The sequence below is a fragment of the Brumimicrobium aurantiacum genome (assembly GCF_003402975.1).
Classification (GTDB): Bacteria; Bacteroidota; Bacteroidia; order Flavobacteriales_D; family Crocinitomicaceae; genus Brumimicrobium; species Brumimicrobium aurantiacum.
The window spans coordinates 57,672-115,342 of sequence record NZ_QURB01000009.1; the positions used below are offsets into that span (position 1 = coordinate 57,672).

At 33.3% G+C, this 57,671-nt stretch carries 48 protein-coding genes (2 of these 48 cut by a window edge); 23 read left to right on the forward strand and 25 right to left on the reverse strand.

What is annotated here, in order from left to right:
- The 3 genes from DXU93_RS13080 to DXU93_RS13090 form a co-directional block, all read right to left on the reverse strand.
- On the reverse strand, positions 1–471 hold the 5' portion of the coding sequence (locus DXU93_RS13080) for a GTPase (RefSeq protein ID WP_116881750.1). The gene continues 627 nt to the left of window position 1, outside the view; the window shows 471 of its 1,098 coding nt (coding positions 1–471); it begins with the start codon at positions 469–471; its stop codon lies off the left edge, out of view.
- A gap of 70 nt (positions 472–541) precedes the next feature.
- Positions 542–1,657, reverse strand: coding sequence for a DUF2914 domain-containing protein (locus DXU93_RS13085; protein ID WP_116881751.1), 1,116 nt, complete (start codon positions 1,655–1,657; stop codon positions 542–544).
- A gap of 90 nt (positions 1,658–1,747) precedes the next feature.
- A complete protein-coding gene (locus DXU93_RS13090; RefSeq protein WP_116881752.1) occupies positions 1,748–2,836 on the reverse strand; it encodes a CNNM domain-containing protein in 1,089 nt (362 codons plus the stop codon).
- Positions 2,837–3,358: 522 nt separating this feature from the next.
- On the opposite strand from DXU93_RS13090, the gene DXU93_RS13095 reads away from it, so the two are divergent.
- Positions 3,359–5,197, forward strand: coding sequence for a CHRD domain-containing protein (locus DXU93_RS13095; protein WP_116881753.1), 1,839 nt, complete (start codon positions 3,359–3,361; stop codon positions 5,195–5,197).
- A gap of 79 nt (positions 5,198–5,276) precedes the next feature.
- Here DXU93_RS13095 and DXU93_RS13100 read toward each other — a convergent pair whose 3' ends face one another.
- From DXU93_RS13100 to DXU93_RS13120, 5 genes are all read right to left on the reverse strand, one after another.
- A complete protein-coding gene (locus DXU93_RS13100) occupies positions 5,277–5,696 on the reverse strand; it encodes a hypothetical protein (protein ID WP_116881754.1) in 420 nt (139 codons plus the stop codon).
- A 50-nt stretch (positions 5,697–5,746) separates the two neighbouring features.
- Positions 5,747–6,616 carry a DUF4349 domain-containing protein gene (locus DXU93_RS13105; protein WP_116881755.1) on the reverse strand — a complete coding sequence of 290 codons (870 nt, stop codon included), beginning with the start codon at positions 6,614–6,616 and terminating at the stop codon, positions 5,747–5,749.
- A gap of 57 nt (positions 6,617–6,673) precedes the next feature.
- On the reverse strand, positions 6,674–7,618 hold the full coding sequence (locus DXU93_RS13110; protein ID WP_116881756.1) for a hypothetical protein: 945 nt from the start codon (positions 7,616–7,618) through the stop codon (positions 6,674–6,676).
- Positions 7,619–7,620: 2 nt separating this feature from the next.
- Positions 7,621–7,914 carry a hypothetical protein gene (locus tag DXU93_RS13115; RefSeq protein ID WP_116881757.1) on the reverse strand — a complete coding sequence of 98 codons (294 nt, stop codon included), beginning with the start codon at positions 7,912–7,914 and terminating at the stop codon, positions 7,621–7,623.
- A 122-nt stretch (positions 7,915–8,036) separates the two neighbouring features.
- On the reverse strand, positions 8,037–8,612 hold the full coding sequence (locus DXU93_RS13120) for a hypothetical protein (RefSeq protein WP_116881758.1): 576 nt from the start codon (positions 8,610–8,612) through the stop codon (positions 8,037–8,039).
- Between the two features lie 625 nt (positions 8,613–9,237).
- On the opposite strand from DXU93_RS13120, the gene DXU93_RS13125 reads away from it, so the two are divergent.
- The 13 genes from DXU93_RS13125 (at position 9,238) to hemN (ending at position 23,151) form a co-directional block, all read left to right on the forward strand.
- Positions 9,238–10,746 carry a sensor histidine kinase gene (locus DXU93_RS13125; protein ID WP_116881759.1) on the forward strand — a complete coding sequence of 503 codons (1,509 nt, stop codon included), beginning with the start codon at positions 9,238–9,240 and terminating at the stop codon, positions 10,744–10,746.
- A 66-nt stretch (positions 10,747–10,812) separates the two neighbouring features.
- Positions 10,813–11,352 (forward strand): hypothetical protein, encoded by a 540-nt coding sequence (locus tag DXU93_RS13130; RefSeq protein WP_116881760.1) that lies wholly within the window; start codon positions 10,813–10,815, stop codon positions 11,350–11,352.
- 28 nt (positions 11,353–11,380) lie between these two features.
- On the forward strand, positions 11,381–12,424 hold the full coding sequence (locus tag DXU93_RS13135) for a response regulator (RefSeq protein ID WP_116881761.1): 1,044 nt from the start codon (positions 11,381–11,383) through the stop codon (positions 12,422–12,424).
- 62 nt (positions 12,425–12,486) lie between these two features.
- Entirely contained in the window at positions 12,487–14,829 is a 2,343-nt protein-coding gene (locus DXU93_RS13140; protein WP_116881762.1) for a heavy metal translocating P-type ATPase, read from the forward strand.
- A 114-nt stretch (positions 14,830–14,943) separates the two neighbouring features.
- Positions 14,944–15,111: a cbb3-type cytochrome oxidase assembly protein CcoS gene (gene ccoS, locus DXU93_RS13145; RefSeq protein WP_116881763.1), complete on the forward strand. Its 168-nt coding sequence runs from the start codon at positions 14,944–14,946 to the stop codon at positions 15,109–15,111.
- A 6-nt stretch (positions 15,112–15,117) separates the two neighbouring features.
- The gene (gene ccoN, locus DXU93_RS13150; RefSeq protein WP_116881764.1) at positions 15,118–17,295 is read left to right on the forward strand and encodes a cytochrome-c oxidase, cbb3-type subunit I; all 2,178 of its coding nucleotides are present in this window, start codon (positions 15,118–15,120) and stop codon (positions 17,293–17,295) included.
- Between the two features lies 1 nt (position 17,296).
- Entirely contained in the window at positions 17,297–17,464 is a 168-nt protein-coding gene (locus DXU93_RS13155; RefSeq protein ID WP_116881765.1) for a CcoQ/FixQ family Cbb3-type cytochrome c oxidase assembly chaperone, read from the forward strand.
- 4 nt (positions 17,465–17,468) lie between these two features.
- Positions 17,469–18,494 carry a cbb3-type cytochrome c oxidase N-terminal domain-containing protein gene (locus tag DXU93_RS13160; RefSeq protein WP_116881766.1) on the forward strand — a complete coding sequence of 342 codons (1,026 nt, stop codon included), beginning with the start codon at positions 17,469–17,471 and terminating at the stop codon, positions 18,492–18,494.
- Entirely contained in the window at positions 18,494–19,885 is a 1,392-nt protein-coding gene (gene ccoG / locus DXU93_RS13165) for a cytochrome c oxidase accessory protein CcoG (protein ID WP_116881767.1), read from the forward strand. Before DXU93_RS13160 ends, ccoG begins: the two co-directional genes overlap by 1 nt.
- Positions 19,882–20,313 carry a FixH family protein gene (locus tag DXU93_RS13170; RefSeq protein WP_116881768.1) on the forward strand — a complete coding sequence of 144 codons (432 nt, stop codon included), beginning with the start codon at positions 19,882–19,884 and terminating at the stop codon, positions 20,311–20,313. Before ccoG ends, DXU93_RS13170 begins: the two co-directional genes overlap by 4 nt.
- 1 nt (position 20,314) lies before the next feature.
- Entirely contained in the window at positions 20,315–21,022 is a 708-nt protein-coding gene (locus DXU93_RS13175) for a sulfite exporter TauE/SafE family protein (RefSeq protein ID WP_116881769.1), read from the forward strand.
- 1 nt (position 21,023) lies between these two features.
- Entirely contained in the window at positions 21,024–21,797 is a 774-nt protein-coding gene (locus DXU93_RS13180) for a radical SAM protein (RefSeq protein ID WP_116881770.1), read from the forward strand.
- Position 21,798: 1 nt separating this feature from the next.
- Positions 21,799–23,151, forward strand: a complete 1,353-nt coding sequence (gene hemN / locus DXU93_RS13185) for an oxygen-independent coproporphyrinogen III oxidase (RefSeq protein WP_116881771.1) — start codon at positions 21,799–21,801, stop codon at positions 23,149–23,151.
- Positions 23,152–23,370: 219 nt separating this feature from the next.
- Here hemN and DXU93_RS13190 read toward each other — a convergent pair whose 3' ends face one another.
- Both DXU93_RS13190 and DXU93_RS13195 read right to left on the reverse strand, forming a co-directional pair.
- Positions 23,371–23,739, reverse strand: coding sequence for a VOC family protein (locus tag DXU93_RS13190; RefSeq protein ID WP_116881772.1), 369 nt, complete (start codon positions 23,737–23,739; stop codon positions 23,371–23,373).
- A gap of 200 nt (positions 23,740–23,939) precedes the next feature.
- Positions 23,940–24,755, reverse strand: coding sequence for an AraC family transcriptional regulator (locus DXU93_RS13195; RefSeq protein WP_116881773.1), 816 nt, complete (start codon positions 24,753–24,755; stop codon positions 23,940–23,942).
- A 188-nt stretch (positions 24,756–24,943) separates the two neighbouring features.
- On the opposite strand from DXU93_RS13195, the gene DXU93_RS13200 reads away from it, so the two are divergent.
- Both DXU93_RS13200 and DXU93_RS13205 read left to right on the forward strand, forming a co-directional pair.
- Complete coding sequence (locus DXU93_RS13200; protein ID WP_116881774.1) at positions 24,944–25,351, forward strand: pyrophosphohydrolase domain-containing protein; 408 nt, start codon at positions 24,944–24,946, stop codon at positions 25,349–25,351.
- A gap of 2 nt (positions 25,352–25,353) precedes the next feature.
- Positions 25,354–25,812 carry an NUDIX domain-containing protein gene (locus tag DXU93_RS13205; protein ID WP_116881775.1) on the forward strand — a complete coding sequence of 153 codons (459 nt, stop codon included), beginning with the start codon at positions 25,354–25,356 and terminating at the stop codon, positions 25,810–25,812.
- Here DXU93_RS13205 and DXU93_RS13210 read toward each other — a convergent pair.
- Entirely contained in the window at positions 25,794–26,360 is a 567-nt protein-coding gene (locus tag DXU93_RS13210) for a hypothetical protein (protein ID WP_116881776.1), read from the reverse strand. The two genes, DXU93_RS13205 and DXU93_RS13210, sit on opposite strands and share 19 nt — an antisense overlap.
- Positions 26,361–26,503: 143 nt before the next feature.
- Here DXU93_RS13210 and DXU93_RS13215 point away from each other — a divergent pair, with 143 nt between their 5' ends.
- From DXU93_RS13215 to DXU93_RS13235, 5 genes are all read left to right on the forward strand, one after another.
- On the forward strand, positions 26,504–28,024 hold the full coding sequence (locus DXU93_RS13215) for a hypothetical protein (RefSeq protein WP_116881777.1): 1,521 nt from the start codon (positions 26,504–26,506) through the stop codon (positions 28,022–28,024).
- 527 nt (positions 28,025–28,551) lie between these two features.
- Positions 28,552–33,954: a fibronectin type III domain-containing protein gene (locus DXU93_RS13220; RefSeq protein ID WP_116881778.1), complete on the forward strand. Its 5,403-nt coding sequence runs from the start codon at positions 28,552–28,554 to the stop codon at positions 33,952–33,954.
- Between the two features lie 198 nt (positions 33,955–34,152).
- Positions 34,153–35,778 (forward strand): sensor histidine kinase, encoded by a 1,626-nt coding sequence (locus DXU93_RS13225; RefSeq protein WP_165851414.1) that lies wholly within the window; start codon positions 34,153–34,155, stop codon positions 35,776–35,778.
- The gene (locus tag DXU93_RS13230; RefSeq protein WP_165851415.1) at positions 35,771–36,430 is read left to right on the forward strand and encodes a LytR/AlgR family response regulator transcription factor; all 660 of its coding nucleotides are present in this window, start codon (positions 35,771–35,773) and stop codon (positions 36,428–36,430) included. Before DXU93_RS13225 ends, DXU93_RS13230 begins: the two co-directional genes overlap by 8 nt.
- Positions 36,431–36,861: 431 nt before the next feature.
- Positions 36,862–38,607, forward strand: a complete 1,746-nt coding sequence (locus DXU93_RS13235) for a putative porin (protein ID WP_116881781.1) — start codon at positions 36,862–36,864, stop codon at positions 38,605–38,607.
- Here DXU93_RS13235 and DXU93_RS13240 read toward each other — a convergent pair.
- Positions 38,578–40,926: an efflux RND transporter permease subunit gene (locus DXU93_RS13240; RefSeq protein WP_116881782.1), complete on the reverse strand. Its 2,349-nt coding sequence runs from the start codon at positions 40,924–40,926 to the stop codon at positions 38,578–38,580. The genes DXU93_RS13235 and DXU93_RS13240 overlap by 30 nt on opposite strands.
- 80 nt (positions 40,927–41,006) lie before the next feature.
- On the opposite strand from DXU93_RS13240, the gene DXU93_RS13245 reads away from it, so the two are divergent.
- Positions 41,007–42,047, forward strand: coding sequence for a T9SS type A sorting domain-containing protein (locus DXU93_RS13245; RefSeq protein WP_116881783.1), 1,041 nt, complete (start codon positions 41,007–41,009; stop codon positions 42,045–42,047).
- 306 nt (positions 42,048–42,353) lie between these two features.
- Here the strand turns inward: DXU93_RS13245 and DXU93_RS13250 are convergent, their stop codons facing one another.
- From DXU93_RS13250 to DXU93_RS13270, 5 genes are all read right to left on the reverse strand, one after another.
- On the reverse strand, positions 42,354–43,013 hold the full coding sequence (locus DXU93_RS13250; RefSeq protein ID WP_116881784.1) for a DUF2490 domain-containing protein: 660 nt from the start codon (positions 43,011–43,013) through the stop codon (positions 42,354–42,356).
- Positions 43,006–43,683, reverse strand: a complete 678-nt coding sequence (locus tag DXU93_RS13255; RefSeq protein WP_116881785.1) for a DUF4956 domain-containing protein — start codon at positions 43,681–43,683, stop codon at positions 43,006–43,008. Before DXU93_RS13255 ends, DXU93_RS13250 begins: the two co-directional genes overlap by 8 nt.
- Positions 43,661–44,380 (reverse strand): polyphosphate polymerase domain-containing protein, encoded by a 720-nt coding sequence (locus tag DXU93_RS13260; protein WP_116881786.1) that lies wholly within the window; start codon positions 44,378–44,380, stop codon positions 43,661–43,663. Before DXU93_RS13260 ends, DXU93_RS13255 begins: the two co-directional genes overlap by 23 nt.
- Positions 44,381–44,434: 54 nt before the next feature.
- Positions 44,435–44,815: a hypothetical protein gene (locus DXU93_RS13265; RefSeq protein WP_116881787.1), complete on the reverse strand. Its 381-nt coding sequence runs from the start codon at positions 44,813–44,815 to the stop codon at positions 44,435–44,437.
- Between the two features lie 357 nt (positions 44,816–45,172).
- Positions 45,173–46,234, reverse strand: a complete 1,062-nt coding sequence (locus DXU93_RS13270; RefSeq protein WP_116881788.1) for an endonuclease/exonuclease/phosphatase family protein — start codon at positions 46,232–46,234, stop codon at positions 45,173–45,175.
- Positions 46,235–46,325: 91 nt separating this feature from the next.
- On the opposite strand from DXU93_RS13270, the gene DXU93_RS13275 reads away from it, so the two are divergent.
- Positions 46,326–47,336, forward strand: a complete 1,011-nt coding sequence (locus tag DXU93_RS13275) for a hypothetical protein (protein WP_116881789.1) — start codon at positions 46,326–46,328, stop codon at positions 47,334–47,336.
- Between the two features lie 56 nt (positions 47,337–47,392).
- Here the strand turns inward: DXU93_RS13275 and DXU93_RS13280 are convergent, their stop codons facing one another.
- The 8 genes from DXU93_RS13280 to DXU93_RS13320 all read right to left on the reverse strand — a co-directional run.
- Positions 47,393–48,868 carry a T9SS type A sorting domain-containing protein gene (locus DXU93_RS13280; protein ID WP_116881790.1) on the reverse strand — a complete coding sequence of 492 codons (1,476 nt, stop codon included), beginning with the start codon at positions 48,866–48,868 and terminating at the stop codon, positions 47,393–47,395.
- A gap of 191 nt (positions 48,869–49,059) precedes the next feature.
- A complete protein-coding gene (locus tag DXU93_RS13285; RefSeq protein WP_116881791.1) occupies positions 49,060–49,599 on the reverse strand; it encodes a hypothetical protein in 540 nt (179 codons plus the stop codon).
- 39 nt (positions 49,600–49,638) lie between these two features.
- On the reverse strand, positions 49,639–50,760 hold the full coding sequence (locus DXU93_RS13290; protein ID WP_116881792.1) for a DEAD/DEAH box helicase: 1,122 nt from the start codon (positions 50,758–50,760) through the stop codon (positions 49,639–49,641).
- 111 nt (positions 50,761–50,871) lie between these two features.
- Positions 50,872–51,996, reverse strand: a complete 1,125-nt coding sequence (locus DXU93_RS13295; protein WP_123776140.1) for a hypothetical protein — start codon at positions 51,994–51,996, stop codon at positions 50,872–50,874.
- A gap of 17 nt (positions 51,997–52,013) precedes the next feature.
- On the reverse strand, positions 52,014–53,489 hold the full coding sequence (locus DXU93_RS15225) for a DUF6503 family protein (protein ID WP_240623462.1): 1,476 nt from the start codon (positions 53,487–53,489) through the stop codon (positions 52,014–52,016).
- A gap of 180 nt (positions 53,490–53,669) precedes the next feature.
- Positions 53,670–55,016 carry an FG-GAP-like repeat-containing protein gene (locus tag DXU93_RS13310; RefSeq protein WP_116881794.1) on the reverse strand — a complete coding sequence of 449 codons (1,347 nt, stop codon included), beginning with the start codon at positions 55,014–55,016 and terminating at the stop codon, positions 53,670–53,672.
- Between the two features lie 74 nt (positions 55,017–55,090).
- Positions 55,091–56,575, reverse strand: coding sequence for an aminotransferase class V-fold PLP-dependent enzyme (locus DXU93_RS13315; protein WP_116881795.1), 1,485 nt, complete (start codon positions 56,573–56,575; stop codon positions 55,091–55,093).
- A gap of 210 nt (positions 56,576–56,785) precedes the next feature.
- Positions 56,786–57,671, reverse strand: the 3' portion of a protein-coding gene (locus DXU93_RS13320; RefSeq protein WP_116881796.1) for an ABC1 kinase family protein. It continues 776 nt past the right edge of the window; only the last 886 of its 1,662 coding nucleotides appear in the window; the start codon falls outside the window, past its right edge — the gene reads right to left on this strand; its stop codon occupies positions 56,786–56,788.

Below are 57,671 nucleotides of genomic sequence, written 5' to 3' on the forward strand. Positions count from 1 at the left end.
CTCTTCTATATTTTGATAGATAAGTTGACATGTTTCACCAGCAGAAACGCCTCTTTTTTCACCGCGTTCTACAGCAAAATCAATTTTAGTGCGTACAGCAAAAACAGGGATTTTTAATTTGATGAGTTCTTCAATCAAATACAAATCATCTTCATAAAAACGATCAGACGTGACCAATATCACACTGTCAAATTCACTTAGTTTAAATTTTTCGATATACTGCTCTCGCGGAAATTTTGAAGTAGAACATCCGGGTAGGTCATAGAACATTAAACCATTAATTTCAAAAGGATCTTTAATATTCATTGTGGTTTCGATTTCACCAACTTCGGCAATTTCTTCACCAGCTATAGCATTAATCAATGAAGATTTTCCAGTACCACTTCGACCAATAATCGCACATTTAATTTTAGTGTTTTGATATTCTTCTAAATCTTTCTCGATTTTCTTTAAAATATTATCTGGCTTCATTGTATCAATTTCTTTGTCTAAATATATTAAGCTTCTTCGGTTAAACCTATAATTAACAATTGCTTTTGTTTTAAAAACTATGTTTTACAATACGTTTCACCTTTTGGTTTTCATCTTCAATGATTTCAAAGTTGATCACACCGAGTATTTGCTCATCTTCAGTGATTACCTCAACTTTCCACTTTCCAGGATCTACATTTTGTTTATAAGTATACCCTCGAAAACCTTGTTCTCTTCCTCCAGTAATTTGATATCCAATTTTATCTGTAATCAACCAATCATTTGTTGATTCGACATACTTTTTCCATCGGTGAAAAACTGGAATAGATAATTCTGTAGGTGCAAAAATAGAAGTGAAAATATATACTCTTTCATTCGCTTTATAAGCAAACTTTTGTCGATGTGAACGCCAAAACACATACCAATCATCTTGTTCGTAAGTAACCAAATATTCACCATTTTTCTGTTCGACTTTATGAGCGACTAATCCTGTTTCTAATGCAAGCGGAACAGGTGGGATAAGATTGGTAAAGTAAAAGGTATTGATAGCTAGGTAAATGCTTAGAATTATTCTGGTTAATTTCTTTAAATTGATTTCATAACGTGTACTTGGGCTTTTACGGTATATAAATGTGATCAGAAGAAGGGTGAGGGCTAGACTTAATCCACCTGAAAAAAGAAAAACCAAAGTGTTCATTTCTTTTAGAATAACGGGGACCATAAAAGTGAAAAAAGTAAAGTTGACAAAGAAGAACAAACTAAATTGTAAGTACTTATTGGCAATTCGCTTTTTTAAAAATTCGTTGGCAATAAACAGTCCTATTAAAATAAGGAAAAACACAAAGGTTTTTGAAAGTGATACACTCCTTGAGAAATAAATCACATAAGCACTTGATAAACTACCTAAGAAAAATTGGATCGCTAATGGAAAGTAGAGCTCGAACCTTTCTAAAAATGTGTTTTTCCATGTACCATCATCGACCAAGTTGTAGAGGTATAATGTTACGCTCAACAACAGTAGGTAGGTGGATAAAAGTACAAGACTAAATGCTTGGTCAATTCTTCCAAGGGTAAAAACATCCATAATAAATCCACCGATAAAAAAGATAAGCGGAAGGTATTTATTGTTTCTACGGATAAACTTCCTGAAACGACTGTTTTTATATTTCTGAATGACTTTATTCATTAAATGAGAAAGTTGTTTTGTAAACTAAAGTGATCATATTAATACAAATATGAATGATAATGGCTTCGAAATGGAATGAATGTTAATTTGTCAAGACTCTGTTGCAGGTGGCTTATCCGTTTTCTCTTGTTTTACTTTGTCTATGATTTCATATTTAGCTTGTCTTGTTTTCCAACGTTCTCGAGCATATTTTTGCATGTCGGTAACAGTATCTTTTTCATCCATAATTTCAAGCCCAAGTAAAGTTTCGATGATGTCTTCCATGGATACAATTCCATCTACACCGCCATATTCGTCAACAATTAAGGCGATATGTTCTTTATTTTCTAAAAACTTCTCCCACAGTGAAAACAAAACCGTGTTATTTGGCGTCGTTAAAATATTGTGTTTTAAATCCTTTAATTTTCGGTCGTTTTCACCCTCTGCTAATTGTTCAAAAACCTCTTGTCTTAATACGTATCCAGTAATGTTTTCACTCTCTTCAGCAAAAATTGGAATTCTAGAAAAGTTTAAATATTCTTTGTCATTTAAAAACTCTTTTAGGTTTAAGTTTTCATCGGCTGTTGCTAAAACAACACGTGGCGTCATGATTTCTTTTACCTTGACATTTTTCAATTTGAGGATGTTTTGAATGATTTTATTTTCCTTACTTGAAAACAGTCCTTCATCCATACCTATTTTTGCTAAAGCTGCAATTTCCTCTCTACTTGTGGTGTTTTCACTATCTTTTTTCGAGAATAACTTAGTGACTAATGCAGACAGCAGTACAAATGGATAGGTTAAAAACACGGTGATTTTAATTAAATTATAAACAGACTTTGTGAGTTTTCTCCAATATCTAGCCCCAATGGTTTTAGGAATGATTTCAGTAACAAATAGAATCAAGAATGTGAGTACAGCAGAAACAACTCCAAAAGAGGCCTCTCCAAAAACTTTAACTGCTTGAGCACCTACACCAGCAGCACCTATTGTATGTGCAACGGTGTTTAATGTTAGAATAGCAGAAAGTGGTTTGTCAATATTTATTTTTAAATCCATAAACGATTTTGCCCATTCTTTCCCGCTTTCATGTTTCACGATCAAATAAGATTGAGGAACAGAAAGTAAAACGGATTCCATTATTGAACATAAAAACGAGACAAATAAGGCGATAAATAAATAGACTAATAATGCAATCATTCTTTTTAGTTTTTGCGCCAGAATAACTACAGTTAAACTTTCTTACTTACAGTTATATTTTTGGCTTTACCTCAAAAATACAAATTCTTAAAGTTGTTCTATCCATCCCAAGTTGTTTTTGTCAAAATGTGTACATCTTAAAAGCTACTAGGAGCTGTTTTTATTAAGGCTAATTCATAAAAACATAATTTATTGAATAAAAAATTAGGTTTTAAAAAACTGTGAATGAGTGTTTTGTAAAATATTTTGAAATTATTTCAACTTTGTGAAATCCAAAAGTCAATCTGTTTCGTATGTGTATAAAGCAGGCAGAGTTAATAACTAAAACATAAACAAAATGAAAAAAAAGATGGTTAAAATAGGAAAAGCAATTGAGTCTTTATTTTTAATTGATTCGATTTCATTTTGGTTAGATGAAAAGTAAATTGAATTTCACTTTCAATGTTTGTTCAAAACTCTTTTGAACTGCATTAGCTGATAAGAGTTGTCAGCTAAGTTTTAAATATAAATAAATATATAGTTATGAAGAATTTTTACAAAATTGCAATTACTGCACTTTTTGCAGTAACAACTTCAGCATTTAGTTTTGCTGCTCATTTAGGTGATCAGCTAACTTTCTCAGCAAGAATGAACGGGATCCAAGAAGTTCCCACAGTAACAACAACAGGTCAAGGTGTAGCAACGATGGTTTTAAATGGAACCAGAGACACATTGTGTGTAACGATTTACACGGCTGGTTTAACAGAACCAATTACTGGACTTCACTTACATGATGGAGAAGCAGGAACAAATGGTGGTGTAGTCGTTAATTTGTCGAACAACATTATCAACGGAAATGTAAAAACAATTGTTACCGGTGCTGATTTAACTACAGGGTTGATTTCAGACATGATAGAAGGTAACATCTATGTTAATGCGCATACAGCTTCTTTTCCAGACGGTGAAATTAGAGGACAAGTTAAATTGGAAACCGATTTGCCATATAGAGCAACTTTAGATGGTCTTCAAGAGGTTCCTTTGGTGTTAACAAATGCAACTGGACTTGGTGTGTTTAATTTATCTTTAGATAAGCAAAACTTAATGTACTGGGTAACAGTTGAAGGTTTAAGCGGACCAATCACAGGTGCACATTTACACATGGGTTCTGCTGGAACAAATGGAGGTGTTGTAGTAGATTTATCTCCAAACATCATGGGTAATTCTATCGTTGGAATGGCTGATGTTTCAGCAGTTGCTGGATTTTCATCTGATTTAGAAGCAGGTGATATTTATGTTAACATTCACACGGCTAATAACCCTGATGGTGAAATTAGAGGACAGTTAGGTTATGATGACCAAGTTGCTTTTGATGGTGTTTTATCAGGAATGCAAGAAGTTCCAGCGGTAACAACAAATGCAACTGGTGTTTCTCATTTTTCTTTGAGTAGTGACTTTTCAGAAATTGAATATGAAGTTCAAGTAGAAGGATTATCTGGACCAATTTCTGGAGCACATTTACATAATGCAGAAGCAGGAGCAAATGGACCAGTGGTTGTTGATTTATCGGGTGATATTAATGGAAATGTAATCTCAGGAACAATTTCTGGTGCTGCTGTTACAGAATCTTTAATTATTGAAATGTTAGAAGGTAATATTTACTTGAACGTACATACAGCTGCTAACATGGATGGTGAAATTCGTGCACAAATCAATAGAGTTGCTCGTGAAGGTTATTCAGTTAATTTAAGTGGAGAGCAAGAAGTTCCAAGTATTTCTGTACCAGCTAATGGTGGTGGAATTGTTACCATTTCAAGAAACAGAGATAACGCTCATGTTATGTTGGTTGTGAAGGACCTTTCTGGACCAATTACCGCTGCACATATTCATAATGCAGTTGCAGGAATGAATGGAGGAGTTGAGTTTAACTTATCTTCATGGTTTGCTGGAATGGAAGATTATGATGGAGCTTACGGATACTTAACAGCATCTGCAGCTACACCAATGAATGCAGCAGCAGAAACGAAGTTTAGAAATGAAGAAATGTACGTTAACGTTCACACTGCTGATAATCCAGATGGAGAGGTACGTGGACAGATTATACGTGGATCTGAATGTATGCAAGAGACATTAGGTCTTGAAGACGAAAACGAATTGAATGAGAATCAATTTACAGCATATCCAAATCCAACAAACGGTATTATTACATTGTCTTTTGATGACTTAAATAGTAATACAGAAGTTCAGTTGTTAGATATGTATGGAAAAGTTGTTAATACGACAGAAGTTAATTCAAAAAATACAACTTTTGATTTAACAAACCTACCTAAAGGTGTTTATATGGTAAAAGCTGGAAATCAAACAGCAAGAATAATTAAGAAGTAGTTTACCACCTACGTTATAATAAATAGTTGTCCCTTCCCAAAGCAGAAATGTTTTGGGAAGGTTTTTTTATATCTATGAATTAATGCTTTGTAGCATTCTTACGGTTTATATTTTTTCCAACTTTACATTCAACGGATGAGAGGAAGAGGAGTATTACTATTTCGAAAATAATATAGAACCAACCGAAGTAAGTTATTGAATCTGAATGATAGTAAGCGGTAATTAAAGAAACGATACAATACATCAAATTCAAAAAAGCAATTGTTTTTAAGTGAAAACCTGCTTTATCATTTGCATTGAAAAAAGAGAATAGGTCATAGAACATAAAAACGAAAGGGAGCGTTGCTAGGAAGTATAAAGCTGAAGTTGGAATACCAAAAATTGATTCATACCTAACCAATACAAAACCTAGTAAGAGGACAGAAAGAGCTGCACCTAATCCATCAATTAAAAATAAGATTTTTGGATTTAACTGCTTTAATCTACGTTCTTTTGTCATTGTATTGATCTAATGAATAATCTTCTCTAATGCTCAATTAGAAATCAACATTAGTCTTTTTTATTCAAGATTCGTTCGATGACCTTGAGTTTGTCAATAATTAGCAATAATAAATATGAAAAAACTGTAATCATAACAAAAATTGAAATGTACTTTAAATACATTTTAACTGTCCATTCCATGGCAACTTTCACACGTTGCATTACGCCAATTTTAATTTCTTTTCCTTCAAGTAAAGAGAATTGAACGGTACAGAATTCATTTTCATCATCAAATTCGCCTAAACTTACTCCAAGACCTTGAAGCTGTTGTTCTATTTCAAGAATTCTGTTTTCTAAACCCATGTATTCTTCAATTTTCCCACCTTTTGATTTAAGTTCAATCAATGATTTTCTGATTTTTTCTAAGGATTGTTTTTTGGCATTAAGTTCCTTGTATTCGTTTGTTTTGTCTTTTTTGGTGATTTGCTTGGCTTGAACTTTCCCAATTTTAATCAATTGGTTATATAGCGCATCAAAATTTTTTGGAGGAACTCCAACAACAAGGTTTAATTTACGCGCTCCTTTATTTCCACTTTTTTGTTCAAACTGAATTAATGCATCTAATGACTTAATCGTTTCTCGTGATGATTTTTCTTCTTTCTCAAAGTCGCTTGATTTGGTTTTAATCTCTGCAATCTTCTCATATTTTTGATCAACCTTTGTTGAAGGTTTATTCGATTGTGTAGATTTTACCTCATATTTCTTAGAAGCATAATTTCTTTTGATGCTTGAAATATCAGAAAAGAACTGCGTGTTATTCGGTGTGTCATCAAATGTTTTGGTGTATCCATAAATCAACCTGAAAACAAATAAGATTGCAAAAATGATCAAAAGCCATGCGATGAGTTTTCTGAGTCTCTTTTTAAATGTTTGTTTCATAGTTGTTTGTTTATGTGTGATAAATGTAGAGAATACAAATGGTATTTCAAATTTAACCTAACTATTCTCTGAAACTTTTTTAATGTGATTAAGTACCCTTAAATGAATTTTGTGAATGATGAAATCAGACCATGTTTTCCAGTAGATTACAGGTGTAATATCTATGCGATACCATGTTGTTCCTTCAATTTCTGTTTTGTTTTTAGAAATCTCAGTAAGCTTAAATTGTCCTTTTTCAGAGACGAAATAGCCCTCAAGATGAGGTGGATGAACATCCCAAAATGGATTCAGTTCATTCATTGGGGTAGGCTGACTTGCCACGTCGAATTGAAGTAGATTTGGTTGATTCCATGTAGTAATAGGTTCAACAAAACTTCCGGTTGTGAAATTACAGTGTCGAACAGCTCCAACGCCTTTTCCTTTTATCGTGGCATCCGTAGGGTAAGAAATACCTGTTGAGAAAATCCAATCATCTGGGGCTACAATGGTATCAAAACGAATTACATTTTGCCAAGCTGTTTCAATATCAGTATTTACAATCACTTTTGTGCTTACAGGAGTCAATCGAGGGGATTCGTTTATGTAATCAAAACTCATTGTTGAAAGACAAATGATTAAAATTCCTAGTGTTGAATTTGTAGGGTTTGACCATTTGCTTTTATTTGTTAAATGACCTAAATAAGCACCTAGCCAAACCAAAGGAGCAGCAATTGGAAGTGCCATTGCTATACAAATCAGACCTTCTATTGCGAAAAGAAGTAAGCCCGAAATACTTAAAAATAAAGTGAGAAAACTATTGCGGTAACATTCCCATAGATTTGCATTCTTTACTCTGGTAATCATAAATGAAGGTAAAAAACCAATTAAGAATGGAAGAAGGATGAAAACGGTCCAACCATATTCTAGGAGAACTCCAATTTCAATAACACCAATACCAAAAATCAGGATCAGTGTACTAATAATAGCCGTTTTGTGAATGTGCTTTTTGAAATATAGATTCATTATTACAATGTATATTTAATTGGAATGATACATTTTATCCTTTTTTCAATTGGTTTCCTATTAGGATATTCTTTCACTACTCTAATTGATTCTTTGGAAATTTGTTTTTTATATTTTCTACTGCAACCTTCACATTCGATCTCATGTATTTCAACATTAGTGATTTCACCACTAGTTTCAACAATGAATGAAACTGAAACCCTTACAGAATCTGGTTCAATGTGTTTACTGTTTTCCTGACAAAATGAGAAGGTTATATTGAGCAATGCAATTAATGTAATAATGTATTTATTCATTTAACTTTTTATTTAATCCAAATTTAATGAATTGTAGATAATTGCAATTAGTAGTGAATATTTATATGAATGTAAAAATCGAAGGTTTTTACAGGCTGACCGTTAAAGGCTGTGTTATGCGTTTACTTCAGTAATATCCTATGAATCTCTTTTCCAACTTCACGATTCTTTATATATGAGGTGTCTGTAAGAATTCTATTAAACATGTCCAAGTGACTTGTTAAATCATGACCACCTGCCTTATTATATTCAAATTCCCAAATAAGTGGATGGGAATCAAAGCCTATCCATGACTCTGGATCAATTTTTTGAGTAAAAAACATATTTAACTTATATATCAAGTCTAAAACCTTGTCTCCATCTTTTGAAATGTAATTTAGTTTATTGTATCTATTTAATTCAATAATTATCACTTTTACTTGAGGTTCATTAAAATTATCAATTATGGCAAGTAACTTCTCTTTTTTATATTTAATTACTTTCTCACTTTCTGTTCCATAAGCCATATTTACATAAAAAACAATTGAATCAATATCCGATGTAAGTTTATTATAATCTTTAGCAGTTAGAAAAGTTAGAGTGGAATTTTGATTATGTCTTTCAGGTTGATAAAATTTACTAGTGTCAGAATAAAAGAAGTTAATATTATTCCCTTTTTTATTAACCGAATCTACAATGAACGAAAGTACTGATTTCATTAAACTCTGTTATATCGAATATGGTTTTGTCAAATTCTTGAACATGCCTATTAACCAATTTAGGTTTCTCACTGCAAGAAGCAAAAAAAAATATACACCATAAAATCATTACGGTTTTTGTCATATTCCTCATGTGTTTCGTATACTTTTTATTATGCATAACAGCAGGCTATACGCATTGCGTATAGTCCACCTTTATCATTTCCTTGAAATATAACATTAATCTCAATACGAAAACATACCATACCCTCCATTTTCAATAGCTTATAGAAAAATGATGAAAATAGGATCATTCGCATAGTCGTAGAATTATACGAATAATATAAGTTTAATTCTATCCCTAAAACTAAAAATCGAAGCATCGTTTCCCACCCCGACGAAAACGGATAGCTAAATGAACTTGTTTTTTGTTTTGCAGTTCACGCGAATTTGTGTAGCGACAATGGAAGCTCCCACAAATAACTTGAATGCCAAAAAACAGGAATGAGCTTATAGTAGTAGGCGGAAAAGGTGGCCAAAACTATCCGATACAAAAGCACGTGACTTCATCCAAATAAAAAAGTTCTTTCGAGAATTGACCTAAAAGAAGATATCTCCTTATTTTTACTCGAAATACGATGGAGTTATGGCAGAAAAGTTTCAGAAAATATTTGAGCACAGTAATGAAGGTTTACTCGTTGTGAATAGTGCGGGAGTTATTGAGACGCTCAATCCTAAACTTTTGTCGCTATTTGGATACGATAATAAAGAAGAACTGCTGGGGCAGAAGCTAGAAGTGCTCATTCCTATGCGCTATGCCAAAACGCATGTTCACCAAAGAAAGGTGTACAACGATGCACCTTCTAATCGTTCTATGGGCGCGGGGAGAGACTTAAAAGCTTTGCGTAAGGATGGGAGTGAATTTCCTGTTGAAATTAGTTTGAGCCATTATCAAGAAAATGGAGAAACTAAATCCATTGCCTTTGTGGTAGATATTTCTAAACGTGTGGCCATTGACAATGAATTGAAAAGACTCAATAATCAACTTGAAGAAGAGGTTGTCAAACGTACCAAGGAGGTCAAAACACAAAACATAATGCTGCGTTCCATTGCGGAAAACTTTCCCAACGGAAATATTTACATTATTAACAATGATTTTTCTATTGAATGGGCTGATGGTTCTTTGTTAAGGAATATGGGACTCAACGATTCTTCTTTAAAAGGAATTTCATTTGTTGATCGCTTAGGTGGTTCTGTAAAACCATTATTTTCCGAAAAAATTCCACGGCTTTTCAAAGGAGAAACCTTGAAGTTTGAATTGGAATTTAAATCGAAGTACTTTTTAATTTACGGCGTGCCGCTTTCCGATAAAAATGGAATAACAGATAAAGCCTTATTGGTAGAAATGGACGTTACCATTGAAAAGGAGTCAGAGTTAAATATTGAACGCAATTTAAAAAAGGAGAAAGACCTCAATGAGTTGAAATCACGTTTTGTAGCTATGGCCTCGCATGAATTTAGAACTCCATTGAGTACAATTGATAGTTCGGCAACCTTAATCAGTAAATATACCAAAGAAGAACAGGATGAAAAACGTGGCGTACATGTAAAACGCATAAAACGTATGGTTACGAATCTAACCCAGATTTTAAATGACTTCCTTTCTTTAGAAAAGTTGGAATCTGGAATGATACAAGCGAGCAAAACAGAATTTGATTTTAATGCCTTGATTGGTGATGTGTTGGATGAGGTGAATACTGTGAAAGCCGGCTGCCAAGAAATAATATTAGCTTCAGATTTACCTAAAAAGTTCATCATTAATACGGATAAAAACATTCTTAAAAACTGCATTAATAACCTCCTGACCAATGCGTGCAAATATTCTTCTGAAAAGGATGCCATAAAAATCATTATTCAGCAAAAAGAGGGAGAACTTAGTCTTAGCGTTTGTGATCAAGGAATTGGTATTCCTGAAGAAGATCAGGCGATGCTATTTTCAAGATTTCACAGAGCGGGAAACGTTACAAATATTGAAGGTACTGGTTTAGGATTGAATATTGTGAAAAGCTACATGGATGTTTTAGGCGGAACAATTCGCTTTAAAAGTAAAGAAAATGAAGGTTCAACATTTACCTTAAATTTCCCGATACATTGATAAATGTCAATTTTCACTGTGTATTTTATCATCAATTAGAGGCGAATGCTTTATGATATTTGCGCAATGTTTAAGCTTTTGATCATTGCGGATTTATCGAAACAAGACATACTTGCAAGTACAATCGAATACTTTGCGGGTAATGGCTTGCATATCGATTTACTCAGTATTTATAAGCCTAGAAAGGAAGATGTAAGCATCATTAATTTAAACGATATTATTTACAGAGAAAAGGTGAATAGAATGAATGTTTTTATTGCCGCTCAATTAAATACTCATCGGTTTTTCAAAGACTTTTCCTTATTTGGAAAAGTTAGACTCGGTATAATAGAGAAGCTTCTTCAGGACGAATTAAATAAAAAATTTTACGATGGAGTTTTATTGTTTGAAGAAGTACAAAAGGCCAAAATTCGTAAACTCTCTGCTTTGAATACGCCAATATTTTCACTCACAAAAAGTGAAGGTAAAGATTATATTAGGTTTGAAAATGCTATTCCATTAGCTTCAAAGGAACACCTATTTAATACTTTATCTAAGTTAAACCCATCAAGCAAAAAGGACGTATTTAAATTGGATATTCCTGTATCAAATTCTGATTTTTCTTAATTTTAAACTTCAAACATAATTATTTGTCATGAAGAAGGTATTGCTCATAGAGGACAACGAAGATTTTAGACTAAATACATCAGAAATTTTAGAGTTAAACGACTATAATGTTATCACGGCAGCCAATGGAGTAGAAGGTATAGAAAAAGCTGTTTTGGAAAAGCCAGACATTATCATTTGTGATGTGATGATGCCTCAGATGGATGGTTATGGTGTAATCAACATACTGACTAAAAATCCAGAAACTTCGAGTATTCCTTTTATCTTTTTAACTGCAAAAGCAGAGAAGTCAGATGTGAGAAAAGGAATGAATTTAGGAGCGGACGATTATTTGCTTAAACCTTTTGACGAAGAAAGTTTGATTAACTCAATTGAGACACGCATTGCTCGTAATCAGAAAATTAAATCACAAATTCTTCAAGCTTTTGTGGGGCAGTCTCCAGAGATTGAAGTCGCCGATAAGCACCAAGATATTAAAAGTTTATTGGAGCAAAAGAAAAGTAAATGCTTTAAGTCTAAAGAAGAACTCTACAGAGAAGGCGATTATCCTCATTACATTTACCATGTTAAGGCGGGTAAAATCAAATGCCAGAAAACAGACAGTTACGGGAAAACATTTGTGACGCAAATAATTAATGAAGGAGAGTTTTTTGGCTATATGCCTATTTTAGAAGGCGCAGAACACCACGAAAGTGCACTGGCTTTAGATGATACAGAGGTAACAATCATTCCAAAAGAGGAATTTACAAAACTCATCAGCAACAATAGAGAAGTGGCCAATCATTTTTTCAAACTGCTTTCTGGTAACATCAAGGAAAAAGAAGAAAAACTACTTCAATTGGCCTATGCACCTGTAAAAGAACGCATCGCTCGAGCGCTTTTGAATTTAAGTAAAGACAATAACACCATTAATATTTCTCGTGACGATTTGGCCAATATTGTAGGTACTGCCAAAGAATCTTTAGTGCGAAATTTAAGTAGTTTTAAAAGCGAGGGCGTTATCAGCTCAAATGGTAGAGAAATTGTTGTACACAAACCAAATGAACTAAGCCGTTTGTTGGATTTGGTATAGAATTAATTTCACCGTTGACATTTATCAATGTTTAGTGATGTTGTAATGCTGATTTTTGTAACATGAATTGTTACCATTGTGGAGACCCTTGTGATGTGCCAATTACCGCAAACGACAAAAACTTTTGTTGTACGGGGTGTAAAACGGTTTACGAAATTCTACATGAAAATGAGCTCGACAATTTCTACAACATTGCCGCACAGCCTGGTATTAAGGTAGATGTCAACCATCAAAGCTATTATGATTTTCTGGAATTAGATGAGGTAAAGAAAAAGTATCTTTTTTTCGAAAATGAGGACATTAAAAAGATTGTTTTTTACATTCCGCAAATTCATTGTAATTCATGTATTTGGCTATTGGAAAATAGCCCAAAACTTTATGAAGGTGTTCAAAATGCAGAGGTGAATTTTACGGATAAAACAGTTCAATTTACCTTAGGTCAATCGGTTAACGTTGTTGATTTTGCACTTTTTCTTCAAAAATTAGGCTATGCCCCAGATTTTTCGGAACATAAAGAAGTAAAAAGTAAAAACAAAGATCTCATCATTAAAATTGGTGTTGCCGGTTTCTGTTTTGGGAACATTATGCTCATGGCTTTTCCGGAGTATTTAGGGATGAAGGACACGGATAGTTTTCGTCCGCTTTTCCTGAAAATTTCATTCTTCCTTAGTCTCCCCGTTGTTTTTTATTCTGGGTGGGATTATTTTAGAAATAGCTACATAGGGCTCAAAAACAAGGTGGTAAATATGGATTTACCCATCGTGTTAGGTTTGCTAACACTGTTTTTTCGCAGTAGTTATGAGCTTTATGTATATACTGGTCAGGCCTATTTCGATTCTTTAGCGGGACTGATTTTCTTTTTACTCATCGGGAAATGGTATCAAGACAAAACATACAATCACCTAAATTTTAAACGGGATACGCTTTCCTTTTTCCCCATTGCGGTCCTCAAAAAAGAAGGAATGCAATTTATTCCACACAAAATATCAACTTTATCTACTGGAGATATTATTAAGATTAGACACAAAGAATTGATTCCTTGTGATGCCCTGATATTGTCTGGAGTTCCCGCCATTGACTATAGTTTTGTGACGGGAGAAAGCGCAACAGAATATCCTGAACAAGGAAGTAAGGTTTTCGCAGGAGGGAAACAAGTTGGTGAAGAAATTTTATTACAAGTCGTAAAGAATACTGACGAAAGTTATTTAACTGCACTTTGGAACAGTACAGCAAAAAACAAAAAACAAAAGGAAAACAGACTCACTGCGCTTTCCAACAATTTAAGTAAATATTTTACACTTTTCATTCTACTGCTCAGTGTAGCAACGGCCATATATTGGTTTTTTGTTGATCCTCGTTTAATTTGGAAAAGTGTGAGTGCGGTGCTTATTGTAGCTTGTCCATGTGCTCTTGCGTTAAGCTTGCCATTTACCTATGGTAATGCCCAAAGACTGTTGGCAAAATCTAATTTCTTTGTCAGGAAGATGGACCTCATTGACGGAGTGGAAGAAATCACGGATATTGTGTTTGACAAAACGGGAACTTTAAGCAATAGTAATAAAACAGCGTTAACACTTTGCGGAAATCTCAGTTCATCTGAAGTCAATTTTATATACACCGCAGTATCAAATTCCTTACATCCTTTAAGTATCAATATCAAAGACTACCTCGAAAAAAACGATAGTCCTTCCATTGTTACGCTTCATAATTTTTCAGACCAAGTAGGCTTAGGACTATCTTTTGAAATTGGAAAGGATAGGTATAAAGTTGGATCCAAAAAATTCACACAGCAACAGGACAAAGTGGATGAAGGTGTTTTCATTGCGAAAAACGATGAGTATTTGGCGCATTTTAACGTTCAACATGCGTATAGAACTCATCTTGAGGAGAGTATTGATGAATTGAAAAATGAATATGAAATTCATGTTTTAACAGGCGACAACGATAAGGATAAAAAGCTATTGCTTGAGCAATATGGAATTCAGAATAGTCATTTTAACCAAAGTCCATCCGACAAACTGCATTATATTCAGAAATTGCAGTCAGAAGGTAAAAAAGTAATGATGATAGGAGATGGGATAAATGATTCTGTAGCATTATCAGAGAGCGACTTCGGTATTGCCATTGCGAATAAATCGCACAGTTTTACGCCTGCGAGTGATGCGATTCTAGAAGCGAAAAGTTTTCACCATCTTTCCAATTATTTAAAATTTTCAAAATGGAGTAAGTCTATCGTAGTCACGAGCTTTATCCTCTCTTTTTTATACAATGCAATTGGGTTGTTCATTGCTGTACAAGGAATTTTTGCTCCAGTATTTGCAGCTATACTTATGCCACTTAGCTCTATTTCTGTGGTGTTATTTACCACTTTAAGCACTTCTATTTTAGCGAAAAGGTTGTTTTAAACGTGCAGAAAATCAGTCATATTTCAAACATTGACAATTATCAATTTTAGGGTTGATGAAACACATTTCATCCTCCTCAGAAAATCACTCTCTTTGCTGTATAATTTGTACAACATGGAAGTAATAGTTATGCTCATCGCAGTAAGTTTAGTATTGGCCACCATTTTCTTGGTCGCTTTCATTTGGGCACATAAAAGTGGTCAATACGAAGACGATCAAAGTCCGGCAGTGCGAATGCTTATGGATGATGAGAAAACTCCTACAACTGAGAAAAAAAACTAAGCAAATATGGAAGTAGAAAAGTTTCAGTACGATAATAAGATCGTAAGTAAATTCGCCCTAGCTACGGTGGTTTGGGGTATCATCGGAATGCTGGTAGGTTTATTAATTGCTTGTCAATTAGTATGGCCAGAATTAAACCTCACCGCTTGGTTGACCTTCGGTAGGATTCGACCATTGCATACAAATGCAGTGATTTTCGCCTTTGTAGGTAATGGTATTTTTGCCGGTGTTTATTACTCTTTACAGCGTTTATTAAAAACACGAATGTGGAGTGATAAATTAAGTGAGATTAATTTTTGGGGTTGGCAGCTGATCATCTTAGCAGCTGTAATTACCTTACCTATGGGGTATACAACTTCCAAAGAATATGCAGAGTTGGAGTGGCCAATAGATATTGCCATTACCGTACTTTGGGTAGTTTTTGGTTGGAACATGATGGCTACAATTCTGAAAAGAAGAGTAAAACACTTGTATGTAGCGATTTGGTTCTATATAGCAACCTTTGTAACAGTGGCAGTATTGCATATTGTGAACTCTTTTGAGATTCCAGTTCACTTTATGAAAAGTTACTCATGGTACGCCGGAGTACAAGATGCATTAGTACAGTGGTGGTACGGACATAATGCCGTTGCCTTTTTCTTAACCACTCCTTATTTAGGTTTGATGTATTACTTTGTACCGAAAGCGGCGAATCGACCTGTTTATTCTTACAGACTATCTATCATTCACTTTTGGGCCTTAATTTTTATCTATATCTGGGCTGGTCCACACCACTTGTTGTACACCGCATTACCAGATTGGGCACAGTCATTAGGAGTTGTGTTCTCTATCATGCTAATTGCTCCTTCTTGGGGTGGTATGTTAAACGGACTTTTAACGCTAAGAGGAGCGTGGGATAAAGTTAGAGATAACGTGGTTTTAAAATTCATGGTGGTTGCCTTAACAAGTTATGGTATGGCTACTTTCGAAGGACCAATGCTTTCTTTAAAGTCTGTAAATTTAATTAGTCACTTTACAGATTGGACAATTGCCCACGTTCACGTTGGTGGATTAGGATGGAATGGAATGTTAACCTTCGGTATGCTTTACTTCATCGTTCCTAAAATCTATAAAAATGGATTGTATTCTAAGAAATTAGCCAACGCACACTTTTGGATTGCAACATTAGGAATTCTACTTTATGCGATACCAATGTACTGGGCAGGATTTACACAAGGTTTAATGTGGCAGAAATTTACGCCAGAAGGAACTTTAGTTAATGGAGAGTTTTTGGATACAGTTACGCAACTTAGACCTTACTTTATAATGAGAGCTGCTGGTGGAGCATTATTCATCATTGGAGCGATTATGATGGGATACAACTTATTGAAAACTGCACTTGGAGGTAGTTTGGTTCGTAACGAAGACGCTGAGGCAGTCAATACTTTAAAAGTGAAACACGTTAAAGAAAAAAACGAGTACTGGCATAAAGTTGTTGAGCGTAAACCTGTTAGAATGTTGGTGTTGAGTTTAATCGTAATTCTTATAGGAGGTGCGATAGAAATTATACCAACCTTCTTGGTGAGTTCTAATGTGAAAACGATATCTAGCGTAAAACCTTATACACCTTTAGAGTTAGAAGGTAGAGATATTTACATTCGAGAAGGATGTAATAACTGTCACTCTCAAATGGTTAGACCGCTACGTTTTGAAACCGCTCGATACGGAGAGTATTCTAAGGCTGGGGAATTTGTATACGATCATCCATTCTTATGGGGTTCTAAAAGAACTGGACCTGATTTGCATAGAGAAGGAGTTGGGAATAAACAAAACAGACCTGATTACTGGCACTACTTGCACATGATGGAGCCAACGCTTATTTCACCAGGAAGTATAATGCCTGCTTATCCATGGCTACTTGAAGATGATTTAAATGTTAAACATACTTTGAACAAGCTTAAAGCGATGAAAGACCTAGGTGTTCCTTATGAAATTACAGATGAGCAAACGGTGTTGAATATCATGAGTAATCAAGGTGAATCTATTGCACGAAACATTTTGAATGAAATTGCCAAGAAAAGTGGTGAAGACTATACAGAACAAGAAGTTGAGCAAATGAAGAGTAAGGAAATTATCGCCTTAATCGCTTACCTGCAACGCTTAGGTTCTGACATTAACAAAATTGAAGACAATAAAACTGAATAAGATGCTAAAATATATCAAACATCATATGACATCAATAGAAGGGGTTGAAATATACCCCCTCATCTCACTTGTCATTTTCGTAGCCTTTTTCATTGGATTATTCATTTGGGTATTTACCATGAAAAAGAAGAATGTAGAAGAAATTAGTGATTACCCTTTAAACGACTAAAAAAATGGAAAATAGTGCATTATTTTGGGCCTTATTAGTAACAGCTTTCATTTTGATATCAAGTATAATAAGCCATGGTAGATCAATGAAGGCATTTATTAAGAGTGACGCCTTTAAACAGAAATTAGACAATTTTAAGAAGAGCAAAACGCTGAAAACTGTTATCATGTTGATGGCTTATGTTGCTGCAAGTAGCAGTGTTTTGGCCCAAGAAGCAGAGATTGCAGAAGAGGTTACAGTGTCTTTCTATACTTCAGAAAAGATTTACGTATTGTTGGCCATCGACATTACACTTGTTTTGATCATGGTTTATCAGCAAATTTTCTTTAGCAAGTTAATTAACATCGATAAAAAAGAGGAAGAAACTGTTCAAGTTGAAGCGTATGTAAAACAAACAACAAGTAAAATTTCGAACATTTTAACTGATGCCGTTCCGGTTGAAGAAGAAAAAAATATTCTTTTAGACCATGAATATGATGGCATAAAGGAGTTGGATAACAACTTACCGCCTTGGTGGAAATACGGTTTTTACATCTCGATAGCTGCCTCCGTAATTTATTTATTGAACTATCATGTTTTTAAAATTTCGCCACTCCAAGAAGAAGAGTATGCAATCAATGTTGAAGAGGCTGAACAGGAAGTACAAGCATATTTAACAGCTCAGGCACTTAATGTGGATGAAAATACGGTGGTCATGCTTAACGATGCAAGCGATATTTCAGATGGTAAAATATTGTATGATAAATTTTGTATTGCATGTCATAAAGAAGGTGGTGCAGGAGATGTTGGTCCCAACTTAACAGATGATTACTGGATACATGGCGGTAGAATAAACGACATTTTTAAGGTGATTAAATATGGAGCACAAAATGGTATGAAATCATGGAAGGATGACTTCACTGGTGTACAAATACAACAAATTTCTTCTTATATAAAAACTTTGCGTGGTACAAATCCTCCTAATGCGAAAGAGGCTCAAGGAGAATTATACATGGAAGAAACAACAACTGACACCCTAAATGTTGAGTAATGGTAGAAGAGGAGTTCAGAAATAAAATATCTACAGTAGATGAAAAAGGTAAACGCGTTTGGATATTTCCCAAAAAGCCAAGCGGAAAGTTTTACTCAAAACGTAAGATCACGAGTTATCTGCTTCTTGCACTCCTCTTCGCTATTCCATTTTTCAAAATAGATGGCGAGCCCTTCTTAATGTTCAATATTGTTGAAGGAAAGTTTAGCTTGTTTGGTCAAGTTTTTTGGCCACAAGACTTATACATTTTTGCTTTGATTACAATTATTATGGTGCTGTTTATTATCCTGTTCACCGTTATTTTTGGACGTTTATTTTGCGGTTGGATATGTCCACAAACCATATTCATGGAAATGGTTTTCAGACGTATTGAATATTGGATTGAAGGTGATTGGACAGCACAAAAGAAGTTAGCTAAATCAGAATGGAACGCTGAAAAAATCAAAAAAAGAGCCTTGAAATACAGTATCTTTTTCATTATTTCTTTCATCATTGCAAACACTTTTCTTTCTTACATTATAGGATATGAAGAAGTTTGGGATATTGCTACATCAGCACCTAGTGAACATATCGTTGGTTTTATCGCTATTCTTATTTTTACTTTCATTTTCTTCATGGTCTTTTTGAAATTAAGGGAGCAAGTGTGTACTACTATTTGCCCTTACGGAAGATTGCAAGGTGTTTTATTAGACAGTAAATCCTTGAATGTGATTTACGACTACAAGCGCGGAGAAAACAGGGCTAAATTCAGTAAGAAAATAGATAGAAAAGAAGCCGGTTTAGGGGATTGTATAGATTGTAACCAGTGTGTTAACGTTTGTCCAACAGGTATTGACATCAGAAATGGAATTCAATTAGAATGTGTGAATTGTACAGCATGTATTGATGCCTGTGATTTCATGATGGAGAAAACCAATCAACCGAAAGGACTAATTCGCTATGATTCTGAAGATGGTGTGTCTAAAAATGAGCGCTTTAAATTTACAACACGAGTTAAAGCATACACATTCGTATTGATCGCGTTAGTTGGACTGCTTACTACAATGCTGGTCTTAAGAAGTGATTTTGAAGTGACTATACTCAGAACACGCGGAACAGTCTTTGAACATAACACAGATGGGGAAATCTATAACATTTATGATCTAAGCATACTCAATAAAACAAATAGAGATCTTCCTGTAAAACTAAAGCTGATGAATCACGCAGGAAGAATTCAGATGATTGGAGATGAAATCTTATTAAAATCTAGAGATGATATTCAGTCAAAATTCATCATTTACATACCAGAAGATGAAATTAAATCATTAAAAACAACTGTTGAAATCGGTATCTACGAGGGAGACAATTTGGTAGAAACAACAAGTACAAAATTTATAGCACCGAAGATATGAAATTTACATGGGGATGGGGAATAGCATTGTTTTTAGTGGCTTTTATGAGCTACATATTATCAATGGTATTCAAAGCACAAGAAGTACAAACTGATTTGTACGCGGAAGATTATTATGAGCAAGAAATTAATTTTCAGCATAAAATAGACGCTAAAACAAATGCGATTCAGTTCAATGATAGTGTGTCGGTAGAAAATACAGAGGCGGGCTTAATGATTCGTCTACCACAAATTATAAAGAATAATGCGAGTGCAGAAATATCTTTATACCGACCAAATAACGCCAATTTAGATTTAAAGTATGTTCATCCAAAAGATGAGTTTTTACTTATAAATAAAGACAAGTTGGTTGCGGGTAAATACACACTCTCAGTAAATTGGAAAGCAGACAACAAGCATTTTATCGTCGATAAAAAAATTACCTACTAATATGTTTTGGGCAGCAATTACATTAGGGCTTTTAGCGAATCTACACTGTATAGGTATGTGTGGACCTATTGCGCTTGCTTTGCCCATAGGCAATTTGTCAAAAATACAGAAAGTCTTCAGTGTACTGACGTATAACTTTGGAAGAATAGTTGTTTATGCATTTCTTGGCGCGGGTTTTGGCTTATTTGGGTATGGATTAAAGCTCATTGGCATACTTCAGATATTAAGTATTATCCTTGGTGTATTCCTCATTTTTCAGGCGCTCATCCAATTTAACATCATAAAATTTACGAAACCAAATATTACTGGAAAAGCCTTGAACTTTCTTAAAAAGGGCTTTAATAATCAGTTTAAAAAAAGAAGTATTGATGCCTTTTTTATGATGGGCGTTTTTAATGGATTATTGCCCTGTGGAATGGTATATACCGCATTAATTGCCTCATTGTTATTGGGGAGCTGGTTAGAAGGATTTAGTTTTATGTTTTTCTATGGAATTGGTACTTTACCCGTTATGATTTCACTTCCTTTCATCGGAAATTTCTTTGGTCAACAACTTAGAGCTTACTATCAAAAAGTTTTACCCTATACACTTCTCATCCTCGGAATTATTTTCGTTTTGCGTGGTGCTAATTTAGGAATTCCCTATTTGAGTCCAGCGATTGACACCAATGCAAAACCTTATCCGGCACAAACCATAAACTGTTATTAAGATGCACACTTTTTTATTTAAATATTTGGTTTTCGGACCTATAAATAGTCGTAGACTAGGAAGGTCACTAGGTGTAAATATTTTACCAAAGGAACATAAGTTCTGCAACTTTGATTGTGTCTATTGCGAGCATGGAGAAAACAGTGAAGAACTTAGTAAAATAGATTTTCCAAGTGTTGAAGAAATCATTGAAGAACTGCTCTTAAAGAGTCAAATGCTTTCGGATCGAGCAATAGAAATTGACACCATAAGTTTTACAGGAAATGGAGAGCCTACACTTCATCCACAGTTTGAGGAAATTGTTTATGCTGTAAAAAATATTCGAGATCTAATTTTCCCTTCTGCTAAAATAGCGGTATTGAACAATGCGAGCATGCTAGACCAATCGAGCGTTCAAAACGCGCTTGAAGTAGCTGATTATTCCATTTGTAAACTTGATGCGGGTGATGAAGCGAGTTTCTTAATAATAAATAGGCCAAAAGGAGACATTAGATTGAAAAACATTATTCGCAACTTAAAGCGAAACAAGGAAACTTTAATTATCCAAAGTCTCTTTTTTAAAGGAATAAATGACAATACAGACATAGGAAATAGTTCTGAAGAACATCTTCAATCTTACTTTAAACAGCTGGAAGAAATTCAACCCAAAAATGTGATGTTGTATAGTTTAGACAAATCGTCTCCTTTCAAAGATTTAGAAGCATTGAAATTGACAGAATTAAAAAAGATTGCCCAACAAATTAATGCTTTAGGCATTAGTGCAAGTGTAGCTTAATATGAAAGAACTTATACGTAAATATAATACTCCAGGACCAAGATATACCAGTTATCCTACTGTTCCTTTTTGGGAAGAAGAAAGTATAAATAATACAGTTTGGAGCCAATTCATCAAGGAGAAATTTGGAGAAAAAGGGGAGAAGGAAATTAGTCTGTATATACATCTTCCTTTTTGCGAGAATTTGTGTACTTTTTGTGGTTGTCATAAACGCATAACCAAAAATCATAAAGTTGAAGAACCGTATATTGACACTTTAATTAAAGAATGGAAACTGTATACAGATTTATTAGGTAAAGATGTCGTAATTAAAGAAATACATTTGGGTGGTGGAACCCCAACTTTCTTCGCTGCAGAAAAATTAAAAGCACTTATTCTCAACATAAAAGCGAATAGTAATTTCTGTACAGATATTTCTATGAGTTTTGAAGCGCATCCCAATAATACAACGCAAGAACATTTACAAAGTCTTTACGATATTGGGTTTAGAAGATTGAGTTTGGGAATTCAGGATTATGACGCAAAGGTTCAAAAAACCATCAATAGAGTTCAAAGTTTTGAACAAGTAGCGAAGGTTCATAATTTAGCAAAAGAGATTGGCTATACTTCGATCAGTCATGATATTATTTACGGTTTACCCTTCCAAAAATTGGAAAGCATCGCCCAAACGATCGATTATACAAGTCAGTTGAAGCCAGAAAGAATCTCCTTTTACAGCTATGCACATGTGCCATGGATAAAAGGAGTGGGACAACGTGGTTATAGTGAGCAAGATTTACCAAAAAACGAAGAAAAACAAGCGCTTTACGAATACGGAAAGAGTGCTTTAGAAAGTTTAGGTTATAAGGATGTTGGTATGGATCACTTTGCTCTAGAAGATGACGAACTCTACCTTGCACAACAAAATGGAGAATTACACAGAAACTTTATGGGTTACACAACCCAAAGTTCCGATACGTTAATTGGTTTAGGAATGTCTGCAATATCAGATGCTTGGGGAGCATTTGCGCAAAACGAAAAACACGTTGAAGATTACCAACAGCGAATAAACCAAGGAGAGTTAGCTATTTTTAGAGGACATTTATTGAATGAAGAAGATTTGATAATACGAAGAATAATCTTGGATCTCATGTGTACCTTTACTTCCGAAATACCTCAAAACATTTTAACTCACGCATTAGTGAACACTGATTTGTTCAATGAAATGAAGCAAGATGTTTTGGTAAATGTACATCCTGAATATTTAGAATTAACAGAAAAGGGCAAGCCATTTATTCGTAATTTATGTATGTGTTTTGACCTTAGGCTGAATAGAAAAAAAGTGGAAAAAAACATGTTTAGTTCAACCATTTAAGGTTGGATTTATAACTTAACGATTAGATTAGAAAGGAGTCAAGGATAAGTTTATCCGTATGTTGATAGGGAGTATTTCTAATATGTAAGGGTTCTACTCCTTTATTCTAGTCCGTTTTCCAATTATTTCATTCACCAGAATTCTGTGAATTTAGTTAAGAGCTTGTCCTTTTTGTAATACTTTTTAGTCCAAGATTAAGTTTCGTTCTTATTTCTGTGTTTAATTTGGAGAATGTAAGCCAATTTTATTCCCTTCCGAATCGTGGAAAATTGCAAAAAATCCAATTTCGTCAGCGTGAGGTGTTTTAGGGATAATTATTTTTCCACCATTTTTCTCAACCTTATCAAGAATTGGTTGCAAGTTATCTCCACCATTAAGATATATAGTCACTCCACTGGCAGAAGGTTCGTAACCTTCACCTTTCATAATGACTCCTGTTACCATTTGGTCGTGGTAGGGAAATAGGCCCATTTCCATTCCTGGAAATTCCATTTTTTCAATTTCGACATTTAAAATTTCTCTATAAAAATCAATGGCTCTTGAAATGTCTGTTGCTGGAATTTCAAAAATGGAAATAAAACTTTTCATATCGTTTGTTTTTTGAGTTTCGTTTGAATTAATTTGAAGGTTCTTGGTATTAGATTTGTCTTGATCTTTACAAGCTAAAATGATAACGGAAAGTGTTAACGGACTAAATAGTATAGTCTTTTTCGTATCTGTTAAATAAATTTATAGTACAAATATGAGATTTTCACGCAATCAAAAATTGTAAAAATGCGACACCTTGTTTATTTGTAGAAGAGTGTTGAAAGGGCCATATTTTCGTTTCCTAAAAACTCCTTCGGGTTGATTCCTGTAAACTCCTTAAAGTCTTTAATGAAATGTGATTGGTCAAAATATTCACTTTCGTATGCAATGTTCGTTAAATTATCTGTTCTATTATTTAGTAACAATTTTAAAGCAGTTTGAAGTCGAATTACTTTACCTAATTGTTTTGGACTTACACCAATTTGCTTTTTAAAATTTCTTTCGAGTTGTCTTCTTTTGGATAAATCTTCTTTAAGAATGGTAGTTATCGATTCGGTTCCTTTTGATGATAAAAGAGCATCAAGGGTCTTTTTAACAATATTATCAATGGTTGTTTGATCATTTAGCTTTTCTAAAAGAAAGTTTTCAATGATTTCAATTCTGTGTTGAGTATTCTTTGCCAGAATAATATTCTGTTCCAGTTTTTTAGCAGTCTTAGCTCCGAATAATAACGCTAATGATGTTTCTTTATTTGCTAAATCTGTAATTGGCATATTTACAAAATTGGCAAATCCATAAGGATAAAATCTAATTGCGAAAGTATTTACATATCCTGTTGGTTCTATATAAAACGGCTCGATAGTTTGTCCAAGTACCATTGCACGAGGTTGTAGAATAAACTCATCTTTGGTAGTGTATCGTTTTATGTTATCTCCAAGAATAAATGCCATTTCAATGCAGCCATCAGGAATTATACGCTGTTTTTCCGCTTCATTTCTAGCCGGAACTTCCAAAGTCCAATAACAACTTATAAGAGATACTAAATCAGGATGTGGTTGAAATGTATGATAGTCCATTGAATAATAGATTTGTTTTTTAATTATAGTTCAAGCTTTCGTCTATAGTTTGTTTTAACATCTAATTTAGCAAATTCCCAATTCAATAGTATCATTTTCAACTTTTTTCATTTTTCCAGTTAGATAAGTTAAACCAACTGTTTGAGTTTATTATTATTCAATAACTTTGTTCTAAACAATGGAATATAATGAAGAATCAATTTATCGCAAAAGCTTTAAAACAAGTGGAGGAATTTCACAATAGTTTTGGTGTTGAAAATAATGAAACACCAACAGCTCAACTTTCATTTGAAGATGTAAAACTTCGTTTCGAGTTGATGAAAGAAGAAAATGAAGAATACCTTGAAGCTGCAGAAAATAAAGATCTAAATGAAATTGCAGATGCACTTGGTGATCAATTGTATATCTTAATGGGAACGGTTTTAAAACACGGTTTGCAAGACAAAATTATTCCTGTTTTTAATGAAATTCATCGCTCTAACATGAGTAAGCTAGGCAGTGATAGGAAGCCGATTTACAGAGCAGACGGAAAAGTACTCAAAGGTGAAAACTATTCGGAACCTGATATCGATTCAATTATTAAAAATGAAAGGTAATTATGGCTTTTAATATTAGAGTTTACGGAATATTAATCAACGATAAGCAAGAGGTCTTACTTTCTGATGAACGTCGTGTTGGAAAAGAATTTACAAAATTTCCAGGTGGTGGATTAGAGTTGGGAGAAGGGATCAAAGATTGTCTAATCCGTGAATTTGATGAAGAACTGAATCTTAAAATCGAAGTTGGAGAGTTGCTTTATCTAACTGATTTTTATCAAAAATCTGCGTTTAATGAAGATGATCAAATCATCAGTATTTACTACTTTGTAAATACGATAGAACCACAAAGTATAAAAACGAATTCGCTGCCTTTCGATTTTGAAAAAGATGCCATAGAGGCGCACAGATGGAAAAGTTTGAAAAACATTGTAAAAGAAGATTTAACCTTTCCTATTGATCAAAAAGTGGTAGAAATGCTTAAAAGGGGAGGAAATGAAGTTTATGCTAATCGTTTTTGAACATAGCCATTAATTTTGTTGTAAAACTGCTCAGGAGAATAGGTTCGCCAAGATAAATCCTCCAATTCACCACCCAATACAAAATACTGGTCTAAGTGAATTTCGTTAAACTCTCTAACCACATGATCATGGAAATTAACCATAGCAATATAACCATCTTCTAATTCGTCAAACCATTCTTCATAATAACAATCATCAGAATAATGGAAATTAAGCACATTTTCCCCAATAATGATGAATTTATCAATTCCTTCATACATAAGGTGTTCAATAATATCACGTTTTAAGGTCATGATGTCATTATTTATGGCGTCGTTCCATTCTCCAATCATTTCAATGACTGTAAATCCTTCCTCATAATCGCTGTAAAGAATTTTAATAAATAGAGTAGAGGATCCAAAATTATCCCATTGAGGATGTAGTAAGAAATTATAGACCTGATCAGAAAATTCAAATTCACTGTATTCGCGATTGTAAAATGGAGAACGTTCGTCTTCCGATGAAATGTAATGATCTCTCCAATTGAAATAAGGTTCTAATTCATGCATAATGCAAAGTTATAAATAAGTAATTGGCTTTAAAAAGTTCAATTGCCATTTCTTAAACAAATCGTCACCTTCAAAGTTTTAATTTTTAATTATATGATTTTCCTATTTGAAATCATTATTTTTGAGTAAACAAAAAAGAATTTATGAAAAATCTAATTTTATACTTGATGTCGGGAGTACTACTTTCGATTTTTTTATTCAGTTGTAACGGGAAAAGTTCAAGTGATTTGAATGCAAATGTTGCCCGATTTGTTTCATCTTCAGATCAAATTGTTGGATATGGTTATGTCAACCTTTTGGCGATTAAAGGAAAGTCTCAATTGAGTCAAGTACCTACGGTAGGAGAGTTTATTGATAAACAAATGTCTTCATTTGAGGAGAGCTTGAAATTAACTGATAAGATTCATTACGCTTTTGAAGGTCCATTAGATCGAAATGGAGAGCCTAAATTATCCTATATTTTTCTATCAGTTGAAAATGAGGATAGCATTCAAAAAATGTTTGAGGGCATGAGCTTTAAATTTGATAAAGAAAAAGGAATTCAAGTTGCCAATGGTATGAATATGGTTGTTGGATTTGATGAAAGTACAGCGGCAATTATCATTGGAAACCTTGGTGATTCACCAAATGAAAAAATACATGCGACCTTTGATACTTTTAAAAGTGAGCAAAAAAATGAAGATGTAACAGAAATTTTAGCGACTACAACGGATATTTTAATTGCAGCAGATTTAGAAGCAATTTTCGAAATGTCGCAAAGTCAAATTCAGAGTGTGAACGCTGAGAAAAAGGAAGAATTAGAGGAATTATTTGAGGATGGTCATGCTTTTTTATCACTTGATTTCAATAATGGAGACCTCACGGCCAAGTTTGACTTTTCAAGAGTGAGCGATAAAATGAAAGAAAACTCATTTTTTATGGATGAGGTTTCAGACGATATACTTGAAAACTTAGGAGCAGGAGAACCATTAATGGCGATTGCCATGTCTTTCGATGTTGAAAAAATGGATGAATATTGGAAAGAATATAAAACACAATACGAAGACTTATTAAACATTGGATATCGTCAAATGGGTGGTTTATTTATGGCATTAGCAGAGGATAATATCTCAAATGTTATGAATGGAGATGTTGGAATGGCGCTTTTCCAAAAGGAGCAGGAAGAAAAAACACGAGGAGATAGAGTGATTTCAAATCTTTATGTTGGATTGGGCGAAAACCCGCAAAACCTAAAGGATTTGATTAATTCTTATGCTGAAGGAAAGGTTATTGAATCTATGGAAGATGGATTTTATAGAAAGGATGAGTCAATGATTTTGATAAATGATGAAGCCCTAATTATACGTAGTAACGATACTTTAAAATCATCATTTGATGAAGATCAAGAGTTGGTTGTTACTGAAAGAATGGAAGATTTTGGAGATACTCCTTTTGCTATGTTTGTTGATCTTGCTAAAATGGCGGAAACAGATGTTAAACGTTTTGCAGGACGAGAGTTTCAATCACTGATATCAATTGCGGACTACCTTTCTGTTAAAGCAGACAATGAAACTGTAGTAATTAAGCTTGCAGTAAAAAATAAGGATGAAAACATTTTAAAGCAGATTGTAGATGTTTATGAAAACGATCTGCAAAACCAAATAGGGAACATCTCTTTCAATTAGTTACATAGAAGTAAGTCGTGTACTAACTCCAGTAGAAGAAATTTTACTGGAGTTTTTTTGTTTTAAATTTTAAAAGAAATTTGTCGAATTCATTTTTCTTCATTACTTTTATACTAAGAGCCATCACACAGAAGTGTTCGAATGTGCTCTAGGTCTTTTGACCGCCCATGTAGCGTTGTTTGAAGCTTAAAATATTACATTTAGAACTGTACTTGTCTTATCAATGGCGAGCCTCCCTTCATCTATTTATAGAAAAGGATAACCCAGGGGATTACAGACATAAGGCGGAGGTTCTAACCATGAAAATCTGAAGTTTTCATAATTTAACTACATGGGTTTTTTTTACCTCTCAATTTATTATAAAATTAAAAAAACTAAAGAATCCAATAATGTTAAAATTTTTGGTTTTAACAGTTTTGTTCTTGTAAATCCTATCTTATTTTGTTTCTTTGTTGATAATTACCTAGATTTCGAATCACATTCGATCACAAATCTACGCAATTGAAATACTAATAAATAAAAATCTTATGAAAAAGAAATTTAAAAGTCTTGTGCCTTATGGTATAGCAATGCTTTTTGCAGCAACTTTTTCAACCTCGTCTTATGGACAGTTTGGTTGTGGAAATGGTGTTGTGATTACAGATGGTTATACTCAGGCAGGAATTACTACTCCAGGAAATGGTGGAGTAGAGGATTGGAACACAGATCCAACAGGAACCTCTGTTAGCAGCTCTTATTGGCAAGATGATGTGTATTTGTTTGAATATACAGCTGGAACGACAATAGAATCAATTTCAATGGAAATAAATTCTTACAATTCATGGACTGGAATCGGAATTTTTGATGATTGTTCGGGTACTACATTTAGTAATGAACTGGATGCATCTGCCTCAACGGTGACAGGTACACAAAACGTATCAGCTGTTATTTCAGCAGGGAATACAGTTTATATTGCTGTAGGTCAGTACGGAGCACCTAATGATTTAGATTTTGATGTAGTTGATTTTTCAGTTACTTCAATTACTTGTCCTGATCCAACAAGTGTTGTGAGTTCAAACATTGTTCAAACTGGATTCGATATCGATTGGACAGAAAATGGTACTGCAACTTTATGGAATATCGAAGTAGGTGCTTCAGGATTTACTCCTGGTACTGGTAATGAAGTGTTTGCAGATAATGGGAATACAACACAAACTTCTAATGTTACTGGGTTAAATGCTGTAACAACTTACGATGTTTATGTGCAGGCTGATTGTGGATCAGGAGATGTTTCTAATTGGGTTGGTCCCTTAACGATAACAACTTTATGTCCAGCAACACAGTCTATTCCATATTTAGAAGAGTATAGTTCTTATTTACCTAATTGTTGGAGTGAAACAAACGGTATATTAGGTTCTTCTTCTTCATATACAGCAACTTCTTCAACTTGGGGGAATGACGGATTCTTAAATAATGGCTCAAGTGGAGCTGCGAGACTTAATATTTACGGTACGTCTACTGATGAATGGTTAATTTCACCAACTTTTGATCTAGGAACTTCTTCAAATTATGAATTGAAATTTGATGTTGGATTAACGGATTTTTCTGGTTCAGGAACTGATAATATGGGAGCAGATGATACGCTTGCAGTTGTGATTTCTACAGATAATGGTGCTACATGGTCTAAGGCGAATATTTTGAAATTATACGAGCAAGGTACAGAGCCTTCAAATTCAGGAGAAACTGTAATCATTGATCTTTCAACTTACAGTGGTTTAGTGAAATTTGGTTTTTATGGATCTTCATCTGTTTCAAATACAGATTATAATGTTTACATTGATGACTTTGAGGTAAGAACACCACCATCTTGTCCTGAGCCAACAGCTCTTACTAGTTCGAATGTAACAGATACAAGTGTTGATATCGATTGGACAGAAAATGGTACTGCATCTTTGTGGAATATCGAAGTAGGTGCTTCAGGATTTACTCCTGGTACTGGTAATGAAGTGTTTGCAGATAATGGGAATACAACACAAACTTCTAATGTTACTGGGTTAAATGCTGTAACAGCTTACGATGTTTATGTGCAGGCTGATTGTGGATCAGGAGATGTTTCTAATTGGGTTGGTCCCTTAACGATAACAACTTTATGTCCAGCAACACAGTCTATTCCATATTTAGAAGAGTATAGTTCTTATTTACCTAATTGTTGGAGTGAAACAAACGGTATATTAGGTTCTTCTTCTTCATATACAGCAACTTCTTCAACTTGGGGGAATGACGGATTCTTAAATAATGGCTCAAGTGGAGCTGCGAGACTTAATATTTACGGTACGTCTACTGATGAATGGTTAATTTCACCAACTTTTGATCTAGGAACTTCTTCAAATTATGAATTGAAATTTGATGTTGGATTAACGGATTTTTCTGGTTCAGGAACTGATAATATGGGAGCAGATGATACGCTTGCAGTTGTGATTTCTACAGATAATGGTGCTACATGGTCTAAGGCGAATATTTTGAAATTATACGAGCAAGGTACAGAGCCTTCAAATTCAGGAGAAACTGTAATCATTGATCTTTCAACTTACAGTGGTTTAGTGAAATTTGGTTTTTATGGATCTTCATCTGTTTCAAATACTGATTATAATGTTTACATTGATGACTTTGAGGTAAGAACACAACCATCTTGTCCTGCGCCTTTAAACCTTGCATTAACTGATATATCATCGACAACTGCAGAGTTTTCTTGGACAACAGGAGGTGCAGCTCAAAGTGAAATCGTAGTTGTTCCTGCAGGTGATCCTTTACCAACAGGTGGGCCAACAAGTACTGTTCCTTCTAGTCCTTCTACAGTTACTGGATTAACAGCAAATACTAATTATGATGTTTATGTAAGAGATGTTTGTTCGATGGCCTCTCCATTAATCATTTCTGCTGTTTATGACCTTCCATTATCAGGTGGAACACCAAAAGGTATTGAATTGTTCGTTGGAACTGATATCGCAGATTTAAGCGAATACGGTGTGAGTTCAGCAAATAATGGAGGAGGTACTTCAGGAGGTGCGGAATTTACTTTCCCAGCAGTTTCAGTAACAGCTGGAACGTATATCTATGTATCAAGTGAATCGACAAACTTCCAAACATATTTTGGATTCGCTCCAGATTACACTGATGGTAGTATGTCTGTTAATGGTGATGACGCAATCGAGTTGTTCCATAATGGTACTGTAATCGATGTTTTTGGAGATGTAGACACGGATGGTTCTGGTCAAGCTTGGGAGTATACTGACGGTTGGGCATTACGTAATTCAAATACAGTTGTAAATAATGGTACATTTAATGACGCAAATTGGTCGTTCAGTGGACCAAATGCTGTTGATGGTTGTTCATCAAATTCAAGTTGTTCAAGTAGTTTAGCTGTAGGTTCTTTTACAGCGACTGCAAATGTGTCACCTTGGGAGGGGCCATTAGCAATTTATACAGGTCTCTGTACTCCAGCACCAACTTCTGTTGATGGAATTGGTATCACAAATGTAACGATGGGTACGATTGATAATACAACGGGTGCTGAAACCAATAATTATGGAGATTATACAGCACAGTCAACAAGTGCAGCAGCGAGTTCAACTTTGCCTATAGATATTACCTTAGAAACGGGTTATACTTATAACTTATGGGCATGGGTTGACTGGAATGGTGATTTAGACTTTGATGATGCAAATGAAGAATATTATTTAGGAGAATCTACAAGTGCAGATCCAACTACTTTTAATGCTTCAATTGTTATTCCATTAGGAGCAACATTAGGAAGTTATACAATTAGAATTGGTGGAGCAGATTCTGGTTTAGGTTCAACATCTCCATCAGATCCATGTTACACAGGTAGTTATGCTTCTTTTGAAGATTATACTTTGATTGTTACTGCCCCACCTTCATGTCTAGCTCCAACTCAACTTGGCGCTACAAACCTTACAGCTACATCTGCTGATTTAACATGGTTAGAGAATGGAACAGCTACTGCTTGGAATATCGAATACGATGTTACTGGTTATACGCAAGGGAATGGTAATACTCAAGGAGCTTCAAATAACCCATATAATTTAACAGGGTTAGCTGCGAATACAACTTATGATTTTTATGTTCAAGCTGATTGTGGTGGTGGAGATGAAAGCGCGTGGGTTGGACCATTTACGTTTACAACAGAATGTGATATCTATACACCAAACTATTTAAGTGATTTCTCAACATACTTGCCAGATTGTTGGAGTGAAGCAGGTTCTGGTAATACTTCAACAGGTCCTCAAACACTAGGTACCTCTTTATGGTCTCAATCAGGAACATCTGCTAGAATTAACTTATATACAGATGATAGAGAAGATTGGTTGTTGACTCCTGAATTTGATCTTTCTGCAGGTGGTTACGAAATTCTTTTATCAACTCATGCGGTAGACTATGGAGCTTCAATATTTACTGATATGGGATCAGATGATAGTGTACAGGTTTTAATTTCAACGGATAATGGATCTACATGGAGTGATATTTACTCTTTCAATGTGAATAATCAACCTACTTTAACAAGTAGTGTTGTTGCTATTGATTTATCTTCTTACACTGGATCATCTAATCTTTTTGCAATTCGTGGAACAGATGGTGTGTCGAATGACTTAGAGGATTATTACTTCTATGTTGACCAATTTGAAATCAGAACAATTCCACCATGTGTTGACCCAACTGCTTTAAGTGCATCAAATATTACAGGTACTTCTGCTGATTTAGCTTGGACAGAAAATGGTACAGCAACAGATTGGAATATTGAGTATGGACCAACTGGATTTACACCTGGTTCTGGAACAACAATTTCAGCTGTTACATCTAATCCTTATACACTAACAGGTTTATTATCATGTTCTGATTATGACTTCTATGTTGAATCAGATTGTGGATTTGGAAATACAAGTGCTATGGTTGGACCGTTTGCGTTTTCAACTGCTAATGTAGCTGCAACAGGTACAGATGTTCAGGTGGCATGTGAAACATTCGATTGGATTGATGGAAACACATACACATCTTCAAACAACACAGCAACGCATACAATTGTTGGAGGATCAGTTAGTGGTTGTGATTCTATTGTAACCCTTGATTTAACAATCAATAATGCGACAACAGGTACAGATGTTCAAGTAGCATGTGAAACTTTCGATTGGATTGATGGTAATACATACACATCTTCAAACAACACAGCAACACATACAATTGTTGGTGGTGCTGCGAATGGATGTGATTCAATTGTAACGCTTGATTTAACAATCAATAATGCAACAACAGGAACTGATGTTCAAGTAGCATGTGAGACATTCGATTGGATTGATGGTAACACATACACATCTTCAAATAACACTGCGACATATACACTAGTTGGTGGTGCAGCAAATGGATGTGATTCTATTGTAACGCTTGATTTAACAATTAATACTGTTGATGCTTCAGTAACACAAACGAACGGAATTAACCTTTCAGCGAATACATCAGGAGCAACATACCAATGGATTGATTGTGATAATAACAATGCTCCAATTTCTGGAGAAACAAGTCAAGACTTCACTGCAACTGTAAACGGAAACTATGCAGTTATCGTAACAGAAAATGGTTGTTCTGATACTTCTAGTTGTTATTTAGTTGATAATGTTGGATTGTCTGACTTCGATCAAGAATTAGGAATTAGTTTGTATCCAAACCCTACAAAAGGTGAGGTTAATATCCTTATTGAGAATATGGAACAAGCGAGTCTTGAAATGGAGGTTGTTGATGCAACTGGTCGTAAATTAACGACAACAACAGTTTACAATAAATCAGTGGTTGTTGATTTATCAAAATACGAAAGAGGTGTTTACATTATTCGTTTAACTGACGGAGAACATGAAAGCATCCACCGTGTTGTGAAAAACTAAACATTGAAAAGCTAATTTATAAGACCGGCTTCCATTAGGAAGTCGGTCTTTTTTTATGTAATTCAATTTATTTCCAGAGTATTTTTTGAATTTTTATCAGCAGAAATCCAATTTTGATTTATATTTATAAAAATCAATTACTATATCTTTTATTATTTGCTTCCTAAAAAAACAATACTAGCCATCTTGATGCTTTTAATGCTCAACCTCAACTTGTCATTCTCTCAAAATGATTCAATAGCTAATGTGACTTTTGAAGAGAAATTAGACATCATTATGTTGTTAACTGAAACCTTTCAATATTCTGCTGCAATGAAAGAGTTGAAAGCAATTGAGGAGTTAAATCCAGAGGTTATTACTGAGTCCATAGAAAACGAAGTTGCTTATCGGTTGATGCTTTCACGTGTTTATAGATTATCAGCACAACCTAAAGATGCTATTCACCAACTAAAAATTTTACCTGAAATAAAAGATAATCTTAATTTGAAATTAAAGGTTGACTTTAGAAGAGCTGCATTATACGCAGAAAGTCCAGGTTTGGATTTTGATCTAAGAGCTAAAAAGGCGCTTCCAATAATCAATAATGGAATTACGCTTGCAGAAAAAATTGGAGACAAGAATATGATTGCCTCCTTCTATAATTTAAAAGGTTCTTTCCTTTATGCTCATTGTCTGACCAAGAATAAAGACTGTTTGGATACTTTGCAAAATGTTAAACCTTATTACCTTAAATCCTTGGATCTATTTCTAGATATAGGGGATACTTTAAATTACCATAATGTTTTGAATGGATATTTTCATTTAGCCATAGATGAAAAATCAAAGGAGGTGGATTCTATTTTTGAACTCGTAAATTATTATACGCGTCATTCTAATTACTTTCCAAACCTAATAACTTCAAGAAATTTACTTGGACATTATTATATGTTAATTAAGCAAGATAGCCTTGCGTATTATCAACAAAAAGTTCTGGAAAAGGAGACCTTGGTTAAGGAGAAAACTCAAAATTCCGATAATATTATACAGAAACTAAAACTTTTGTACGAATTTGATTCATTAAAAGCTAATATAGATTTAAATCGAGGTATTATTGAGCAGAAGGATTTAGCTATTATTGAGAGCAATAAACGGATAAAACAAAACATTATTTTTAGTCTATTGCTTGGAACATTGTCCGTTATATTAATCATTAGTTTGATTCGTCAAAAAAGATTGGTGATTTTTACAAATAAAGTTAATAAAGAACTAAATAAAGCCAATAATAATTACGAATTGCTTTTAAAAGAAAGTAACCATAGGATTAAGAATAATCTTCAAATGATCATGTCAATAATAGAATTAGATAAAAATGAATTGCCATCTGATGAGAATAAAGTTTTAGAAAATATATCTTCAAAAATAACAACCATTGCCTCTCTCCATAAATTATTGGATTTTAAAGAGCATAACCAAAAAGTTGATTTGAGAACTTACTTCAATGAAATCTTAAATTACTTTGAAAATTTCACAAAGAAAAAATTGAAGTTTAGCACTAATTTTTCAGACATAAAAATCAAAAGCGAAAAGATTATTTATTTTGGACTTGTACTTAATGAGATTATTTCAAATACTATTCAACATAGGGGAGTAGAAGGGAAGATAGAAATCGCAGTCGTAAAAGAAGATGAACTCTACGTTTTTACTTATCGTGATTATTCAAGTTTTGGGAAATTTGAGAAGAACAACGGAATTATTTTAATTGAAGATTTAATAAAGAGATTTGAAGGTTTCAACTATTCATTTAATGGTGAAATCGGAGAATATAAATTCTACTTTTATGATTAAAAGAGCGGTTATTGTAGAAGACGAATTTTTCGTAGCCAATCATCTTAAAAAGATTTTGGTGAAGAACGATTTTGAAGTGGTGGCAATGTATCACGATGCGGAGTCTGTACTATCTAATTTAAATTCTTTGAAAGATGTTATTTTTATTTTAGATATTCAGTTGTCTTCTGAGTTAGATGGGGTGGGTATCGCGAAGGAACTCAATAAACGAAGTATTCCTTTTGTGTTTATTACTGCTAATACTGAAAGTAATACATTTAATGAAGCCATTACAACCAATCCTGTTTCTTACATTTCTAAGCCTTTTAAAGAGTTTGATGTTATTGCCGGAATCAGTCTTGCATTCAATAAATTAAATAATAAAATACTTATTGATTCTGGAAGCGAACGTTTTTATCTTGATCCTGAGGAAGTTTATTATTTTAAATCAGATAATGTATATGTCGAAGTTTATTTGAAAAATAAAACTTACACCCTCAGAAAGCAATTGAAAGATATAGAGCATAGGTTTGGCCAAATTTTTACCAGAAGCCATAAATCCTATTTAGTGAATAAAACAAAAATTACAAGAATCAAAAGCTCAACAGTTTACATTGGAGATTATGAAGTCCCTTTATCTAGAACCTACAAACATGTTTTTGAGGAGTTCTAAATAATCGATTAAAGTGTAGTTAATCTAGATGAATTAGCTTTTTTTGTCGTTCACAACAAAATATGGTATTTCACAACATTATTTTTTTTCTTGTTTAATGTGTGTATATATTTGAAGTGTAGTTAAGAAAGAAACATACTTTATAATATTACCTAACACCGGTGTAGCGATGCACAATATCAGTAAAGAGCTGTGAAAATAAGTACGATCAAACTTTGAGCTTTGTAGAATCTTTACAATAAGGAGGCACCCGCCTCCTTTTTTTATTTCTAATTTAATTGCTCCAAAGTTTCTTCTGAATCTCCATTGTTAGGTTTCAAATTTTGATTTAATTAAAAATACCACAATAACTACCGTCATTTAAGGTTTTAAAATTAAATTTGCTGTATTCAGATTGAGTATTATTAATTCAATGAAAATCAATTTTTTTAGTGAAGTATCTTATTTTAATTATCGCTTTTACATTTGCTTCTATTACAGTAGCTCAAAAAGAGTTTTTCTTCAAAGAAATGGACTCTATTGAAATACAATATCGTTCAAGTGGTAGTCACCTTGATTCAATTGATGCTGCTTTTATCGATCATAAGGTCTTGAGGCCTGCTGCAGGATTTGGTCAATTATACGAGTCTAATCTTGCAGAAAACTTAATGACGAATTCAGCAGGTTTAGCATATTTAGGTTCAGATAAATTGGTAACTCCAAAATTTACAGGACTGCCTTATTTGGGATTTCAATATGCATTCGGATCTTCATTAACTCAGGATATGAATCTTGTATTTCATCAATTTTTTAGTCCACAATCTCACTTGAATTTTCGCTATAATCGTCGAACGAGTAATGGGTTTTTAAGAAATAGTGATTACACTTTAAATGATCTTAACCTTAAATTCTATCATTCTAAAAAGCGCTTTACAACTAATTTTGAAATGTATTATGGCGCTTATGAACTTGGTCAGAATGGAGGAATAACAACCGACACAATGCTAGAAGAGTTTGAAATTGATTTTACGCCAGTTCGCAATGAAAATGCACGTTCAAAAGTTAGAAAGTTGGACCTTCAAATGGACAATTACTTTCGTATGATTGGAGATTCTCTAATTCATTCAGGATTTAAAACTAGACACCAATTTACAATTGACGGTAGGGTATATCAAGAACAATTAATAGACTTCACCTACATTGATACTTTTTTTATTGATACGAATGGAACAACTAGGGATCAATATCAAACAGCAAAACTCTCTAATGGAGCTGGTGTTTATTTTGTCTCTCCTAGTTTTAAGTTTGATGCAACATTAAATCATCGTTATTGGAGAAATCAAAACCTCGGAAAAAATAGAGATACCAATGAAATATTCCTTCATTCGAACTTAGCGACAACTTTAGGCCAAAAACTTTCCTTGAAAAATGAGTTTTACTTTAATCTTATTGGTGCAACTGGTGAAATCAAGAACAATGCAAGTTTAAAGTATCAAATACTTAAAAACCTAAGGTTGAATGGAAAGTTGAATTTTGAAAATTTGTATCCTGATCCTTACCAACGTTTTCATACTGCAAACTACTATCAATGGGAAATTGATGATTTAGAAATGCAACAGAAACTTCAAATTGGTGGTAGTTTGAAATATGGAGATACCAATTTTGTTGAAGCCTCCGTATTAATGACAAATGTGAGCAATGGACGCTATTTTATCAATAATGAATGGCGTCAAGATACCTTAGATTTGATTTCTGTGGGGCAGTTTCAATTGAAAGGAGCTTTTAAGCTTGGGCAATGGTCATTCTATCCTAAGGCAATATTTAGATTTAACTCTTCAAACTTTAATTTCCAACCAACATTTTCAACGCTAAATAGAATTAGCTATCAAACAAAGCTGTTTAAAGATCAAAAATTAGGAATAGCGCTTGGTGTGGATTTAGGGTATGAAACGGGATATAATTATATGAACTATAACGGTGTTTTAGGAATAATGGAAATACCTACAACAATTGCTTCAAATACCGATTTATTACAATTAAATGCTTTTATGGCACTGTCGATTGATGAATTTAGATTCTTTGTTAAAGGAGAAAATATTTCTTCTTTTATCAATGATCCAACAACGAGAATTGATGAGCTTTATCCCATCATGCCTTTTATTATTCGATTAGGAATCACTTGGGACTTCTTCAATTAATCGCTTTTTCTTTTCTTTCGGATCAGGATAGAAATAGATCAGTAAAAGAGGAAGAATAAATAAGTCAGAAAGTACTGCCACAATTAGGGTAATACAAATCATTAATCCCATATAGTAAGTTCCCATAAAGCTTGACATCAAAAGCATGCTAAACCCTCCAATTAAGATTAAAGATGTTAAAACAATTGCTTTTCCCGTTCCTAAGAAAGTACTTTTTATTGCATAAATTTTTGATTTACCTTTTTCAAGTTCAAGTTTAAAATTACTCAGAAAATGTATCGTATCATCTATTGCAATTCCAAAAGAAATGGTGAATACAATTGCAGTGGTAATCTTTAAATTAATGCCAAAAAAGCCCATTACTCCAGCAATAACGACTAAAGGAATTATATTGGGGATCATGGAAATGATTAACATTCTACCTGATCTAAATAGAATGGTCATCAAAACGGATACGATGATGATTGCAAATGATAATCCTTCCACCAAACTGGAGGACATATAACTCATGTTTTTGTCTAATAAATGTGCTGTTCCCGTTACATTAATGTCTAAATATTCTTCTAGATTGTTCTGCTGAATGAATGTGCTGAATTCTTTGTTTTTTTGAGTTGCAACGATATTCCCCCAATCCGGAACTCCTCCATTTATTCTTGTGGTAATTCCTGTAGAATCGAGTACATTTCGAATTAACTTCCCTTCATCAGCAATCTTCAACATCCTTTTGTATTGATTGATGTCTCTTTTCTTTTGAGGAACTTCGAAAAAATCAGTATTACCAGCATGTGATGCACGGTGTAGGACACTTAAATAACGTGCGAGAGAGGTGTTTACTTTCACACCATAATCATTGATTAAATAACTTTCAATTTGCTCTAATTCTTTCAATCTGTCTGCATTCCAAATACTTTGACTAGTGTCCTTTAAGCGGATTGAAAGTTCAAACGGACGCACTCCTCCAAATTTATTATCGAAATAGTCAAAGTCTTGTTTTACTTCACTTTCTGGACTCACATCATCCATAATAAAGTTGTTAACGACAATGAGCTTCGCACCAAAACCAAAAATAACTACGACTCCTAAACCAACCCAAGGAATGATTTTTCTTCTTTTTATGGTAAAAAGGAAAACCTTTGAAAGGATAGGTTTCCAAAAACTAGCGCTATTTTTTTTCGCTACTTTAGGCTTCTTGGTAACATAGAAAAGAAAGGGTAGACTAGCATATGTTAGAATAAAAGCCATGAGTACTCCTATACCTGTATAAATACCAAAATCTTGTATTGGAATAACATTCACAAATAATAGCGAAAAGAAGCCAATAGCTGTAGTTATAGAAGTAAGAAAAGTTGCCATTCCAATTTCCTTATATGAGGTAATTATAGCATCCTTTTTATTGTACCCGACCCTTAAAAGTTCCAGGTATTTTGAAATTAAATGGATGACATCTGACATGGCTACAACAAACATAATTGCTGGTAGTACAATCAAGAGAATATTAATTGGTTTTCCGATTAGGGCCATGTAACCAACAATCCAAATCATTGAACCAACAATTACAATTTGTGGAACGAGAAGTCCCCAAACAGATCGAAAGCTCAAAATCAAAAAGATGATGACCAACAGTATGCTGATACCTATATAGGTCGACATTTCTGTAATCATGGTATCTACATAAAACAATTGACCGACAGTTCTTCCTGCCATTCTAACATTTTCAAAATCGTAAGACTCAGTAAGTGTTTTCACCTCTTTCACTAACTGTTCACCTTTCTTTTTACTTAAAAAATCATAATGTCTTAAAAATATAGCAACAGCATCAGCCTTCTCATTTACCAATGTGTTAATGAGTTCTTTATTTTCAAAAATATTAGCAGAATCAGTCTTGAAATGAGTAGAATCCAGATGGATATAAGGTCGTTCTCCACTCATTCCTCCCGGATAGATAAAACGCTCCTTTTCATTAGTGATGTCCCTTGTAAATTGAACATGATCTAATTCACTTAAGTCCTTAGCATACGCATTTACCTTGTTAAGAAATGTTTTGTCGAAAATTCCGTCTTCCCTTTCAACTGCAATTAGCATAAAGTCATTATCCGATTCGAAAAGCGCTCTATGGTTGAAGAAAAAACTAGTTTCTTCATCGTCAGAAGGGAAGAATTCTTCGAAGTTATAATTGAGGGTTGTTCTAGGTATTTGGAGGGCGAAAAAAACTGTGATTAGTAGAATCGCAGAAATAACTAGATAAGATATTTTTTTGAGCTTTTTATCCAAGCTGTACTTTTTTAAAACGTTAATAAAAGCAAAGTTAACGTTTCTCATTACTCATTTGTTTTGAGAAAGTGTTTTTATTTCATATAATGTGATTTAATTGTTAAATTTGATAAACTAAAAAATTCATTATGAAGAAAAATTTACTAATGGCAACCTCACTTTTTATTGGTGGAGTTGCTTTCGGACAGTTTACACAAGGTAATACACCAGTGAGTGGAGATGGTGCTATATTATACGTTATTGATAGTATGGCTCCAAACTTTGAAAGTCAAACAGGATCAAACGTTGTTTGGGATTATAGTGGTACGGAAGGATATGGTAATGAAACACGATCTATTACTGCAATTAATGCCTCAGTAGCTCCACATGATACAAGTTTTCCTTCAGCAACTGAAATGATAGATTTGGAAGGTGTTCTTCAAACCTACTCTAGTAATTCTTCAACTGAATTAACTGGTGAAGGTTTTGTTTTTACAGACAATACCTTAGGGGATATAATTGCAAAGTTTGATACTGATCAAGCAATTAGATTACAATTCCCGATGGATGAAACAAGTTCCCCAATAAGTGATTTATATTCTGGTACTTTGATTTATACATTGCCTGGTTTTGGAACACAAACAACACCATTAACTGGTAAGCAACTTGTGTCAGTAGATGGTAAAGGAACGCTTAAATTAGCTCAAAACGATTATACTGATGTATTGAGGTATAAAATTGTTGATACTTTGAATGCAAACGTTACTGGATTTGGAGATATTGAATTGGTTCGTGAACAATATGAGTACTACGATCACTCACAAAGTAATTTACCAATCTTTATGCATGTAAATATGGACTTTGGAATCTTTGGTGGAGGTGCTTCATCAGGTTCTTCTCTTGTAATGAGTATTGAGGATCCAACAACTTTAGTTGGACTTGATAAAAATCAACTTTCAAATGTAACAGTTTACCCTGTTCCGGCTTCAGACCAATTGACAGTTGAATTGCCTACATCAGTGGAAAAAGCATCTATCGCTTTAACTGATGCTCAAGGTAGACAAGTTCTAACTTCAGAAATTACAGCTTCTCAAAAAACAATTGACGTAGCAAGTTTAAATAAAGGAATGTACGTATTAACGATTTCTAATGATATTACTACAATAACTAAAAACATTGTAATTAGATAGTAGTTTTCTTTAATGCATATTTAATTTGGCCTGATTTCAATGATTGAAGTCAGGCTTTTTTGTATCAATTAATGAATTGCATTTCTTTATGTTGGCCTACTCTGAATTGTTTTAGAGTTTCCATTTAATTACATTCTGTGTTGAGGTGTTGATGTTATGTAAACTGTACTACTGAAATGAATTTGGTAGGAATAATCAATATCTAACGAACAATTTGATTTTCTTTCATAAAAAAAGAGCAGAAGATTAGTTCTACTCTTTAGAATTATAATGAGCCTGGAGTGGGCTAATTTTAGCGTTTATTTTTTAGAATTCGATGCTGTAACCAATTCCGTAAATGTGATCTTGTTCAATTCTGTCTGTTCTAAATTTATCCTCTAGAATATAAAAGATTTCAATTGCTGTATTCTTAGTGATGTCGTATTTAAGTCCTCCTGAAATTCTAGAACGTGTAAAGTCCATTCGATTGTTAAATTGATAATAAAACTCCCAAGAAATAAATGGTGACCAATCCTTCTTTTTGTAGTCTAACGTAAATTTATTTCTAACATAAGCTTCATTATTCTCATTAATTGGAGCTGATTCAATTTGATACTTGACGCGGTATTTAAACTTTAAATCATCAATATTCCACCATTCAATTTTATTGTCGTATTGTGCACCTATTTCAAAACGAGGTTTTAGATCATAGTTGAAGTCTTCATAATCATTGTCGCGTGAATACCTATATCCAATACCAATATCCCATCTTTTATTGATTTTGTATTCTACTTCGATTTCAGCCAAGGCCTTGTCCATATGAGAGAAATTCTCATCAAGTCTGTAGGCCAATCCTAAATTAAAAGTAAAGTCTTTGACTTCCTTTTCAAGTTTGACTTCAGTCCATAACCTGGCGTCCTTTTCTATTTGTGAAAAGACCATGATAGGGAATATCAACAGGACAATTAATAGGTGTTTATTACTCATTTTTATTACTTATAAATATATCTTGAATAGGTTCTTGGGCATTTTTATCTTCATAATAGAAGATGATGATTCTTACAGTATCTTTCAAAAAATCGATATGACCTACTTGAACTCTATGAATATTTAAACCAGTTCTTTCTTTTAAATCGTTGATTAATAAACCATAATTTTCTGGTTTTATATTTTCTATTTTTTCATAGACGATTTCCTTTCTTGATTCATGTTTTAAAAGGAAAACTTTTTCCAAAAGATAAGTCGCTAGTACAATTGTTCCGTTCACTAAAACCAACTCTGCAAGGCTCACCTTGTCATCAGAAAGTGAGTTGACAATTGCAATGGCAATTATCATAAACAGGTAGGTCATTTCCTTAATTGGAAGTTGTTCCGTTCGGTATCTTAAAATTCCGAAAATCGCAAAAAGTCCAAATGCAAATCCAAGCTTTAGTTTTACTCCATTCAATAGAATACAAACAAAGAAGATTAGAATGTTAAAGAGGAAGTATGTAAAAAGATAATCCTTTCTTTTATGAATAGGATAATAGATTTTACGGATAATAATAAATGCGACAATTAAGTTAATGGCAAACTTAATGAGCATTTCTAAAAAACTATCAATATCAATAATTTTTGATCCTAAAATTGGAATTTTAAGCAATAATAGTTCTATCATTTTTTAACTTATTTATTTTTAATATATGTTTTTTAAATCTATTCGATTTAATGTCTTTGTTCGTTAAAACCGTCCCTATACAATACTTACTTAGGCTGGTTTGTAGAATGTGGTTTCTTTTCATTAACCTGATAAAATCAGAATTCAATGACATTTTTTCTTGCTTTACTTCGGCAATAATCAAATGTGGAATTTGATGATCTTGACTTTCAGATTCCTTTCGAAAACTAATGTTTAAATCAAAGGTTAAACGTTCCTTGTCTATTTTATGCACGAATGTTAACCGTGTAAAACTATTCCAAAGGACAGGACTCAATTGGTTGGAATCATAGATAGAGTTTTCATCGATAAATTCTTTCGAACTATCACTCAATTTTTCTTCAATTGCCGGCTTTTCTATCCTAGATTTAATGGTTTTTCCTTTGTTGTTTTTAAATTTCACCTCTAGGAATGTTAAATCTGAGTCTAAATATTCTCGAAACCTTATTTTTACTCTATTTAAGTTGCCGTTGTGGTGCTTGATATAACTGTCCAAATCCGCTGTGTCAAAATAAACGGTTCTGTATTTATTAACTCTATTTCCTTGTGTTGAAAGGAGCCTATAATTTGGTCTAAGTACTTCTAAAACACTTTGTAGGTTTTCAGCATTAAAAATAAATTTGGTATCCGCTCTTTTGAGTAATTTTACTTCATCCATTTCCGCTAAGGAAATTGGATCAAAACTTTGCAATATGTTATGGAGTTCTTTCAATTACTTCTCTAACATAATAGTGCCAATATCAACGGTTTCATTCTTGTCAATTGTCGTTGAAACAAATACTGGTTTTAGTCCAGAAGGCTCAGAAATGTCCTCAGAATATGCGTAAATAGTATAATATCCTTCCCTCAAGTTTTTAAATTCAAAAGAGCCGTCAAAATTAGATCTTACATCATCATCATAAATACTGTCTTTTTCACCATAAATGATATAGACACGTTCGTCAGGTAAATAGTATTCACCTTGTGTACTACCGGTTTGATCATTCATATATAACTTTCCTATTATTGAAGATCTTCCTCCTTCTCCCTCAGTTTTCTCACAAGCAAAAAATACTAAAAGAAGTAATGTTAGGATGAATGGTTGTTTTTTCATGTTTAATGTTGAGTTTTGTTCGACAAAAATAATACATAATAACGAACATATTATTCCTTTGTTAAGGAATAATTAAGTGGTTGGTTATTATTTGTTGGAAATATACAAAAAAAATACTCACAATAAGCGCCAATACCTCTTTCGTAAAAACCTATACCTCGCTTCTTTATTGAGACGTCTCTTTCTATTTTACGCTTAATGATGGCATAGTTGAATTACTTTATCAAGAAATACCAAATGAACGGAATTAATTATTATTTGAAATGATTTAAACTAGGTTTAGAAGATGCTTAATTTTAATCCTGAAAATCCCATAGAGCATTAGTCGTAAAGCTAATAAATCAGATGTTTAAATCTCTATCTTTTTTCGCTTTCTTCAGCTTTCCCTTCACTAATATATTGTTCTGTTTCTTTGACTTCTTCTTTGTCAAGATCTTCAAGCTCTACTTTTTGGCTCTGATCAGATTTGTCAAGTCCAAACTCACAACAAATAGGGAAGTGGTCAGACCCAACATGTTCTAATACTTTTAAATCCTTAACAAAAACATTCTTACTATGATAAACAAGGTCAAGAGGTGCTCTGAAGAACCAGTATTTAGCATGAAAAGTGGCTAGAATTCCTCGGCCATGACGACCATCTATTAACTCACTATTTTTTCTGAATAATTCTGAAATTTTTGACCAAGCTACAGTGTTGAAGTCACCAATAACCAACGTTGGTTTACCAATTTCTTTAACACGCTTGGCAATACACATTAAATCACCGTCACGTTCTTTTGAGTTTGATTCTTCAGTTGGACTTGGTGGTGGAGGATGTGCAATATAAAGCAAATATTCTTGACCTTCGGTGTTCTTTAAATGAGCTTCGATACTAGGAACATCATCAGCAACAAAGTAATGTGTTTTTATATTTTCAAATGGGATTTTTGAATATAGATGCATGCCATAGGTGTTCTCCAAGGTAACTTTATGTGTATTTGGAAAATCTATTTCTAAATCTCGCATTGCCTCTTCCCAATCAGAATTGCTTTCGATGGTGATAAAAATATCAGGATTTTCTTTTTTAATGAAGTTTTTAAACCTTTCAAATTGTTTGTTGAATTGATAAATATTGGTTGATATAACTTTAATCGTTTCAATGTCTTTATCCTCATTGGTATTCTTAGAATAAAACTTGGTGTAGCGCGTAAAAATATAAATATGAAAAACAATTAAAGCGAGTTGAAAGGCTAATACCGCATAAAATAAAGTATCTTTTTCAACAAAAATAGTGAGACCAATTACAGAAATAGGTTGAATTACAAGTAGTTGTAAATTTAAGAATTCAGGGACACGAAATATCCAATGTTGATGCTGAATAAAAGGGAGAAGCCCTAAAACGATGAGAAATATTGATAAAATCAAAAAGAATAAATCCATGGTTCTTGTGTTTACTCAAATTTAACCATTATATTTTGAATCCTGGTCTTTCGAATTTAATAATTGGTTTGATTATTGTTTTGAGTTTTTTATGAAGAACATAATTCTATTCCTTGCAATGCTGTATGCAACTTTAAGCTTGAGTCAAGATACACTATTTCGTACTGCCATTTACAGTTCAAAAAATGATACTTTGGTCAATACTACCTTAACGCAATACAATGATTTTTATCAACCGATTGTAGAAATACATATTCAGCATTCAACTAATGACACCATAGAATATATTTACGATTATAATATTCAGCAAAAACGGTCTCAAATTATTACCAATCGTTTAGGAAAAAACGAGAGAAGCGACACGATTTTTTATGAATATAAAGATACATTGGTGAAAAGTATTCAACGTGAAAATGGAAAATTAAGAATTAGAGTTGAAGATCATTTACAACGACCAATTTACTCTTCTTCGAAGTCTTTTGATATAAACGGAAATCTATATTATCATAGGGTGGATAGTGTCTTCTACTCCGATTCTGGTAGGTTGAGAACAAATAAGTCTTATCAGAAATACATCCAGAGAACAAATCATAAAGACGACATTTTAATAGAACCTATAGGTGGCAAAGTTAATGGTCAGTTTTACTTATTTTCTACAAGTATTTTGAGAAAAGACAAGGCTGGAAATGTAATTGAGTTAAAATCATCAAGCGGAGATGAGATTTACACACACGCATTATATACTCATGATGACCAAAATCGGTTAACTTATTATGAAGTTCATAATTATCATGGAGCTTCAAAACATAACTATACGAAATTTGAATACGAAAATATAGGAGATACTTTAATTAGGAAGCGATATCACTTGACAAACAGAGATGATAAAACTCCATCTCTATATTCTGTAATAAAAGAATCACAAAGAAAGATTAATGGAGAACCACTATGGCAATTTGGATATGTAAATAATGAATTGATTGGCGAGGTAAGAAGGTATTTCAACAAAGATGATCAAATTATTCGTCTTCAGATGAAATCCAAAAAGAATGGAGAGTGGTCCGAAAATGAGCAACTTTACATTTATGAGTCTTATGAATAAAAAAGCCCAATGAAAAGCGGATTCCATTGGGCTCTTAATTTCGAAGCTACTTATGATTACTCAATAATTAACTTTTTAGTCATTACTTTTGAATCACCTTTTAGCTGAACAATGTACATTCCAGAAGGAAGGTCTAATTGAATTGTTTTGTGACCATTTTCTAACTGAACTGTTTGAAATACACGTCCACTTGTGTTGTATATTTTTGCCGAGTTATACTCATTTGCGTTGTCAATTGTAATTTCATTAATCGCAGGATTTGGATAAATACTCAAGGTATTCAATTCTTCAGATGAAGTACTTACTGTACTACATGTGAATTCCGAAAAGTCTACTGTTCCTAAGTTAGCATCATCTGGTGTATGAGAAATAACATCTTCAATAGTTACAGAATCTGCATTTGGAGATCCTTCAATCCAACAGTTTCCCATAGCACTAATGTCTAAAGGTGTATTGTTAAATAAGGCAAAGGTGTTTCCGTTATTTCCATTGTTGGCAAATACATTTCCTCCTAAATCATTTGCTGTACCCAAGTCGATAGAAGCTTCTGTCATTAAGGTAATTCCCCATAGATTTCCTCGGATTTGATTTTGACGTGCAACGATATTATGAGAATCATCAGAACTACTAAGTGCAATTCCACTACCCCCCAACATTGGATCATTTTGAGTATTGTTGTCTTCAATAATATTTCCTCTAATCATAGCTGTGGCATTCACACCTGAAATAGTCATTCCATAGCGATTATCACGAATTTCATTGTTTTCGATTTCAACATAAATATCGTCTCCAAAGAAATTAGAAACAGCAATACCACCAACTTTAATTTGATTAGGGTCACCAATAATAGTGTTTTCAATAATTCTTAAAGTATCAGCACCTGTTGGTCCCATGTTAATTTGAGGACGGTTTTGGTTTTCCTGAACATTTTTCTCAAATACATTTCCAATAATTTGGGCTGAAACTTGCTGGTTTGCTCCAGAACTGACTCCTGGTAAATCATTTTTATAAAATGTATTATTTTTAATAACAGCAGCACCTCTAGATAATGAAATGGCTGCACCAGTTGATGAACCAGCAACATTGTGGGCTAAATAACTGTCTTCAATATGGAAATCTTCTGTCAACACCTTTAAACCTCCAGTGTAAACGATTTCAGTGTTATGGATTTTACCAACTGAGAATTCTTCAAAACGAAATCCATCTCCAGGCATTAAAGTGTCTGTTGAACTGATGAAGAACTTTGTGTTTCCTGATCCAGGATCAGCAATGAAACTACCTTCTATGGTAATTTCTTTTTCTGAATCTAAAAGTAATGTGTCAGATGTGGTGACTTCTAATGTGTCTGTTGCAGAAATAACTAAATCATCTGTTAGTTGATATTTTGTTCCATCAAAACTCAAGATTGTAGGATCAAGAGCAGATAAAGCTGCTAAATCGTATTTTGTACCATTGCCTGGTGTTGTTAACTGTGAAAAAGACGCAAAACTAGTTGTTGCTCCTAATGCTAAAAGAATAAAATTTTTCTTCATATTTGTTTGTTGTTAGTGAGTTGAAAAGCCTTACATTATTGAGGTTAATTCAAAATATAAAAACTTCTCAATGTTTATTTGTCGCTGCAATAATACTTTATTTTTAAAGTTGAACCAAGCAAGACTTCCAAAAGAAACTTAAAATTTATAAGGTGAAATAGGTAAAAAGAGTATCGATGATCTCAAATAAATCACGAACCAATTTTATTTAAAATTGAACGCGTTAAATACCAGACGATAATCAAAGCGAAAGGCAAGAGTAAAGTCCATTTCATGAATTTAAAAATTTCACATAGATGCGCAAAGAAAATCGGTTGGTTTGGATAGCTTTTTAGTAATACTGCAATGGAAAAATTTTCTAAAAAGTCAAAAATTAAAATGATGAAGGGTAGTTTTTTCCAAAAAGTAAATTCCTTTTCCTTCGCAATCAGCGTGAAAATAGAGGAAAGAAATAATGCATAAATTATAGGGTAGAGAATATCAGCAGTTAAGGTGAATATAAAATATAATTCTCGAGAACTTTCACTGTATTGACTAACCATCTTTAAAGGAAGAGCAGGATTATAGCCAAAAGTTAGGTCAATTCCCTTCATTGGTTCGCCCATTGAATTAACTAACTTTTGACTGATTTCTGAAATAACAAAAATAAAGAATAGCAGATATATGGAAAGTAATATTGAAATTCCTTTCCAGTTGGCTAATCGGTTAATGAATAAATTTAATTTTTTCATTTCAGTGATTTTGAAGTTACTAAAATGAAGGGGTGAATTTTATTTTCCTCGCTTTATTTTCTCAAATCGAATCCCTAATTTACGTTCATAATCTTTTAGGTTCTTGGCTTCTGCATTGTTTACAAAACTTATAGAAACACCTTCGTTTCCAGCACGTGCAGTTCTTCCACTTCTGTGTGTATAATATTCTAAACTTTCTGGAAGTTGATAATGTACAACAAAAGTTAATCCTGGTACGTCAATTCCTCTTGCAGAAACATCTGTTGCTACTAATATACGCAAATTTTCGTTCTTAAATGCACGCATGACCTTGTCTCTTTCCTTTTGAAGTAAATCTCCATGTATAGCATCAGCTTCAACGTTTTTAGCGATCAGCTGTTTGGCAAGTTTCTGTGTTGCTTTCTTTGTTTTACAAAAAACAACACCTCGATTTTTGTGTTGTACCTTCAAAAAGAGCAATAGTGCTTCAAGTTTTTCAGATTCATCAACGACTAAATATTGATGTGTAATGTTCTTATTGACAACATCTGCTTTTTGAACTTCAATTCGCTCAGCATTTTTCGATAAGTGCTTAGAAATAATCTCTTGAATTCCACCAGGAATTGTAGCCGAAAACAACCATTTATTTTTTACTTTAGGTAAGAAGCTCAAAATTTGATCAAGTTGTTTTTGAAAGCCCATGCTCAACATTTCGTCTGCTTCATCTAAAATAACAGTATCTACTTTTCTTAAATCAACAGCTTTTTTGTCAATTAAATCAATCAATCTGCCTGGTGTAGCCACTATAATATGTGTCGTTCTTTGAAGTGAAGAAATCTGTCTTTCGATGCGCTCTCCTCCATAAACTGTTTCTACAAAAATCTTTTCAGAATATTTAGTGAATTTGAATAATTGCTTCGAAACCTGCTTAGCCAATTCTCTCGTTGGACAAAGCACTAATCCTTGAACATGGTTTTGTTCTGAATCAATTCGAGATAATAAAGGCAATCCAAATGCAGCGGTTTTACCAGTTCCAGTTTGGGCCTGAGCAACAATGTCCGTATTTTCATTCAATAATATTGGAATGACTTTTTTCTGAATATCCGTAGGTTGGATAATGTTTAATTCATTAAGTCCTTTTACGAACTTTTCATCTATACCTAAATCTTGGAACTTTTTCACTGCTATAATATTGATTAATTGCTGCAAAGGTAAGCAAAAGGATGTTTGAACAGTTGACCAAATAGAATATTTGATATTTTCTTTACTTAAGAAAGCATAGAAAAGAAATGGTTATGGATAAATCTCATATCGATAACGCGTCATTAGTTTATTGACATTCTTATTTCTTTCTTTATCAATGCTGTAAGTAAATCTACTTTCTTCTGTTTTATTTCCGTGTGAATCATAATTATATAAGTTGATTTGAATTGGACTGTTGTCTTGTCCTAGAATTGATTTCATTTTAAGTAAATCATTCTCATCGTAATAAAAGAAGGTTTGTAAGGCTAAAAATGTTGAATCACCACTGCTGTCATTGTAGGCATATTCTGCAATTTTTTGATTTTTATCATTGTATTCGTAGTTGTAAATCAAGAAGTTTTTGCCATTTCTATACCAACTTTGAGCAATCAAAGAGTCCTTTGAATTATAGTTGTAAAATCGTTTGTATTCCGCAACAATACTGTCTTTTTGATATGAACGTTCAAATTGCTTTATTTTTAAACCATTGGCGTTATATAACTTTTGCTCGGTATAATGATTTAATTCATTTTGCTCATCGCTGCAGTTTTTTTCAATCAACAATCCTAAACTATCGTAAATATAATCACAGTGATAAATATTCTTTTCCTTTTTTTGATCAGTTGAAATCAATTGATTTTGATCATTGTAATGATACATTGTACGAACAGGAATTTGTACTTCCGTCTCCTCACCATCCACTGTATGAGTGTATCTCGTCAAGCTGTTTTTAACTTCCTCAATTAATTTTCCATTTATATAAGTAGCGGTATCAATTGTAATTTTGGGTGTATAAAAATTGCTTCTTTGTTGATCAATTTTAAGTAAAGTGTCGCCTTTTTTTATTTGATAAGAATGCTCAAAGATTTGGGTTGAGTCGATAATGAAATATTGGCGTTCTATCAGCTTACCTAAGGTATCGTAATAACGAATGGTTTTATCATTGAAAACCATACTGTCTGGTGAAAACTTCTTCGTAATAAAAGAAACTTGGGTTATAGACTTTATCTTTTGTTCGAGATTTGATCCTATTTCTGAATAGGATTCATATGAACAGTACTCTTCTTTTTTTTGACAGCCAAGGACAAATAGAATGAATACGAATAGAATAAAAGATTTCATAAGGAGTGGGGAAGAAGAAGGAATAAAGATTGGCCAATTTCGATAATCAGCCAATTATAATTTTTATGTTTTTAATTGTTTTTTAGAACTTCAGTAATTTCTGAAGGTTCAGCACGATTTCTATAATCAGCATCTAAAAATGAATAAATGATTTCTCCATTTTGGTCAATGATGTAAGTCGCAGCTAATGGCAGTTCATTTGTTTTGTCACCGTTATGGTCGTTTAATGCAAAAGCTTCATTGTACATTCCAGCAACTTCATCAGTCAATTTAAATACAATACCATAGTCTTTTGCTACTTTATTTCCAACATCACTTAAAACTTCAAATTCCAATTCATTTTTTTCTTTTGTAGAAATTGAATTATCTGGTAATTCAGGTGTAAGCGCTAAAAGTGTTGCATTATTTGCTTTGAAATTTGGTAATTCCTCTTGTAATTGGTGCAATGTGATATTACAGTAAGGACACCATCCGCCACGGTACCATGTCAAAACAACTTTTCCGTCTTTTAAATAATCACTTAATGTTTTTGATTCACCAACAGCATTTGTCAATGTGAAATCTGGAGCTTGATCACCAACCTTCATGGCATAATCAATAATTCCACTTTCTTCTACAGATTCAATTCCTTCTTTGTAAGCTCTTTTTTTATTGTCACTTGCATTTGCGTCAAAATTGGCTCTCTTCGCATCAAGTTTTGTTTTTAAATCTCTGTTATTTTCCATCTCATTTTCTTTTTTAAAGTCTCCTTGAGAAAGGTCTGTATTGAATTTGATATTGGTCCAGTTTACAGTTGTCCACGCTGATGTGTCTACTTCTGCATCCCATGTTGAAAGCTTGTACTTTCTTTTTGTCGGAATCATTATTCCATCGATTTCTTCATACTCAAGAACCATTAAATTTGGAACTTCCATCTTGCCAAAATCAGCTACGGTAAATAAGAATTGATCAACTAACTTTGTTTCTTTGTTGATGTACAACTGGTAAATATCTGTTGGTTTATCACTATTAAAAGATACTTTTACGATATCGTATTGTGCATCATCAAAAGTATCTTCACCAATATATTCATAGTTTAATCCTGGATCCATTAACTTTTGCATCATGGTGAACCAGTAAAAGTTTGTTGGTCGATTGAATTTTACTCTTTTCAATAAGGCTTCATCTGTAAGAACTTCACCTTCATGTTTGATCCAAAATTCATCACCATCATAACCTTGTTCTATTGTTCCTTCTAGCTGAGGCAAAGTTCTTTCGTGTTTAACATAAGCACCATAGGACAATTCTCCATTGAAAATATATTTCTCTAATGAGATATCCGTTTGGTTGTCTGCAGTTTTATAGATATAAGTGTATTCAACATTTTTCTTTTTCGCCAATGTTTTATAATCACCTACCTTTTGTACCATTTCATACACCAGTTGCTGACCTTTATTGTCAAACTTAATGTCTTGTGTTTCTACTTTTGTTTCCTTTGATGCTTCTTGTTCAGTACAAGAAAATAGTGTCAGTCCTCCGACAGCAAATGTTAAAATGGTTTTCTTCATTATTATGATTTTGTTCTAAAAATTGTCAATCTAACAAAGAAATATTGAATTAGTTGTGCGTTTAGGATATTTTGTGATTTGACGGTATGTTTTTGAATTTGCTTGCCAGGATATAATAAGTATGAAACATCCTTGATTTTTTATAAAATATGGAAAATTAATATTTTGTTATTTTCATCATTATTGTTTTATAAACCGTTTTCTCAAAGTATTTTTTTTCGTTTCAATAATGAGGATATAACTTCCTTTTTGAAGTTTTCGAATATCAATTGAATGTTTGTTTGATTTTAACATTAATGCGCCGTCAATACTGCATATTTTACTTTGAATTATTGGAGTTTCTGCATTAATATTGATCTTACTTGACGATGGATTAGGATAAATTAATTTAGGAGTGGTAAGGAAGTTCTTATCAAGATAAAGACTACTTTGATTGATATGATATGCAAGTTTTTTATTACCACCAGACCATATATAATCTTCACCGTTCTGATGGTCTATCTCACCAGTACAAACATAACCCATGATTAATGTAGTGTCATGATGTATTTCAACTTCAGTATTAAAGTTGTTTTGCGTATCATTTAAAAAAACGGCGATGGTATGTTCATAAGAAAGATACAAATCTTTTAAACCATCGTTATTATAATCAATTGAAGACAAAGATTTTAATGTTGGAATTGAACTCAAAATGTGGCTAAAACTTAAACTTCCATTACCGTCATTTAAAAACAATTTTGTGTCATTTGAATTTGTGGTCATGATTACATCAACATCATTGTCGTTGTCGACATCTATTGACTCAATTAAAATTCCTATTTCAGGGATTTGTGAATAATAGTTGGGTGTGAACACTCCATTTCCATCATTTATATACAAGACAACTCCTTCAGTTTCTGCACAAATTAAATCTATATGACCATCGTTATTCATATCTGCAGCATCAAGGTCTAAACATTCTAAAGAATGACTTGAACTACTGGTACTTAATATGATCTCTTTTGTAAAAATTGCGTTTCCATCGTTTCGGTATAAGTCGATAGAATGTTGTCCAATTATAACGATGTCATCATCATTGTCTCCATCAAAATCTTGAACTTCTAGGTCGTTCATTAAAATTGAAATCCCAGAATCGATAGTGTCACAGGTTGGGAAATTGCCACCATCATTCATGAATAACCAAGCTTCATTTTGCATTCCTCCAATTGCAATAATATCTCTAAAACCATCATTATTAAAATCTCCTGTTTTTAATCCATAAGCAAAAGGTGCATTTTTAATTATGGTCAATGTATCAGTGAAATGTCCATTGGATTGTTGGTTAAAGTATCCAATTTTCCCTGAAGCTCCTGCAATCGAGGTGATGACTTCATTTAAACCATCATTATTAATATCGTCAATAGCAATCATACTTGTAGCTGCTGTTGCCGATGTGGTGTCAAGATAGTTTACTGGGCCAACTTGACTATAAATGAATTGGACAAAGCTAAACGAAATAAAAATAGTAGTTAATAATATGTTTTTCATAGTGTTACAAATTAAAGGAAGATAATTCAAAAAACCATGAAAATTTCAATATCAGTCTTTATTGTTAAATCCTTTTATGTTGTTAAGCTTTTATCAAAGAGTTTATCTACTGTGTTTTTTAGATTTTGTGCTGTATTATTCTGAAGATGTTTTATGCTTCCACATTGCTCATCCATAAGGTAGGATTTGCTCCATTCATGATGTTTTATAGCAAGTTCCTTAATTGCATTTGTCATAAATAACAGTTCTTGGTTAGTGTGTGTAGGATGAAGAGAAAGTCGTATCCAACCGGGTTTCTCAGAATTGTCTCCTTTATCAATTTTATTGGTTATTCTTTTAGATTGGTTTTTGTCAACATTTAAAAGGTAGTGTCCGTATGTTCCAGCGCATGAACAGCCTCCTCTGGTTTGAATTCCAAAACGATCATTAAGGATTTTTACACCGAGGTTAAAATGTAAGTCAGGGATGTAAAAAGAGAATACTCCCAATCTATTTTTATGTTGATCTGCCAAAATATGTAGATTAGGAATGTCTTTTAATTCTTTCCATATCATCGACAACATTTCGGTTTCACGTTGATGGATCTTGTCGACATTCATTTCTTCTTTCAATTGGATGGAAAATGCCGTTTTTATGGTTTGTAAAAAGGGTGGAGTTCCGCCATCCTCTCTTGCTTCAATTGACTCTATATATTTATGTTCTCCCCATGGATTTGTCCATTCAACTGTTCCTCCTCCAGGGTGATCTGGAATGGTATTATTGTATAAATTTCGATTAAAAACGAGGACTCCAGTAGCACCCGGACCGCCAAGAAATTTATGAGGTGAAAAGAAAATGGCGTCTAAATATTGATGCTTTTCGTCATTGTGATGCATATCAATGTTTATATATGGAGCTGAGCAAGCAAAATCCACAAAACAATATCCATCGAATTCATGAATTAACTCTGCTATTTCTAAATAGGGAGTCATGATTCCGGTTACGTTTGAACATGAAGTGATGGAGGCTATTTTTACTTTTCTGTGTTGATATTGTTGAATGATTTTACGAAAATTTTCTACTGAGACTAAACCTTCTTCATCTGGTTCCACTACTATAACATCAGCAATTGTTTCTAGCCAACTTGTTTGATTGGAGTGATGTTCCATATGCGTTATGAAGACGATTGGTCGGTCTGAGGCTTGAATATCAATTGTTGAACGATATTTCTCATGAATTTTCAAGCCTAAAATTCTTTGAAATTTATTGATAACACCTGTCATCCCAGCGCAAGATGAAATTAAAACATCATCTTTTCCTGCGCCAACATGTTGTTTTATTTTTTCTTGTGCCTTGTGATATGCATAAGTCATCATGGATCCTGTATAGTTTGTGTCGGTGTGTGTATTGGCTACATAGGGATAAAACTCTTCTGAAAGTCTTTGCTCTATCGGGAAATACATTCTACCACTGGCTGTCCAATCAGCATAAATTAAAGGGATTTCTTCATGATAAGTTGTGCTAATTTTAGAATTGATGCCTATAATTCCTGTTCTGAATTTTAAAAAGTGATTTTCCATGTGATGTTGGTTAACATGAAATATTTGAAGCAATATTTAGAGAGAAAAAAATGAGATCTCCATTGCATGAAATATTTCAATGATTGTCAAAAGTAGTTTTAACAGCCATAAAAGCTATCGTAAAATTTTCGAAATAAAAGTATAAAAATTAATTGATATGGCTATTCACATTGATTTTAAAATTAGGAGGATATTTAAGAATAAAGCTTTCTACTTTTTATTCCTTCCATCAATAAATAAAATCTGGTATAACAGATACATTGCAATTAGTGCTGCTAGCACAAATAAAATAAAGGCAAATGTTGGATAACCAAAAACGGTGTAAGGACTTGGTATTTGAACCAACATCGCTGCTCCTATAATTAATGCTGCAATAATTACACCTGCTGTAATTCGATTGGCTACTTTTTGAAATGCGCCGGTAAAACGATCTTCGTCAAAAGCATCCACTTTTACCTTTACTTCATTTTCTGCAAGATTGCTCGTGAACTTGTTAAGTCGTGAAGGTAAATTTTCTGTGAGGTCTTTCATTTCAAGAAATAACTCCATAAAGTTTGCAGGTTTTAAATCTGCTTTCATTTTCTTCTGCATCAACTTATGAATATAACGCTTCATTGTGCTTTGCATATCATATTCTGGAGTTAAAAACGCTACAATTTGATCAAGGTTTAGCAAAATCTTACCCAAAACATTTAAGTCTACAGGAATATGTATATTTTGCTTGGCAGCTATTTGATTAATTTCAATTAAGGTTCTACCGCTTTGTAAGTCTTTAGCTTTTTGATTCTCACTTTCTTGAATTTTACGAACAATGTTTTTCTTGAATTGCGCTAAATCGACATCGTTTTCATCGTATTGGCTAATTGAAAGTAAGATTTCTGTGACTTTTGCACTGTCGTAATTACTCAAACCAATCATTAATTTGAGTACAGTTTCTTGCATTTCTTTGCTGAACTTAGCCACCATACCAGCATCCATTAAAGCGATCTTATTGTCTTTGGTCAAGTAAACATTTCCTGGATGAGGGTCTGCGTGAGCGATTCCATCAATGATAATTTGTTTTAAATAAGATTTTATTAAATCATCAACCAATGGT

Bases quoted from the DNA above. Each gene is read 5' to 3' on its own strand.
- DXU93_RS13085 (WP_116881751.1), bottom strand. From the start codon at position 1,657: ATGAATAAAGTCATTCAGAAATATAAAAACAGTCGTTTCAGGAAGTTT.
- DXU93_RS13090 (WP_116881752.1), bottom strand. From the start codon at position 2,836: ATGATTGCATTATTAGTCTATTTATTTATCGCCTTATTTGTCTCGTTT.
- DXU93_RS13095 (WP_116881753.1), top strand. From the start codon at position 3,359: ATGAAGAATTTTTACAAAATTGCAATTACTGCACTTTTTGCAGTAACA.
- DXU93_RS13100 (WP_116881754.1), bottom strand. From the start codon at position 5,696: ATGACAAAAGAACGTAGATTAAAGCAGTTAAATCCAAAAATCTTATTT.
- DXU93_RS13105 (WP_116881755.1), bottom strand. From the start codon at position 6,616: ATGAAACAAACATTTAAAAAGAGACTCAGAAAACTCATCGCATGGCTT.
- DXU93_RS13110 (WP_116881756.1), bottom strand. From the start codon at position 7,618: ATGAATCTATATTTCAAAAAGCACATTCACAAAACGGCTATTATTAGT.
- DXU93_RS13115 (WP_116881757.1), bottom strand. From the start codon at position 7,914: ATGAATAAATACATTATTACATTAATTGCATTGCTCAATATAACCTTC.
- DXU93_RS13120 (WP_116881758.1), bottom strand. From the start codon at position 8,612: ATGAAATCAGTACTTTCGTTCATTGTAGATTCGGTTAATAAAAAAGGG.
- DXU93_RS13125 (WP_116881759.1), top strand. From the start codon at position 9,238: ATGGCAGAAAAGTTTCAGAAAATATTTGAGCACAGTAATGAAGGTTTA.
- DXU93_RS13130 (WP_116881760.1), top strand. From the start codon at position 10,813: ATGTTTAAGCTTTTGATCATTGCGGATTTATCGAAACAAGACATACTT.
- DXU93_RS13135 (WP_116881761.1), top strand. From the start codon at position 11,381: ATGAAGAAGGTATTGCTCATAGAGGACAACGAAGATTTTAGACTAAAT.
- DXU93_RS13140 (WP_116881762.1), top strand. From the start codon at position 12,487: ATGAATTGTTACCATTGTGGAGACCCTTGTGATGTGCCAATTACCGCA.
- ccoS (WP_116881763.1), top strand. From the start codon at position 14,944: ATGGAAGTAATAGTTATGCTCATCGCAGTAAGTTTAGTATTGGCCACC.
- ccoN (WP_116881764.1), top strand. From the start codon at position 15,118: ATGGAAGTAGAAAAGTTTCAGTACGATAATAAGATCGTAAGTAAATTC.
- DXU93_RS13155 (WP_116881765.1), top strand. From the start codon at position 17,297: ATGCTAAAATATATCAAACATCATATGACATCAATAGAAGGGGTTGAA.
- DXU93_RS13160 (WP_116881766.1), top strand. From the start codon at position 17,469: ATGGAAAATAGTGCATTATTTTGGGCCTTATTAGTAACAGCTTTCATT.
- ccoG (WP_116881767.1), top strand. From the start codon at position 18,494: ATGGTAGAAGAGGAGTTCAGAAATAAAATATCTACAGTAGATGAAAAA.
- DXU93_RS13170 (WP_116881768.1), top strand. From the start codon at position 19,882: ATGAAATTTACATGGGGATGGGGAATAGCATTGTTTTTAGTGGCTTTT.
- DXU93_RS13175 (WP_116881769.1), top strand. From the start codon at position 20,315: ATGTTTTGGGCAGCAATTACATTAGGGCTTTTAGCGAATCTACACTGT.
- DXU93_RS13180 (WP_116881770.1), top strand. From the start codon at position 21,024: ATGCACACTTTTTTATTTAAATATTTGGTTTTCGGACCTATAAATAGT.
- hemN (WP_116881771.1), top strand. From the start codon at position 21,799: ATGAAAGAACTTATACGTAAATATAATACTCCAGGACCAAGATATACC.
- DXU93_RS13190 (WP_116881772.1), bottom strand. From the start codon at position 23,739: ATGAAAAGTTTTATTTCCATTTTTGAAATTCCAGCAACAGACATTTCA.
- DXU93_RS13195 (WP_116881773.1), bottom strand. From the start codon at position 24,755: ATGGACTATCATACATTTCAACCACATCCTGATTTAGTATCTCTTATA.
- DXU93_RS13200 (WP_116881774.1), top strand. From the start codon at position 24,944: ATGAAGAATCAATTTATCGCAAAAGCTTTAAAACAAGTGGAGGAATTT.
- DXU93_RS13205 (WP_116881775.1), top strand. From the start codon at position 25,354: ATGGCTTTTAATATTAGAGTTTACGGAATATTAATCAACGATAAGCAA.
- DXU93_RS13210 (WP_116881776.1), bottom strand. From the start codon at position 26,360: ATGCATGAATTAGAACCTTATTTCAATTGGAGAGATCATTACATTTCA.
- DXU93_RS13215 (WP_116881777.1), top strand. From the start codon at position 26,504: ATGAAAAATCTAATTTTATACTTGATGTCGGGAGTACTACTTTCGATT.
- DXU93_RS13220 (WP_116881778.1), top strand. From the start codon at position 28,552: ATGAAAAAGAAATTTAAAAGTCTTGTGCCTTATGGTATAGCAATGCTT.
- DXU93_RS13225 (WP_165851414.1), top strand. From the start codon at position 34,153: ATGCTCAACCTCAACTTGTCATTCTCTCAAAATGATTCAATAGCTAAT.
- DXU93_RS13230 (WP_165851415.1), top strand. From the start codon at position 35,771: ATGATTAAAAGAGCGGTTATTGTAGAAGACGAATTTTTCGTAGCCAAT.
- DXU93_RS13240 (WP_116881782.1), bottom strand. From the start codon at position 40,926: ATGAGAAACGTTAACTTTGCTTTTATTAACGTTTTAAAAAAGTACAGC.
- DXU93_RS13245 (WP_116881783.1), top strand. From the start codon at position 41,007: ATGAAGAAAAATTTACTAATGGCAACCTCACTTTTTATTGGTGGAGTT.
- DXU93_RS13250 (WP_116881784.1), bottom strand. From the start codon at position 43,013: ATGAGTAATAAACACCTATTAATTGTCCTGTTGATATTCCCTATCATG.
- DXU93_RS13255 (WP_116881785.1), bottom strand. From the start codon at position 43,683: ATGATAGAACTATTATTGCTTAAAATTCCAATTTTAGGATCAAAAATT.
- DXU93_RS13260 (WP_116881786.1), bottom strand. From the start codon at position 44,380: ATGGATGAAGTAAAATTACTCAAAAGAGCGGATACCAAATTTATTTTT.
- DXU93_RS13265 (WP_116881787.1), bottom strand. From the start codon at position 44,815: ATGAAAAAACAACCATTCATCCTAACATTACTTCTTTTAGTATTTTTT.
- DXU93_RS13270 (WP_116881788.1), bottom strand. From the start codon at position 46,234: ATGGATTTATTCTTTTTGATTTTATCAATATTTCTCATCGTTTTAGGG.
- DXU93_RS13275 (WP_116881789.1), top strand. From the start codon at position 46,326: ATGAAGAACATAATTCTATTCCTTGCAATGCTGTATGCAACTTTAAGC.
- DXU93_RS13280 (WP_116881790.1), bottom strand. From the start codon at position 48,868: ATGAAGAAAAATTTTATTCTTTTAGCATTAGGAGCAACAACTAGTTTT.
- DXU93_RS13285 (WP_116881791.1), bottom strand. From the start codon at position 49,599: ATGAAAAAATTAAATTTATTCATTAACCGATTAGCCAACTGGAAAGGA.
- DXU93_RS15225 (WP_240623462.1), bottom strand. From the start codon at position 53,489: ATGAAGAAAACCATTTTAACATTTGCTGTCGGAGGACTGACACTATTT.
- DXU93_RS13310 (WP_116881794.1), bottom strand. From the start codon at position 55,016: ATGAAAAACATATTATTAACTACTATTTTTATTTCGTTTAGCTTTGTC.
- DXU93_RS13315 (WP_116881795.1), bottom strand. From the start codon at position 56,575: ATGGAAAATCACTTTTTAAAATTCAGAACAGGAATTATAGGCATCAAT.